General features: G+C 71.9%; 55 protein-coding genes and 5 tRNA genes. 36 read left to right on the top strand and 24 right to left on the bottom strand.

What is annotated here, in order from left to right; all coding sequences use genetic code 11:
- Positions 1–823: DMT family transporter (locus tag C3488_RS18485; protein WP_103840881.1), on the bottom strand; the 823-nt coding region annotated here is incomplete at its 3' end.
- On the opposite strand from C3488_RS18485, the gene C3488_RS18490 reads away from it, so the two are divergent.
- The 3 genes from C3488_RS18490 to C3488_RS18500 all read left to right on the top strand — a co-directional run bounded on the left by C3488_RS18490 (position 822) and on the right by C3488_RS18500 (position 3452).
- On the top strand, positions 822–2264 hold the full coding sequence (locus C3488_RS18490) for a PLP-dependent aminotransferase family protein (protein WP_103840783.1): 1443 nt from the start codon (positions 822–824) through the stop codon (positions 2262–2264). The genes C3488_RS18485 and C3488_RS18490 overlap by 2 nt on opposite strands.
- Positions 2265–2323: 59 nt before the next feature.
- Positions 2324–2791 carry a GNAT family N-acetyltransferase gene (locus C3488_RS18495; protein ID WP_103840785.1) on the top strand — a complete coding sequence of 156 codons (468 nt, stop codon included), beginning with the start codon at positions 2324–2326 and terminating at the stop codon, positions 2789–2791.
- A 73-nt stretch (positions 2792–2864) separates the two neighbouring features.
- Positions 2865–3452 (top strand): histidine phosphatase family protein, encoded by a 588-nt coding sequence (locus C3488_RS18500; protein ID WP_103840787.1) that lies wholly within the window; start codon positions 2865–2867, stop codon positions 3450–3452.
- Here C3488_RS18500 and C3488_RS18505 read toward each other — a convergent pair.
- From C3488_RS18505 to C3488_RS18525, 5 genes are all read right to left on the bottom strand, one after another.
- Positions 3435–3914 carry a DUF6314 family protein gene (locus tag C3488_RS18505; protein ID WP_374955430.1) on the bottom strand — a complete coding sequence of 160 codons (480 nt, stop codon included), beginning with the start codon at positions 3912–3914 and terminating at the stop codon, positions 3435–3437. The genes C3488_RS18500 and C3488_RS18505 overlap by 18 nt on opposite strands.
- A gap of 235 nt (positions 3915–4149) precedes the next feature.
- The gene (locus tag C3488_RS18510) at positions 4150–4587 is read right to left on the bottom strand and encodes a carboxymuconolactone decarboxylase family protein (RefSeq protein ID WP_103840789.1); all 438 of its coding nucleotides are present in this window, start codon (positions 4585–4587) and stop codon (positions 4150–4152) included.
- Positions 4584–5015 (bottom strand): MerR family transcriptional regulator, encoded by a 432-nt coding sequence (locus C3488_RS18515; protein WP_103840791.1) that lies wholly within the window; start codon positions 5013–5015, stop codon positions 4584–4586. Before C3488_RS18515 ends, C3488_RS18510 begins: the two co-directional genes overlap by 4 nt.
- 192 nt (positions 5016–5207) lie before the next feature.
- The gene (dctA, locus tag C3488_RS18520; RefSeq protein WP_103840793.1) at positions 5208–6623 is read right to left on the bottom strand and encodes a C4-dicarboxylate transporter DctA; all 1416 of its coding nucleotides are present in this window, start codon (positions 6621–6623) and stop codon (positions 5208–5210) included.
- Entirely contained in the window at positions 6620–7738 is a 1119-nt protein-coding gene (locus C3488_RS18525; protein WP_103840795.1) for a PrpF domain-containing protein, read from the bottom strand. Before C3488_RS18525 ends, dctA begins: the two co-directional genes overlap by 4 nt.
- A 146-nt stretch (positions 7739–7884) precedes the next feature.
- Here C3488_RS18525 and C3488_RS18530 point away from each other — a divergent pair, with 146 nt between their 5' ends.
- The 6 genes from C3488_RS18530 to C3488_RS18555 all read left to right on the top strand — a co-directional run bounded on the left by C3488_RS18530 (position 7885) and on the right by C3488_RS18555 (position 14013).
- Positions 7885–8796 (top strand): LysR family transcriptional regulator, encoded by a 912-nt coding sequence (locus C3488_RS18530; RefSeq protein ID WP_103840797.1) that lies wholly within the window; start codon positions 7885–7887, stop codon positions 8794–8796.
- Positions 8797–9158: 362 nt separating this feature from the next.
- Positions 9159–10187 (top strand): N-acetyl-gamma-glutamyl-phosphate reductase, encoded by a 1029-nt coding sequence (gene argC / locus C3488_RS18535; RefSeq protein WP_103840799.1) that lies wholly within the window; start codon positions 9159–9161, stop codon positions 10185–10187.
- Positions 10184–11335, top strand: a complete 1152-nt coding sequence (gene argJ, locus C3488_RS18540; protein ID WP_103840801.1) for a bifunctional glutamate N-acetyltransferase/amino-acid acetyltransferase ArgJ — start codon at positions 10184–10186, stop codon at positions 11333–11335. Before argC ends, argJ begins: the two co-directional genes overlap by 4 nt.
- Positions 11332–12267, top strand: a complete 936-nt coding sequence (gene argB / locus C3488_RS18545; RefSeq protein WP_103840803.1) for an acetylglutamate kinase — start codon at positions 11332–11334, stop codon at positions 12265–12267. The genes argJ and argB overlap by 4 nt, the downstream gene beginning before the upstream one ends.
- A complete protein-coding gene (locus tag C3488_RS18550; RefSeq protein WP_103840805.1) occupies positions 12264–13469 on the top strand; it encodes an acetylornithine transaminase in 1206 nt (401 codons plus the stop codon). Before argB ends, C3488_RS18550 begins: the two co-directional genes overlap by 4 nt.
- A 7-nt stretch (positions 13470–13476) precedes the next feature.
- Positions 13477–14013: an arginine repressor gene (locus C3488_RS18555; protein ID WP_103840807.1), complete on the top strand. Its 537-nt coding sequence runs from the start codon at positions 13477–13479 to the stop codon at positions 14011–14013.
- 15 nt (positions 14014–14028) lie between these two features.
- Here the strand turns inward: C3488_RS18555 and C3488_RS18560 are convergent, their stop codons facing one another.
- The 5 genes from C3488_RS18560 to C3488_RS18580 all read right to left on the bottom strand — a co-directional run bounded on the left by C3488_RS18560 (position 14029) and on the right by C3488_RS18580 (position 19012).
- Entirely contained in the window at positions 14029–14814 is a 786-nt protein-coding gene (locus C3488_RS18560) for an FAD:protein FMN transferase (protein ID WP_103840885.1), read from the bottom strand.
- Positions 14815–14826: 12 nt separating this feature from the next.
- A complete protein-coding gene (locus tag C3488_RS18565) occupies positions 14827–15633 on the bottom strand; it encodes an FMN-binding protein (protein WP_181139075.1) in 807 nt (268 codons plus the stop codon).
- A gap of 29 nt (positions 15634–15662) precedes the next feature.
- Positions 15663–17000, bottom strand: coding sequence for a ferric reductase-like transmembrane domain-containing protein (locus C3488_RS18570; protein ID WP_103840889.1), 1338 nt, complete (start codon positions 16998–17000; stop codon positions 15663–15665).
- Positions 17001–17124: 124 nt separating this feature from the next.
- A complete protein-coding gene (locus tag C3488_RS18575) occupies positions 17125–17655 on the bottom strand; it encodes an FMN-binding protein (RefSeq protein WP_103840809.1) in 531 nt (176 codons plus the stop codon).
- A 7-nt stretch (positions 17656–17662) separates the two neighbouring features.
- The gene (locus tag C3488_RS18580) at positions 17663–19012 is read right to left on the bottom strand and encodes a ferric reductase-like transmembrane domain-containing protein (protein WP_103840811.1); all 1350 of its coding nucleotides are present in this window, start codon (positions 19010–19012) and stop codon (positions 17663–17665) included.
- A 208-nt stretch (positions 19013–19220) separates the two neighbouring features.
- Here C3488_RS18580 and C3488_RS18585 point away from each other — a divergent pair, with 208 nt between their 5' ends.
- Together C3488_RS18585 and C3488_RS18590 are read left to right on the top strand one after the other, a co-directional pair.
- A complete protein-coding gene (locus tag C3488_RS18585) occupies positions 19221–19961 on the top strand; it encodes a response regulator transcription factor (protein WP_103840813.1) in 741 nt (246 codons plus the stop codon).
- On the top strand, positions 19958–21460 hold the full coding sequence (locus C3488_RS18590; protein WP_258053490.1) for a cell wall metabolism sensor histidine kinase WalK: 1503 nt from the start codon (positions 19958–19960) through the stop codon (positions 21458–21460). Before C3488_RS18585 ends, C3488_RS18590 begins: the two co-directional genes overlap by 4 nt.
- On the opposite strand, the gene C3488_RS18595 is transcribed toward C3488_RS18590, so the two are convergent.
- From C3488_RS18595 to C3488_RS18605, 3 genes are all read right to left on the bottom strand, one after another.
- Positions 21447–22151, bottom strand: a complete 705-nt coding sequence (locus C3488_RS18595) for a L,D-transpeptidase (RefSeq protein WP_103840815.1) — start codon at positions 22149–22151, stop codon at positions 21447–21449. The two genes, C3488_RS18590 and C3488_RS18595, sit on opposite strands and share 14 nt — an antisense overlap.
- Positions 22152–22154: 3 nt before the next feature.
- Complete coding sequence (locus C3488_RS18600) at positions 22155–22742, bottom strand: pyridoxamine 5'-phosphate oxidase family protein (RefSeq protein ID WP_103840816.1); 588 nt, start codon at positions 22740–22742, stop codon at positions 22155–22157.
- A 138-nt stretch (positions 22743–22880) separates the two neighbouring features.
- Complete coding sequence (locus tag C3488_RS18605) at positions 22881–23750, bottom strand: hypothetical protein (protein WP_103840817.1); 870 nt, start codon at positions 23748–23750, stop codon at positions 22881–22883.
- A gap of 235 nt (positions 23751–23985) precedes the next feature.
- Between C3488_RS18605 and C3488_RS18610 the strand changes: the two genes are divergently transcribed.
- The 6 genes from C3488_RS18610 to C3488_RS18635 all read left to right on the top strand — a co-directional run bounded on the left by C3488_RS18610 (position 23986) and on the right by C3488_RS18635 (position 31056).
- On the top strand, positions 23986–25188 hold the full coding sequence (locus C3488_RS18610; protein ID WP_103840819.1) for an argininosuccinate synthase: 1203 nt from the start codon (positions 23986–23988) through the stop codon (positions 25186–25188).
- 97 nt (positions 25189–25285) lie between these two features.
- Positions 25286–26716 carry an argininosuccinate lyase gene (argH, locus tag C3488_RS18615; RefSeq protein ID WP_103840821.1) on the top strand — a complete coding sequence of 477 codons (1431 nt, stop codon included), beginning with the start codon at positions 25286–25288 and terminating at the stop codon, positions 26714–26716.
- 239 nt (positions 26717–26955) lie between these two features.
- On the top strand, positions 26956–27798 hold the full coding sequence (locus tag C3488_RS18620) for an alpha/beta fold hydrolase (RefSeq protein ID WP_103840823.1): 843 nt from the start codon (positions 26956–26958) through the stop codon (positions 27796–27798).
- 94 nt (positions 27799–27892) lie between these two features.
- Positions 27893–28903 (top strand): aldo/keto reductase, encoded by a 1011-nt coding sequence (locus tag C3488_RS18625; RefSeq protein WP_374955431.1) that lies wholly within the window; start codon positions 27893–27895, stop codon positions 28901–28903.
- Between the two features lie 81 nt (positions 28904–28984).
- Entirely contained in the window at positions 28985–29536 is a 552-nt protein-coding gene (locus C3488_RS18630) for a TetR/AcrR family transcriptional regulator (RefSeq protein WP_103840827.1), read from the top strand.
- Positions 29533–31056 carry an MFS transporter gene (locus C3488_RS18635; protein WP_103840829.1) on the top strand — a complete coding sequence of 508 codons (1524 nt, stop codon included), beginning with the start codon at positions 29533–29535 and terminating at the stop codon, positions 31054–31056. The genes C3488_RS18630 and C3488_RS18635 overlap by 4 nt, the downstream gene beginning before the upstream one ends.
- Positions 31057–31082: 26 nt before the next feature.
- Here the strand turns inward: C3488_RS18635 and C3488_RS18640 are convergent, their stop codons facing one another.
- Entirely contained in the window at positions 31083–31772 is a 690-nt protein-coding gene (locus C3488_RS18640; RefSeq protein WP_103840831.1) for a 1-acyl-sn-glycerol-3-phosphate acyltransferase, read from the bottom strand.
- A 325-nt stretch (positions 31773–32097) separates the two neighbouring features.
- Between C3488_RS18640 and C3488_RS18645 the strand changes: the two genes are divergently transcribed.
- From C3488_RS18645 to C3488_RS18655, 3 genes are all read left to right on the top strand, one after another.
- Positions 32098–33273, top strand: coding sequence for a glycerophosphodiester phosphodiesterase (locus C3488_RS18645; RefSeq protein WP_103840833.1), 1176 nt, complete (start codon positions 32098–32100; stop codon positions 33271–33273).
- Positions 33274–33360: 87 nt separating this feature from the next.
- Positions 33361–33867 (top strand): RNA polymerase sigma factor, encoded by a 507-nt coding sequence (locus C3488_RS18650; protein WP_103840835.1) that lies wholly within the window; start codon positions 33361–33363, stop codon positions 33865–33867.
- A 45-nt stretch (positions 33868–33912) separates the two neighbouring features.
- On the top strand, positions 33913–34410 hold the full coding sequence (locus C3488_RS18655) for a GNAT family N-acetyltransferase (protein WP_103840837.1): 498 nt from the start codon (positions 33913–33915) through the stop codon (positions 34408–34410).
- A 37-nt stretch (positions 34411–34447) separates the two neighbouring features.
- On the opposite strand, the gene C3488_RS18660 is transcribed toward C3488_RS18655, so the two are convergent.
- Both C3488_RS18660 and C3488_RS18665 read right to left on the bottom strand, forming a co-directional pair.
- Positions 34448–34879 (bottom strand): hypothetical protein, encoded by a 432-nt coding sequence (locus C3488_RS18660; protein WP_103840839.1) that lies wholly within the window; start codon positions 34877–34879, stop codon positions 34448–34450.
- A gap of 1 nt (position 34880) precedes the next feature.
- Positions 34881–35240, bottom strand: coding sequence for a hypothetical protein (locus tag C3488_RS18665; protein WP_103840841.1), 360 nt, complete (start codon positions 35238–35240; stop codon positions 34881–34883).
- 449 nt (positions 35241–35689) lie between these two features.
- Between C3488_RS18665 and C3488_RS18670 the strand changes: the two genes are divergently transcribed.
- From C3488_RS18670 to C3488_RS18705, 8 genes are all read left to right on the top strand, one after another.
- The gene (locus C3488_RS18670) at positions 35690–36736 is read left to right on the top strand and encodes a methionine ABC transporter ATP-binding protein (RefSeq protein ID WP_103840843.1); all 1047 of its coding nucleotides are present in this window, start codon (positions 35690–35692) and stop codon (positions 36734–36736) included.
- Positions 36733–37479, top strand: a complete 747-nt coding sequence (locus tag C3488_RS18675; protein ID WP_181139076.1) for a methionine ABC transporter permease — start codon at positions 36733–36735, stop codon at positions 37477–37479. The genes C3488_RS18670 and C3488_RS18675 overlap by 4 nt, the downstream gene beginning before the upstream one ends.
- A gap of 80 nt (positions 37480–37559) precedes the next feature.
- Entirely contained in the window at positions 37560–38393 is an 834-nt protein-coding gene (locus C3488_RS18680) for a MetQ/NlpA family ABC transporter substrate-binding protein (protein WP_103840845.1), read from the top strand.
- Positions 38394–38569: 176 nt separating this feature from the next.
- Entirely contained in the window at positions 38570–39208 is a 639-nt protein-coding gene (locus C3488_RS18685; protein ID WP_103840847.1) for a GNAT family N-acetyltransferase, read from the top strand.
- A 128-nt stretch (positions 39209–39336) separates the two neighbouring features.
- Entirely contained in the window at positions 39337–40545 is a 1209-nt protein-coding gene (gene cbiE / locus C3488_RS18690; RefSeq protein ID WP_103840849.1) for a precorrin-6y C5,15-methyltransferase (decarboxylating) subunit CbiE, read from the top strand.
- Between the two features lie 343 nt (positions 40546–40888).
- Complete coding sequence (cobT, locus tag C3488_RS18695; protein WP_103840851.1) at positions 40889–44524, top strand: nicotinate-nucleotide--dimethylbenzimidazole phosphoribosyltransferase; 3636 nt, start codon at positions 40889–40891, stop codon at positions 44522–44524.
- A gap of 147 nt (positions 44525–44671) precedes the next feature.
- Positions 44672–45904: a uroporphyrinogen-III C-methyltransferase gene (gene cobA / locus C3488_RS18700; protein ID WP_103840853.1), complete on the top strand. Its 1233-nt coding sequence runs from the start codon at positions 44672–44674 to the stop codon at positions 45902–45904.
- A gap of 63 nt (positions 45905–45967) precedes the next feature.
- On the top strand, positions 45968–46786 hold the full coding sequence (locus tag C3488_RS18705) for an RNA methyltransferase (protein ID WP_103840854.1): 819 nt from the start codon (positions 45968–45970) through the stop codon (positions 46784–46786).
- Positions 46787–46842: 56 nt separating this feature from the next.
- Here C3488_RS18705 and C3488_RS18710 read toward each other — a convergent pair whose 3' ends face one another.
- Positions 46843–48153, bottom strand: coding sequence for a serine/threonine-protein kinase (locus C3488_RS18710; RefSeq protein WP_103840856.1), 1311 nt, complete (start codon positions 48151–48153; stop codon positions 46843–46845).
- A 196-nt stretch (positions 48154–48349) separates the two neighbouring features.
- Here C3488_RS18710 and C3488_RS18715 point away from each other — a divergent pair, with 196 nt between their 5' ends.
- From C3488_RS18715 to C3488_RS18730, 4 genes are all read left to right on the top strand, one after another.
- Entirely contained in the window at positions 48350–48625 is a 276-nt protein-coding gene (locus C3488_RS18715) for a hypothetical protein (RefSeq protein ID WP_103840858.1), read from the top strand.
- A 199-nt stretch (positions 48626–48824) separates the two neighbouring features.
- Positions 48825–49031 carry a hypothetical protein gene (locus tag C3488_RS18720; protein WP_103840860.1) on the top strand — a complete coding sequence of 69 codons (207 nt, stop codon included), beginning with the start codon at positions 48825–48827 and terminating at the stop codon, positions 49029–49031.
- Between the two features lie 271 nt (positions 49032–49302).
- Positions 49303–50223, top strand: coding sequence for a phosphotransferase family protein (locus tag C3488_RS18725; protein ID WP_103840862.1), 921 nt, complete (start codon positions 49303–49305; stop codon positions 50221–50223).
- Positions 50224–50309: 86 nt separating this feature from the next.
- On the top strand, positions 50310–50600 hold the full coding sequence (locus C3488_RS18730) for a zf-TFIIB domain-containing protein (protein WP_103840864.1): 291 nt from the start codon (positions 50310–50312) through the stop codon (positions 50598–50600).
- A gap of 45 nt (positions 50601–50645) precedes the next feature.
- On the opposite strand, the gene C3488_RS18735 is transcribed toward C3488_RS18730, so the two are convergent.
- From C3488_RS18735 to C3488_RS18755, 5 genes are all read right to left on the bottom strand, one after another.
- Positions 50646–50717 (bottom strand) — tRNA-Val (locus C3488_RS18735).
- Between the two features lie 34 nt (positions 50718–50751).
- Positions 50752–50823 (bottom strand) — tRNA-Val (locus C3488_RS18740).
- Positions 50824–50842: 19 nt separating this feature from the next.
- Positions 50843–50914 (bottom strand) — tRNA-Val (locus tag C3488_RS18745).
- 1 nt (position 50915) lies between these two features.
- Positions 50916–50989: transfer RNA gene (locus C3488_RS18750), tRNA-Cys, on the bottom strand.
- 39 nt (positions 50990–51028) lie between these two features.
- Positions 51029–51101: transfer RNA gene (locus C3488_RS18755), tRNA-Gly, on the bottom strand.
- 179 nt (positions 51102–51280) lie between these two features.
- Here C3488_RS18755 and C3488_RS18760 point away from each other — a divergent pair.
- The 3 genes from C3488_RS18760 (at position 51281) to C3488_RS18770 (ending at position 54134) form a co-directional block, all read left to right on the top strand.
- On the top strand, positions 51281–52336 hold the full coding sequence (locus C3488_RS18760) for a chorismate-binding protein (protein ID WP_103840866.1): 1056 nt from the start codon (positions 51281–51283) through the stop codon (positions 52334–52336).
- A gap of 100 nt (positions 52337–52436) precedes the next feature.
- Complete coding sequence (locus C3488_RS18765; protein WP_103840868.1) at positions 52437–53258, top strand: aminotransferase class IV; 822 nt, start codon at positions 52437–52439, stop codon at positions 53256–53258.
- 51 nt (positions 53259–53309) lie between these two features.
- Positions 53310–54134, top strand: a complete 825-nt coding sequence (locus C3488_RS18770; protein ID WP_103840870.1) for a GNAT family N-acetyltransferase — start codon at positions 53310–53312, stop codon at positions 54132–54134.
- Between the two features lie 12 nt (positions 54135–54146).
- On the opposite strand, the gene C3488_RS18775 is transcribed toward C3488_RS18770, so the two are convergent.
- Positions 54147–54671 (bottom strand): DsbA family protein, encoded by a 525-nt coding sequence (locus C3488_RS18775; protein ID WP_103840872.1) that lies wholly within the window; start codon positions 54669–54671, stop codon positions 54147–54149.
- A gap of 302 nt (positions 54672–54973) precedes the next feature.
- On the opposite strand from C3488_RS18775, the gene C3488_RS18780 reads away from it, so the two are divergent.
- Entirely contained in the window at positions 54974–55417 is a 444-nt protein-coding gene (locus C3488_RS18780) for a hypothetical protein (RefSeq protein WP_103840895.1), read from the top strand.
- Positions 55418–55608 lie beyond the last annotated feature (191 nt).

Consider the following 55608-nt stretch of genomic DNA (forward strand, 5'->3'; position numbering starts at 1 on the left):
GTGTGAGCAGGGGCTGGGCCAACTGCAACTGACTGGCCTTGGGGATGCCGATCGCGGCCATGCCCCGGTACCAGACGACCAGCCCGAGGAACTGCGATCCGGCCGCCACCCACAGCAGTCCGGCCACGCCGTGCGCGGTGAGGTGGACCGGCTCGTACGACAGCGCCACGGCGGCGGCGGGCACGGTGAGCGGCAGGCACAGCACCAGGGCCCAGCCGATGACCTGCCAGCCGGGCATGACCCTGGCCAGCCGGCCGCCTTCGGTGTAGCCGGCGGCGCAGACCAGCAGGGCGCCGAAGAGGTAGGCGTCCGCGCCGGTCAGTGCGCCGCCGCTCTGCTGCACGGTGAACGCGATGACGGCGGCGGCGCCGGCGAGGGCGGCGAGCCAGAAGGTGCGGGAGGGCCGGGTACGCACGCGCAGCGCGGACAGGAGTGCGGTGGTCAGGGGGAGCAGCCCGACGACCACGGCGGCGTGCGCGGTGGTCGAGGTCTTCAGGGCGAGGGTGGTCAGCAGCGGGAAGCCGAGCACCACGCCGGCCGCGACCACGGCGAGCCCCGCCCAGTGGGCCCGCGCGGGCACCGGAACGCGGAGTGCGAGCAGGCACCCGCCGGCGATGAGGGCGGCGAGCACACTGCGCGCGGCCACGAGCGACCAGGCGCCGAACCCCTCGAGTCCCCATGCGGTGGCGGGGAAGGTGAGCGAGAAGGCGACGACGCCGAGGGCGGCCTGGAGGGTGCCCGTGCGGCGGCGGGTGTCCGCCTCGGCGACGGCCGCGGTCACTGCTATCGATGTAGGGGCAGTAGCGCTATCCTGTGTCCTCATGCACGAGAGTAGCAGTGTCGCCGAACTGGCGAATCACCTCCGACGTGAGCTGAATCGCTACTCATCCGGGGAGAAGCTGCCATCCAGTCGTGCGCTCGTCGAGCGGTTCCGGGTGAGTCCGGTGACCGTGTCCCGCGCGCTCGCCCAGCTGGCCGCCGAGGGGCTGGTGGTCACGCGCCCCGGAGCCGGGGCATTCCGGGCGGAGCCACGCGCGGCGGCCCCGGCCGTGGGGGACACCGCCTGGCAGGAGGTCGCGCTCAGCGCCGATGTCTCCGCCGAGCTCGTGCCGCGCAGCGTGGACGCGTCCGGAGTGGTCGTCTCGCTGGCCGCCCCGCCCGCCGGCGTCATCGAGTTCACTGGCGGTTATCTGCACCCCTCACTGCAGCCCGAGCGGGCCATGGCCGCGGCCCTGTCGCGCGCCGGCCGCCGCCCCGGCGTCTGGGCCCGGCCGCCCGTCGAGGGCGTCGCCGAGCTGCGCGAGTGGTTCGCGCGGGGCATCGGCGGCGCGACGACCGCCGCCGACGTCCTGATCACCGCGGGGGGCCAGTCGGCGCTGACCACCGCGCTACGGGCCCTCGCGCCGCCCGGCGCCGCCGTCCTGGTCGAGTCGCCCACCTATCCCGGCATGCTCGCCATCGCCCGCGCGGCGGGCCTGAGGCCCGTACCCGTGCCGGTCGACGCGGACGGGGTCAAGCCCGCCCTGCTCGCCGACGCCTTCCGGGCGACCGGAGCCCGTGTCGTCGTCTGCCAGCCGCTGTTCCAGAACCCGACCGGTGCGGTCCTCGCCCCCGGCCGCCGGGGCGAGGTGCTGCGCATCGCGCGCGACGCCGGAGCGTTCGTGATCGAGGACGACTTCGTCCGCCGGCTGGTGCACGAGGACGCCGGCCCCCTGCCGCCCCCGCTGGCGGCCGAGGACCCCGACGGCGTCGTCGTGCACGTCAACTCACTGACCAAGGCGACCTCGCCCAGCTTCCGGGTCGGCGCCCTGGCCGCCCGCGGTCCGGTCCTGGAAAGGCTGCGCGCCATCCAGATCGTCGACACCTTCTTCGTGCCCCGCCCGCTCCAGGAGGCCGCGCTGGAACTAGTCGGCTCGCCCGCCTGGCCCCGGCATCTGCGCGCCGTGGCCGCCGAGTTGAAGCACCGCCGCGACACGATGACCGCCGCTCTGCGCCTGCACGTGCCCGAACTCGCCCTGCCGTACGTCCCGTCCGGCGGCTACCACCTCTGGGCGCGCCTGCCCGAGGGCACCGACGAGTCCGCCCTCACCGGGGGCGCCCTGCGCGCGGGCGTCGCGGTCACCCCCGGCCGCCCCTACTTCAGCGCCGAACCCCCGGGCCCGCACCTGCGGTTGAGCTTCGCGGCCGCCGCGGGGGAAGGGGAGATCGCCGAGGGCGTACGCCGTCTGCGCACGGCCTGCGACGAGGTGTTCCGGACCCGGTAGCAATCGCCATCCGCCCGAATTCGTTCGACAGCACTGCTCCGACCTGCGAGTCTCCGGTCATGACAGCCACCACCGACGTCCCCCGCCTCCCGGACGGCTACGAATTCTCCGCCGACTCCGCCCGGATCGACATCGACCGCACCCACCACTGGCTCGCGACCGACGCGTACTGGGCGATCGACCGGCCCCGGGAGAAGCACGAGCGGGCGGTCGCGAACTCCCTCAACTTCGGGGTGTACGACACCGCTTCGGGTGAGCAGGTGGCGTACGCGCGCGTGGTCACGGACGAGGCGTCCTTCGCCTGGCTCTGCGATGTCTACGTCGACCGTTCGGTGCGCGGCAAGGGCATCGGCACCGCCCTGGTCGGCGCCGTCCGCGACCACCTCGCCCCGCTCGGGCTGCGCCGCGTCCTTCTGGCGACCCAGGACGCGCACGGGGTCTACGCCAAGCTCGGGTTCGCGCCGCTCGACCGGCCGGACCAGTGGATGGTGCATCGGTTCGACACGTCGAACAAGGTCCGTGTGTGACGTCGGCGATACCTTTGGTAACTCCTGAGTAATCCCTCTTGACCTGCGCACTTGCGCGCCCGACGATCGCCGCATGCATCTTCGGGTCACGTTCGTCGCCGCCGCGCGCAGTTCCTCGCTGCTCGCGGAGCGCTTCGAGGACGACCGGCCGCTGGACCAGGCCGGCTGGGAGGAGGTGCAACGTGTCGCCCGCGACCTGGTGCCGCTGGCGGCGGCCGAGCTGCGCTACTGCTCGCCCACGCCGCGCAGCCGGGCGACCGGGGACGCGCTCGGGTACGCGCCGCTGGTGCAACCGGCGCTGCGGGACTGCGACATGGGCCGCTGGCGCGGGTTCACGCTGGGGGAGGCGATGGCCCGGGAGCCGTCGGCGGTGGACGCCTGGCTCGCGGACCCGCGCTCCGCACCGCACGGTGGTGAGTCGCTGCTGGCGTTCATCTCCCGTGTGGGCGGCTGGCTGGACACGCGCCCGGTGGAGGACGGCAGCCGTATCGTCGCCGTGGCGGAGCCGTCGGTGGTGCGGGCGGCCCTGGTGTACGCGCTGAGGGCCCAGCCGTCGTCGTACTGGAACATCGACGTCCGCCCCCTTTCGACGGTGACGCTGGCCGGGCACGCAGGCCGCTGGAACCTGCGCCTGGAGACCGCGTCACATCTGCCCGTCTGACGTTCCCGGAGGCCGGCGCTCGCGTGTGTAGTCGGTCGTCAGGACCAGGTCCTTCGCGGGCCCGCCGACCCGCCACACCGTGCGCCAGTGGTCCTCGTCGTACACGGTGAACTCGCCTCGGTAGAGGTCTGCCGCGCACGGATGCTCGGCGACATGGCGGCCGGTCGTGAGGTCGAGGCCGTGGAACGGGCGGCCGTCCGCGAACGTGACGTCCGAGGTGCCCGGCGAGCCCCCGGGCAGGAACAGCAGCGTCCGCTCGGCGGGCCGGGACGCACCCTGCCAGAGGAACCTGCCCGACTCGTGGTGCAGCAGCCCGCCGCCTTCCCGTGGCGAGAACACCGTCGTCCCGCTGAACCGGCCTTCCTCGCCGCTCGTGACATCCCGCACGGTGCGCTCCACGTGCCAACTCCCCGCCAGATGGGCCAGCACGTCCCCGACCGGCCAGAAGGTGTCCACCGCCATGGGTCTGTCCTCCTGTCCTTCCACGCCCCGTGTGGCGCGATCATGTCGCCTCCATGTTGCCCTTCGCAATGCTGCCCAAGATCCGACATTGAGAACAACCCGGCCTGCCGAGCGGCGCGGCACGGCATCGGCCTCGGCGGCGCGAGGGTCGGCCTCCCGGGCCCGGGTGACGACGCTCGCGGTGGCGCGCGACGCGGTGAACACCGACTCCGGCACGCCGGTCATCTCCTGGGGATCAAGCAGAGGTGGCCGCGGTCTGCGCGGGCTGCTGCTCCAGCGGCAGCAGCCCGCGCTCGGCGAAGACCTTCTTCGCGGCGAAGGTCGCGTTCAGCGCCTTCGGTATGCCGCAGTACACCGCCGAGTGCAGCAGGGCCTCGACGATCTGCTCGGGGGTGAGGCCCACGTTCAGTGCCGCGTTCACGTGCACATCGAGCTGGGCCTCGCAGCCGCCGAGCGCGGTGAGCATGCCCAGCGTCACCAGCTGGCGGTCGCGCGGGGCGAGCCCGGGCCGGCCGTAGATCTCGCCGAAGGCCCAGGAGACGATCTGGTGGCCGAGCTCGGGACTGATGTCGGCGAGCGAGTCGACGACCCGCTGCCCGGCCTCGCCGTCGACCTTCTTCAGGACCTCCAGGCCATGGGCGAAACGCTCGTCACGGGTGGTGCTCTCGCTCATGTCCGCTCATCCGTTCCCGGCTGCGCGGGCATGTCGCCGAGCAGCCGTTCGTAGTGGTCGATCTTGTCGTCCAGCGCGGCCGCGTTGCGGCGCAGCGCGCGGATCCGTTCCGCCAGCTCCGCGCGGTGCTCCCGCAGCATCGCCAGCCGGTCCGCGACCGTGACGTCCCCCTGCGCCCGCAGCCGCGCGAAGTGCTGCATGTCGGCGATCGACATGCCCGTCTCGCGCAGCCGCAGCAGGAACTCCAGCCAGGCCAGGTCGGCCGCGTCGTAGCGCCGCTGGTTGCCGGTGGTCCGGCCGACCCGCTCGATCAGGCCCGCCCTCTCGTAGTAGCGCAGTGTGTCGTGCGAGAGGCCGGTGCGCTCGGCGACCTGGGCGATGGTCAGGGTCGGCTGCCGATCCCGCGGGAGGGGGTGTCCGCTGGTCATGACAAGACCGTAGAACCTGGAGCGCGCTCCAGGTCAAGCGGTGCCCACAAGCGTGGGCGTCCATGTGATCGTCGACGGCCTGCATGCCGGGAGCCGCCCCCCCCACGCTGCGCGCCTCCGCCGCGGCGAGTGCGGTGAGACGTGGGCGGGCCGGCCCGAGCATCCGCTCCGGGCCGGCCCGCCCACGCAGTATCAGCTTGCGGCGGGGACCTGGTCGCGGGTTGGTTCGGGCATCACCTCGGGTGCGGGCGTCTGCTTCGGATCGGGCTCGGCCGTCACCGCGGAGGGAGCGGGGACGGGCGCGTAGGGGATGTCTCCGCGCAGGACGGCCTTGGCGCGGTCCTCGTCGAGCTCGCCCTCCCACCGGGCGACGGCCAGGGTGGCGACGCCGTTGCCGACCAGGCTGGTCAGGGCGCGGGCTTCGGACATGAACCGGTCGATGCCGAAGACCAGCGCGAGGGCGGCGACCGGGACGTGCGGGACTGCGCTGAGTGTGGCGGCCAGGGCGATGAAGCCGGAGCCGGTGACACCTGCGGCGCCCTTGGAGGTGAGCAGCATGACGGCGAGCATGGTCAGCTGCTGGGTGAGGCTGAGGTCGATACCGAGGGCCTGGGCGAGGAAGACCGAGCCCATGGTCAGGTAGATGGCGGTGCCGTCGAGGTTGAAGGAGTACCCGGCGGGCAGCGTGATGCCGACGACCGGTTTCGAGGCGCCCGCGTGCTGGAGCTTGGCCATCATGCGCGGCAGGACGGGCTCGGTGGATGAGGTGCCGAGGACGATCAGCAGTTCTTCCTTGATGTAGCGCAGGAAGGGCAGCAGCCGCAGTCCGTTCAGGCGCATCACGGCCCCGAGGACGACCAGGACGAAGAAGAGGGCGGTCAGCCAGAACGAGCCGACCAGCATGGCCAGATGGCGCAGGGTGCCCAGGCCGTAGTTGCCGATGGTGAAGGCCATCGAGCCGAACGCCCCGACGGGGGCGAGCCGCATGATCCACCGGATGAGCGTGAACAGGACCGCGGAGAGCTTCTCGATGCCCCGGGCGATGCCCAGGCCCGCCTCCCCGCTCGCGTGCAGGCCGAAGCCGAACAGCACCGACACCAGCAGCACCGGCAGGATCTCGTTGCCGGTCAGGGCGCTGACCAGGGTGGCCGGGATGACGGCGAGGAGGAACTCGGCAAAGCCCTCGTGGGCCGTGGTCGCCTCCGGCGGCAGGCCCTTGGTGGTCAGGGTCGAGAGGTCGACGTGCAGACCACTGCCCGGCTTGACGACGTTGACGACGACCAGGCCGAGCACCATGGCCACGGTGGTCAGCACCTCGAAGTAGACCAGGGCCTTCAGGCTGACGCGGCCGACCGCGCGTGCGTTGCCCATGGAGGCGATGCCGTGGACGACCGTGCAGAAGACGATCGGCGCGATGAGCATCTTCACCAGCGCGATGAAGGCGTCGCCGAGCGGCTTGAGGTCGGCGCCGACGGACGGCCACAGCCCGCCCACGACGGCCCCGAGGAGGACGGCGATCAGGCACTGGATGTACAGGTGGGACAGCATCCGGCGGATGCGGCCCGGTGGTGCGGTGACGGTACCCGGGGCGGCGTCGTTGCGGCTCATGCGGGGCGTCCTTCCAGGACGGGAACGAGGAGTTCGGCTCGGGCGATACGCCGGGCGGCGCGGTGCAGCAGCACCGTGGGGGACGCGCCGTCCGGTGCGGGGACGGCTCGGGTGGTGACCACGCCTGCGGGGGTGCCCAGGCGCAGCGTGCCGTCGGCGGTCTGCCGGGCGACGCGGTGGGCGAGGGTGCCGGGGGTGGCGGCGGCCGTGGCCAGGGCCACGGCGGAGGTCAGGCCGATCGCCGGGTGTGGGGCGTGCATGGAGACCATGCGCACGGCCAGGTCGTACTCGTCCTGGTCGACGAGTGTGCCCTGGGTGGTGCGGTAGGGGGCGGGCCGGGCGACGATGCCCACCTTCGGCACCGCGTGGCTGACCGGGTCGCCCTCGCGGGCCAGGCCCATGGCCAGCGCTGCCTGGCGGCGCAGCAGTGTCAGCGCGGGCACTGCGGTGGCGAAGGCGGTGAGGGATTCGGTGCCGTCGAGGCCGAACGCCTTGGCCTCGAACAGCGCGGCCGGAGCGCCGGCGTCCACCAGGGATGCCTCGACGGGACCGTCCGGGCCGGTCAGTTCGTCCAGCGTCCGGCCGGTCGGCAGAGCGCGGCCGGTCGTCGAGCCCGCCGGGTCCTCGAACCCGAGCAGGACCGGCACGCCCCGTGCCGAGGTACCCGGGACCACGGCCGTGCCCTCCTCCGGGGCCACACCTGCGGGGGTGGGGATCGTGCCGGTGAGGTGGGCCCCGGTGTTGACGTTGAGCATGCGCACGGTGGTGGTGTCCGACGCGATCGGCACGAGAGCGTGGTGGACGGCGTACAGGGCCACGGCGGTGGCGCAGTTGCCGCAGTTGCCGGCCCACTCCACGCGCTCGTCGCCGATGCCGACCTGCGCGAAGGCGTACTCGACATCCACACCGGGCTGGGTCGACGCCTGTACGACGGCGGCCTTGGAGGTGGTGGAGGAGGCGCCGCCCACGCCGTCGATCTGACGGGGGTCGGCGGCGTTGAAGGCGGCGAGCAGCAGGGCATCGACATCCACGCCCGTGGCGACCACGTCGCGGTGGTCGAAGATCCAGCACTTGCTGGTTCCTCCGCGGATCATCTCGCCCTGCAGACGCAGCACAACCGACTCCTCACAGCCAGGGAAGGGGAAGTCCACCGACGGTCTCGCCGTGCGTGGTGTCCTCCACGGTGGGTGACGGCAGCGTGAAGTACAATCTCGGAAATCTGCATGGCTATTAAGCTGAAGTGAACGCTGGAGGTGGCGGCATGCTCGACGTCCGGCGCATCCTGCTGTTCACGGAGGTCGCCCGGCGCGGCTCGGTGACCGCCACGGCCCGCGCCCTCAACTACACACCGTCAGCGGTGTCGCAGCAGATCAGCCGCCTGGAAACGGAGGCAGGCCAGCCGCTGCTGGAACGCCACGCCCGGGGCGTCACCCTCACCGACGCCGGACGGGCGCTGGCCGAACGAGGGCAACGGATCGAACGCGAACTGCGAGCCGCGGAGAACGAACTCGCCGACTTCGCCGGCCTGCGCGCGGGCACCCTGCGCATCGGCACCTTCCCCACCGTCGGCGCCTCGCTCCTCCCGCAGGCCGTGATCGCCTTCCGGGACGCCCACCCCGACGTACGGCTGACCGTCCGCAGCGCCCGCATCGCCGGACTCTGGACCATGCTGGAGAACCGGGAGATCGAGATGTCGCTGATGTGGGACTACGACTGGAGCCGAATCGACCGGGAGGACATCGTCGTCACCCCCCTCCTCGACGACCCGCCGGCCCTTCTCGTCAGCGACCACCATCCACTCGCCGGCCGTGACGCCGCCTCACTCGCCGACTTCGCGGACGACCCCTGGATCACCCGCGCCGACCATCACCCGGTGGCCGAAGCCCTCGTGCGCGGCTGCCGCGCCGCCGGCTTCGAGCCCCACATCGCCTACGAGGCCCACGACTACCAGGAAGCCCAGGCCATGGTCGCCGCCGGCATCGGCGTCGCCCTCGCCCCCACCCTGGCCCTGGAGGGCATCCGACCCGGCGTCGACGTCCTGCCCCTCCAGCGGCCGGCCCCCATCCGCCGCATCCTCCTGGTTCGCATGGCCGACCACTCGCTCACCCCCGCGGCCCTCACCTTCGCGGGACTCCTCCGCGACACCGCCGCGGCTAGAACACCCCGGCAGTGACACCGAAGCGCGATCAGCTGTCATGGCACTGTCGTGCTCACCGCCGAGAATCCAGGCCCCGCACTTCGGTGTCAGACCTGAGCGACGGGCGGCGGCGAGCAACCCTGGCAATACGTCCGGTTCGGTGGCGTGATCCGGAAGGAGTGCGGGATCCGGGGTGGGCGGGGCGAGCGTCGGCTCCGGAAGCGACCGGGCCGAGGGCATGGTCCATGTCTTCCACTGCGGTGTGGGGTCGGTGCGCCCGGTCAGCGGATGCGGGGCGGCGCCTTGTACGGGTGCGCGGCGTGCACGTACTTGTCGGCGCACAGGATTGCATAAACGTGCGGCGATACGTATAGTCATGCCATCCAGGAGGAGGTTCCATGACGGTACGTGCCGCAGTCGCCGGAGCGAGCGGATACGCGGGCGGAGAGGCGCTGCGTCTGCTCCTCGCGCACCCCGAGGTGGAGATCGGCGCCCTGACCGGCAACTCCAACGCCGGCCAGCGGCTCGGTGCGCTTCAGCCGCATCTGCTGCCCCTCGCCGACCGGGTGCTCGCCGAGACCACCCCCGAGGCCCTCGCCGGGCACGACGTCGTCTTCCTCGCCCTGCCCCACGGGCAGTCCGCCGCCGTCGCCGAGCAGCTCGGTCCCGACGTCCTCGTCATCGACATGGGTGCCGACTTCCGGCTGAAGGACCCGGCCGACTGGGAGAGGTTCTACGGCTCCCCGCACGCCGGTACCTGGCCCTACGGGCTCCCCGAACTGCCGGGTGCCCGCGCTGCGCTGGAGGGGTCCAAGCGCATCGCGGTACCCGGTTGCTACCCCACGGCCGCCTCCCTCGCGCTCTTCCCCGCGTACGCCGCCGGGCTCGCCGAGAACGAGGCCGTGATCGTCGCCGCCTCCGGCACCTCCGGCGCGGGCAAGGCGCCCAAGCCGCATCTGCTGGGCAGCGAGGTCATGGGGTCCATGTCCCCGTACGGCGTCGGCGGCGTCCACCGGCACACCCCCGAGATCATCCAGAACCTCGGCGCGGCCGCCGGGGAGCCGGTCACCGTCTCTTTCACGCCCACCCTCGCGCCGATGCCCCGAGGCATCCTCGCCACCTGCAGCGCCAAGGCCCGGCCCGGCGTCACCGGTGAGTCGCTGCGCGCCGCCTATGAGAAGGCCTTCGCCGACGAGTCCTTCGTGCACCTGCTCCCCGAGGGGCAGTGGCCGGCCACCGCGTCCGTCCAGGGTTCCAACGCCGTTCAGGTGCAGGTCGCGTACGACGCCGCCGCGCACCGGATCATCGCGATCAGCGCCATCGACAATCTGACCAAGGGCACCGCGGGCGGTGCCGTGCAGAGCATGAACATCGCGCTCGGCCTCGACGAGACCACCGGGCTTTCGACGATCGGAGTCGCACCGTGAGCGTCACGGCAGCCAAGGGATTCCAGGCTGCGGGCATCGCCGCCGGAATCAAGGAGAACGGCAACCCGGACCTGGCCCTCGTGGTCAACACCGGGCCGCGCCGCGCCGCCGCGGGCGTCTTCACCTCCAACCGTGTGAAGGCCGCGCCCGTGCTGTGGTCCGAGCAGGTCCTCAAGAGCGGCCAGGTCTCGGCGGTCGTGCTCAACTCCGGTGGCGCCAACGCATGTACCGGCCCGAAGGGCTTCCAGGACACCCACGCCACCGCCGAGAAGGTGGCGGAGGTGCTCGGCCGGGGCGCCATCGAGGTCGCCGTCTGCTCCACCGGCCTCATCGGTGTGCTGCTGCCCATGGACAAGCTGCTCCCGGGCGTGGAGACCGCCGCCGCCCAGCTCTCCGAGCACGGCGGCGAGAAGGCCGCCATCGCCATCAAGACCACCGACACCGTTCACAAGACGTCTGTCGTGACGAAGGACGGGTGGACCGTCGGCGGCATGGCCAAGGGCGCAGGCATGCTCGCACCGGGCCTCGCCACCATGCTGGTCGTCCTCACCACCGACGCCGACCTCGACAGCGAGACCCTGGACAAGGCCCTGCGCGCCGCCACGAAGGTCACCTTCGACCGCGTCGACTCCGACGGCTGCATGTCCACCAACGACACCGTGCTGCTGCTCGCCTCGGGCGCGTCCGGGATCGCCCCCGGGTACGACGAGTTCGCCGAGGCCGTGCGCGAGGTCTGCGCCGACCTCGGCCGGCAGCTCATCGGCGACGCCGAGGGTGCCAGCAAGGACATCAAGGTGGAGGTGATCAACGCCGCGAGCGAGGAGGACGCCGTCGAGGTGGGCCGCTCCATCGCCCGCAACAACCTCCTGAAGTGCGCCATCCACGGCGAGGACCCCAACTGGGGCCGCGTCCTCTCCGCGATCGGCACCACCAAGGCCGCCTTCGAGCCGGACCAGCTCAACGTCGCCATCAACGGCGTCTGGGTCTGCAAGAACGGCGGCGTCGGCGAGGACCGCGAGAAGGTCGACATGCGCTACCGCGAGGTCCACATCGTGGCCGACCTCGCCGCCGGCTCCGAGACCGCCACCATCTGGACCAACGACCTCACCGCCGACTACGTCCACGAGAACAGCGCGTACTCCTCATGAGCGACATTCCTTCCAAGTCGGGCACGACACGCAAACACACCGCGCTGCCCAAGGCCCAGATCCTCATCGAGGCGCTGCCCTGGCTGACCCGCCACCACGGCAAGATCGTCGTGATCAAGTTCGGCGGCAACGCCATGGTGAACGAGGAGCTGAAGGCCGCGTTCGCGCAGGACGTCGTCTTCCTGCGGCACGCCGGCCTCAAGCCGGTCGTCGTGCACGGGGGCGGCCCCCAGATCAGCGCCGCCCTCGACCGGCACGGCATCGTCAGCGAGTTCAAGGCGGGCCTGAGGGTCACCACCGAGGACGCGATGGACGTCGTACGCATGGTGCTCGCCGGGCAGGTGCAGCGCGAACTGGTCGGGCTGCTCAACCAGCACGGCCCGTTGGCCGTCGGCCTCACCGGCGAGGACGCGCACACCATCACCGCCACCAAGCACACGCCCGAGATCGACGGCGAGTCCGTCGACATCGGACGCGTGGGCGAGATCACCCAGATCGACACGGGCGCGATCGAGGCCCTGCTCGCCGACGGCCGTATCCCGGTCGTCTCCTCCATCGCCCGCAGTCAGGACGACGGACATGTCTACAACGTCAATGCTGATACGGCGGCTGCGGCACTCGCTGCGGCACTGGGCGCCGAAACCCTCATGGTCCTCACCGACGTCGAGGGCCTCTACGAGGACTGGCCGAACTCCGACGAGGTGATCAGCCGCCTGACCGCCTCCCAACTGGAGAAGCTGCTGCCGGAGTTGTCCTCCGGCATGGTGCCGAAGATGGAGGGCTGTCTGCACGCCGTGCGGGGCGGAGTCAACACCGCCCGCGTCATCGACGGCCGGGTCCAGCACTCGATCCTGCTGGAGATCTTCACCGACGAAGGCATCGGCACGATGGTCGTGCCCGACGAGAAGCCGGACGAACAGGGGGAGTCGTGAGCAACGAGGAACTGACGGCGCGGTGGCAGGGCGCGCTCATGAACAACTACGGCACTCCCCGGCTGCCCCTCGTCCGCGGTGAGGGCACCGAGCTGTGGGACGCCGACGGCAAGCGGTACCTCGACTTCGTCGGCGGCATCGCCGTCAACGCCCTCGGCCATGCCCACCCCGCGGTCGTCGAGGCCGTGAGCAAGCAGATCGCCTCCCTCGGCCACGTCTCCAACCTCTTCATCGCCGAACCGCCCGTCGCCCTCGCCGAACGGCTCCTTCAGCTCTTCGGCCGCGACGGCAAGGTCTTCTTCTGCAACTCGGGCGCCGAGGCCAACGAGGGCGCATTCAAGATCGGCCGGCTGACGGGCCGCCGGCACATGGTCGCCACCCAGGGCGGCTTCCACGGCCGCACCATGGGCTCCCTCGCGCTGACCGGCCAGCCCGGCAAGCAGGAGCCGTTCCTTCCGCTGCCCGGCGACGTCACCCACGTCCCCTACGGCGACGCGCAGGCACTTGCCGCCGCGGTCACCGAGGAGACGGCACTCGTCATCATCGAGCCGATCCAGGGCGAGAACGGGGTCGTGGTCCCGCCCGCCGGATACCTGAAGGCGGCCCGCGCGATCACCGCGGCCACCGGGGCGCTGCTCGTGCTCGACGAGGTGCAGACCGGCGTCGGCCGTACCGGGCACTGGTTCGAGTACCAGGCCCACGAGGGCGTCCTGCCGGACGTCGTCACCCTCGCCAAGGGCCTCGGCGGCGGACTGCCGCTCGGCGCCACCGTCGCCTTCGGCCGCGCCGCCGAGCTGCTCCAGCCGGGCCAGCACGGCACGACCTTCGGCGGCAACCCGGTCGCCTGCGCCGCAGGGCTCGCCGTGCTCGACACCATCGCGGCCGAGGGCCTGCTGGAGAACGTCAAGCGGCAGAGCGAGAAGCTGCGGGACGGAATCGAGTCGCTGGGCCACCCGTTGATCGAACATGTCCGGGGCGCGGGCCTCCTCCTGGGTATCGTGCTCACCGAGCCGCTCGCGCCGCAGGTGCAACAGGCGGCTCAGGATGCCGGTTTCCTGGTGAACGCTCCCGCCCCGAACGTCGTACGGCTGATGCCGCCGCTGAACCTCGGCGACGACGAGGTGCAGGCGTTGCTCCAGGCGCTTCCCGGTGTCCTCGAGGCAGTGCACCCAGTGAATGGGGACGGACGATCCGGAGAATGAGACGACGATGAGTCAGGCGCAGGACCACGACCACGCGGGGCCCGCCGTGCCGCAGACCCGCACCGCACGCCACCGCCGGATCGTGGACATCCTCAACCGGCAACCGGTGCGCTCCCAGAGCCAGTTGGCGAAACTCCTCGCCGACGACGGGCTGAGCGTCACACAGGCGACGCTCTCCCGGGACCTTGACGAGCTGAACGCGGTGAAGATCCGCAACACCGACGGCGACCTCATCTACGCCGTCCCCAGCGAGGGCGGCTTCCGCACCCCGCGGGCCCCGCTCGGGGAGTCGGCCAAGGAGGAGCGGATGCGGCGCCTGTCCCAGGAACTGCTGATCTCCGCGGAGGCCTCCGCGAACCTCGTGGTCCTGCGCACCCCTCCGGGGGCCGCGCAGTTCCTGGCGTCGGCGATCGACCAGGCGGAGCTGCACGACATCCTGGGGACGATCGCCGGGGACGACACGGTGCTGCTGATCAGCCGGGAGCCGACGGGGGGCCAGGCGCTGGCGGACCACCTGCTGCGGCTGGCGCAGAACGGTCACTGACTCCGAGGCGGGCGCTCACCCCAGCCGCGTGGCGAGGCCGCCTGTGCACCGGACCTCGTCACCGGCGGTGATCAGCAGCGCCTCCACGTCCGGCAGTGACTCCAGCCACGCCAGCCCCGCCCGGGAGCCCATCGCGAACGCGGCCGTGGCCCACGCGTCAGCCCAGGTCAGGCTGGGGCCCACCACCGTCACCGCCACCAGGTCGGTCACCGCGGAGCGCCCCGTGCGCGGGTCCACGATGTGCGCGCCGCGCTCCGCCGTACCCGACGTGGCCACGGCAAGCTCCTCCACTCCGGCCGCGGACACCACCGCCGCCAGCCCGCCGGGCCGCAGCGGATCCGACACGCCGACCCGCCAGGGCCGGTGCGGTTCCGGCATGCCGTACATCTGCACGTCCCCGCCGCCGTTGACGCTCACCCCGCTCGCCCCGGCCGCCGTCAGACGCCGGGCCGCCCGTTCCACCGCCCAGCCCTTCACGATCCCGGTCGGATCCATCCGGCCCGCGAAGCGGGTGCTGAACCAGCCCTCGCTCACCTGCTCGGCCTCCGCCCCCAGGGCGAGCACCTCGGCGACCTCCGGGTCGCAGCCCTCCACACCCACCTCACCGCGGGCGAGCCGCGATATCTGGCTGTCCTCGCGGTAGGGGCTGAACACCTCGTCCACGCGGTGGAGATGGGCGATCGCCTCCTCGAGCGCGGTCCGTACGGCCTCGGGCTCGCCGCCGCGCACGTCGAAGGAGAAGACGGTGCCCATCACCTCCTCCGCGTGGCGCAGCACGGGCGGTGCATCCGGGTCGGTCATCCGGCCCGCCACTCAGCCACCGGCCTTGTCCAGGGCCGACTGCAGGGACTGCCTGTATCCGGTGCTGGTATAGGTCGCGCCGGAGACCGCGTCGATGTTCGCACCCTGTGCGCTCACCGCCTCCTGGTTGAGTCTGGGGACGGCCATGGCGGTCTTCTGGTCGCTGAGCCCGCCCTTGGGCGCCTGCACCGCCTCGGCCTTGGTGATCTTCCCGCCGCTGACGGTCACCCGGACCTGGACGGGGCCGTACTGCGTCTGCGCCACGTTACCGGTGACCGTGCGCGCCTGGGCCGCCGCCCCCGAGGACCCCGGCGCCCCGGAACCGCCCGCGGACCCGGACGGGGCCCCGCCGCCGGAGGCGGCCTTCGCCTTGTCCAGCGCCGACTGCAGGGACTGCTTGTACCCGCCGCTCGTGTACGTGGCGCCGGAGACCGCGTCGATCTGCGCGCTCTGCGCGGCGACCGCCTCCTGGTTGAGTCTGGGGACGGCCATGGCGGTCTTCTGGTCGCTGAGCCCGCCCTTGGGCGCCTGCACCGCCTCCGCCTTGGTGATCTTCCCGCCGCTCACCGTCAGGCGCACCTGCACCGGGCCGTACTGCGTCTTGGCCACCTCACCGGTGACGGTCCGGGTGCCGGTCTGCTGTCCGCTGCCGCCCTGCGGCGACTCCTGGGCGGCGGCGGTCTGCTGCGGTGCGGCACCGCCGCCCGCCTGCGCCGAGGCGGGGCCCGAAGCCGGCTTCAGGGACAGCAGCAGCACGATCCCGGACACGGTGGCGGCGGTGGCCAGCACGACACGCCGCACGGGGTGGCTCTTCCTCATCTTCTTCCCGGCTCCTGTTCTCCCGTCGCTCACATCTCGAACGACTCGTGATGGATGCGTCGGGCGGGGACCCCCGCGCCGCGCAGTGCTTCGTACACCTGCTGAGCGAAGCCGGGCGGCCCGCACATGAAGACGTCGTGGCGGTCGATGTCCGGCAGCTTCCGGCTCAGGGTCTCCGCCGAGATGTCGGGGCGCTCCCCGTCCGGGCTGTTGACCGCGTACATCAGCCGTGCGCCGCGCTCCTCCGCGATCTGCGCCAGCTCGTCCCACAGGGCCAGATCCTGGGTCGTGTTGGCGCGGTAGAGGAGGGTGATGTCGCCGGGGGCGCCCGGCAGCGTCTCGAACAGGGCCCGCATCGGCGTGATGCCGACACCGCCGGCCACCAGCAGCACCTTGCCCCGGCTGCGCCGGTCGGCGGTCAGCGCCCCGTACGGGCCCTCCGCCCACACCCGCGTCCCGGGTTCGAGGTCCCGCAGCGCGGAGCTGTGGTCGCCGATCGCCTTGACGGTGATCCGGAGCATGTTCGGGCGGGGCGCCGCCGACAGGGAGTACGGGTGCGAGCTGAACCGCATCCCGGGCGCGAGGAACCGCCAGCGGAAGAACTGCCCGGCCTCCGCACCCATCCGGTGCAGTCTCCGCCCCGTCATCAGCACCGACACCACCCCGGGCGTCTCCTCGATGACCGCCTCCACCCGCAGCCGGTGCCGCAGGTTGAGTCGGACCGGGGTGAGGATCCGGTACCAGAGCACCAGCGCGGTCACCGAGCCGTACAACGCGTACCAGGCGGTCTTCGCCTCCGGTTGCACGGCGAACTCGTTGCCCGTCGACAGCTGGTGCCAGAACGACAGGTACGTGGCCGCGTAGGCGAGCAGGTGGACGTGGTACCAGAGGTCGTAGGAGATCCTGCGCCGGACCGGTCCGATCGAGAGAAGGCCGATGAGAACCAGCAGTCCCGTGCCGATGGCGGCCTTGCCCACGTCCGGCAGCTGGTCGATCGAGTCGAGGGTCTGCTGGACGATCCCGCCGAGCCCCTTGCCGCTCTGCAGGGCGTAGCCCCACATGGTCAGGAACAGGTGGGCGAGGACCAGGCAGATGGTGTACCGGCCGGTCATGGCGTGCCAGCGGGCGACCCGGTCGGAGCCGACCCGGCGCTCCAGCGCGGGCACCCGGGCCATCTGCAGCACCACCAGGGCCATCAGATAGCCGGCGAGCAGGCCGGTGATCCGTCCCGCGTTGAGGATTCTGCTGTTGTTGTCGGCGATGGACGGCGTGTTCGTCCACCAGAGCCAGATGACGCCCGCCGCGCCCGCCCAGACGGCGAGCAGCAGCGGGACGGCGGGGGAGCGGCGTGGGCGGATGGCGCGCATCGTCTGGCGCCGCGCGGCGCGGCCACCGGCGATCGTGGACACGGTCTCCTCCGTGTTCCTTCATGGGGCGGGTGAGGCCAGTGGCCCCCTTGGCCCAGAGGTACGTGGCGCAGCCGCGGTGCGTTCAACCCTTCACGGAGTCCAGCGCCGACTGGAGTGACTGCTGGTAACCCTGACTCGTGTAAGTGGCGCCGGAGACCACGTCGATGTTCGCGCTCTGCGCCGCCAGTGCCTCCCGGTTCAGCTGCGGGACGGCATAGCTGTTGATCTCCTGGTCCCTCGGGCTGTCCTGCGGGTAGGCGACCGCCGTGACGTCGGTGAGCTTCCCGTTCGTCACCGTGATCCGGACCTGGACGGGGCCGTAGCGGGTCTCGACGGAGTCGCCGGTGACGGTCCTGGTGCCGGTCGTGGCCGATCCGCCGGAACTGGACCCGCTGGACCCGCTGGACCCGCTCGAGCTGCTCGACCCGCTCGAACCGGTGGACCCCCCGGACCCGGCCGACACGCCCGCACTGCTCGACGGCGCGGGCGCGGCCGCGGCGATGCCGGGCGACGAGTGCGGCTTCATCGACAGCAGCAGCACCATGCCGGAGACGGTCGCGGCGCCCGCCAGCACCATCCGGCGCAGCGGGCTCTTCCTCTTCAACGCGTGCATGACTGCCTCACAGCTCGAACGACTCGTGGTGGATACGGCGGTCGGGGACCCCGGCCGCCCGCAGCGCCTCGTACATGTCCTCCGCGAACCGCGGCGGGCCGCACAGGTACACGTCGTGGTCGGCGAGCTCGGGCACGGCGCCGTGCAGTGCGCCGGGGGTGAGGCGGGGCCGCGAGCCGTCCTCGCCGTTGAGGGCGTACAGCACCTTGGCGCCGCGCCAGCGGGCTATGGACTCCAGCTCGCCGCCCAGCGCCAGATCCTCCGCCGAGCGCGCCCGGTACAGCAGCGTCACCTCACCCGGCAGCGTCTCGAACAGGGCGCGCAGCGGGGTGACGCCGACGCCGCCCGCGATCAGCAGGGACCTGCCGGTGGTCTGCCGGTCGGCGGTCAGCGACCCGTACGGGCCCTCCGCCCACACCCGGGTGCCCGGCCGCAGCAGGGCCACCGAGGTGCTGTGGTCCCCGAGCGCCTTGACGGTGATGCGCAGCTGCGTGCGGCGGGGCGGTGCCGACAGCGAGTAGGGCGTGGACGTCCAGCGCAGCCCGTCCATGAGGAACCGCCAGCGGAAGAACTGCCCCGGCTCGGCGCCCAGTTCGTCCAGGTGCCGGCCGCGCATGACGACCGACCACACGTCCGGCGCCTCCTCGTGCACCGACTCCACGCGCAGCCGGTGGCGCAGGTTCAGGCGCACCGGGGTGAGAAGGCGGAACCAGACCACCAGGGCCGCGACGCCCAGGTAGAGCGCGTACCAGGCGGCCTGCGCGACCGGGTTCCCGGTGAACTCGGCGCCCAGCGCGAGCTGATGACCGAAGGCCAGGAACACGGCCGCATACGTCAGCAGGTGCACGTAGTACCAGAACTCATGGCCGACCTTTCGGCGCACGGCCCGCGCCGAGGTGATCCCGACGGCGAACAGGATGATCGTCCCGATGGTGGCCTTCAGCATCTCCGGGTAGTCCAGGACCACCGTGACCGTCTCGTGCACGAGCGAGGCCCGGTCCTGGGCGGCGTACCCGGCCAGGATCAGCACGATGTGCGCGACGAGCAGACAGACGGTGTACCGCCCGGCCATCGCGTGCCAGCGCGCCACCCGGTCCGAGCCGATCCGCCGCTCGAGGAGCGGCACGCGGGCCATCAGGCCCACGAGCACCGCGCAGGAGTACCCGCACAGCAGCCCCGCGATCCGCCCGGCCCCGGTCAGCCAGCCCGCCGTGCCCACCACCGAGCCGGTGCTCTGCCACCACAGGGCCACCACGGCGGCGGCCCCGGCCCACAGCAGGGCCAGCAGGGCGGCCGCCGGAGAGCGCCGGACGACCGGCGGCGAAGGTGGCGCCTGCTGCTGGTAGACCGTGGTCATGATCTGTTCCTTTCGGGCGTCTCGACGCCGCAACTGTGCAGGCGGAACTTCTGAGGCGGCTCTGAGGAGTCTGAGCCTGCGCTGAAGACGGCGGCGGAGAAGCGCGCTGGTCAGGGAAGTCGCCCCGGGGCGCCCGAGGCACTCATAGGGAACTCAGAGCGGCCCGCGTCCTCGGCCGCTGCCGGCAGAGTGGATCCTTGTAAACGCGATGAACACACCCCGCTCCGGCCGCCCCGCCCTCGCCCGCCCCGACGGCACGCCCGTGCGCGTCCTCGTCGTCGACGACGACCCCGACCTCGCCGAGGTGCTGTCCGGGGTCCTGCGCTACGAGGGCTGGGAGGTGCGCACCGCCGGTGACGGCGCCGCCGCCGTCGCCGAGGCCCGCGACCTGATGCCCGACGCCGTCGTCCTGGACGTGATGCTCCCGGACACCGACGGGTTCGCCGTGCTGCGCGAGCTGCACGCCGTGAAACCGGACGTCTGTGTCCTCTTCCTCACCGCCCGCGACGCCGTCGAGGACCGCATCGCCGGCATCACGGCGGGTGGCGACGACTACGTGACCAAGCCGTTCAGCCTGGAGGAGGTCGTCGCGCGCCTGCGTGGCCTGCTGCGCCGGGCCGGTATGGCCCGGCAGCTGGAGGAGGGGCCCCGGCTGACCGTCGGCGACCTGGTCATGGACGAGGAGGCCCGTGAGGTGATCCGGGCCGGTGAGCTGATCGAGCTGTCACCGACCGAGTTCGAGCTGCTCCGCTTCCTGATGCGCAACCCACGTCGTGTCCTGAGCAAGGCCCAGATCCTCGACCGGGTCTGGTCCTACGACTTCGGCGGCCAGGCCCATGTCGTCGAGCTGTACATCTCCTACCTGCGCAAGAAGGTGGACGCGGGCCGCGAGCCCATGATCCACACCGTCCGCGGGGCCGGGTACGTGCTGAAGCCGGTGGCCCGGTGAGGGCCCGGCTGCGCGAAGCGGTACGGCGCCTGCCCCGGCCGCGCACCCTGCGCGCCCGGCTCACCGCCGGGCTCGTCCTGCTGCTGGCGCTCAGCTGCGCCGCCGTCGGGGTGGCCGCCGTGATCGAGTTGAACGGTTTCCTCACCGGTCGGCTCGACCAGCAACTGCGGGACGTCGGCCCGCGCTTCGCGGCGAGCCTGGAGCACGGTGTCAAACCCTCGGACCACGACGGTGACGAGCACGCCGACACACGCAAACAGTCCTCCGGCACCTTCGGCGCACGGCTGGTCGGTGACAGGGTCACCAACGTGGGACTGGTGCACCCGGGCAGTGACAGCACCGATCTCAGCGCCCCGCTGAGCACGGGGGACGAGCGCACGCTCGCCGCGGTACCCGTGGACGGCAGGGGCCACAGCGTCTGCCTGTCCTCCCTCGGTGAGTACCGCCTGGTGGCGACCAGCGGAATGGACGGTGACGTACTGATCACCGGGCTGCCGCTCGAGCCGGTGGATGCGGCGGTGCACCGCCTGGAACTGGTCGCCGCGGTCGTCTTCGGCGCCGCCCTCGCGGTCACCGGTGTCGCGGGCGCCGTGTGGGTTCGCTGGTCCCTGCGACCGCTCAGCCGGGTCGCCGCGACCGCCACCCGGGTCAGTGAACTCCCGCTCGCCAGCGGCGAGGTCGCCTTGCCGCCGCGCGCCCCCGAGAGCGACCCGCGCAGCGAGGTCGGCCGGGTCGCCGGCGCCTTCAACCGCATGCTCGGCCATGTCGAGGACGCGCTCACCAAGCGGCACGCCAGCGAGGAGAGGCTGCGCAGCTTCGCCGCCGACGCCAGCCACGAGCTGCGCACGCCGGTCGCCTCGGTCCGGGGGCACGCCGAACTGGCGCTGCTGCATCCGGGTCCGGTGCCGCCGGAGGTGACCCGCGCCCTGGAACGGATCGCCTCGGAGTCGGGGCGCATGGGCGAGATGGTCGACGATCTGCTGCTGTTGGCCCGCCTGGACGCGGGCCGCCCCCTGGAGCGGCGCCCTGTCGACCTCACCCGCCTGGTCCTCGACGCGGTCACGGACGCGCGGGCCGCGGGCCCCGGCCACGGCTGGACGATGGAGCTGCCGCAGGAGCCGCTGACGGTGACGGGGGACGCGTACCGCCTCCATCAGGTGCTGGCGAACCTGTTGGCCAACGCGCGTCTGCACACACCTGTGGGCACCAAGGTGACCGTATCCCTGGAGACGGACGGCACGACGGCCGTCCTCAGGGTCCACGACGACGGACCGGGGATCCCCGCCGAGATCCAGCCGGGTGTGTTCGAACGCTTCACCCGCGCCGAACACCGCCGCCGCCCGGACCACCAGGGCGGCGGCGCGGGCCTGGGCCTGTCCATCGTGGCGGCGGTGACGGAGGCGCACGGCGGGAGCGTGAGCCTGGAGAGCCGCCCGGGGGCGACGACGTTCACGGTGCACCTGCCTGCCGCCGGCCCGGGCCGCTCTAGTAACGAGTGATCGCGGTCTCCCCGCTTGCCGTCCCGATGGCGATGTGCGGCCGGCGCCCGGGATCCGCCCACGTCAGGATCCGCTCCATCGCGTCCTCCGGTACCGACACGCAACCCTCCGTCGCGCCCTTGCCGTTGACGTGCAGGAAGATGCCGGCGCCACGGCCGCGCACCGGCAGGTGGTAGTTGAACCCGATGACGAGGGCGTGGTCGTACTGCGGGTCGTACGCGATCAGGTGTTCCGACTCGGAGGCGCGGCAGTCGGCCGGGAGGGGCTGCGTCCAGCGGTTGTACGAGAGCGAGTCGTTGTCCTGGCACCACCAGGTGTCCTGACGCACCCGCCGGTACGGCGCCCTCGCACCCGAGGGCGCGGCCTTGATGCCGAATGCGAACGGCAGGTCGTACAGGCCCGTCGGTGTCGTGCTCGTGCCCTGCCGGCGTGAGCCGCCCTCCACGAGGCCCTTCGCTCCGAAGCGCGCGGGTGCCGAGCCGGCCTTCACCCATCGCCCGCCGCTGCGGTCCCACCAGGTGACCGTGCCCGAGGTCGCTCCGGTGGTGACGGCCTCCGCGGTGATCAGCTGGGTGCCGCCGCCCGTGTCCGCCATCCGCTCGGGCAGCGGGGCGTCCTCTGCGGGGTCCGGTGCGGCACCGAGCAGGAGGAGGGAGGCGGAGACGAGAGCGGCGACGACACCGGGGCGCATGCCTCAGAACGTAGACGGAGGCAGGGGCAACGGCAGTCCCGGCAGGCCGTCCAGACTCGTTCGGACGTGTTCTTTCCTCCGGAAGTACTCATCGAGGGAGGCGTCGTCCTCGCGCGCGAAGCGCTTGGCGTGCAGGTCGCGATCCTCTTCGTAGGCCATGAAGGGCACCGCGTAGCCACAGGTGTCCCGGATCAGCTCGGCGGTCACGACGATGACGGCGCGCAGGCCGTGCGGGACGGGGTCGATGTCCGGGAAGTGCGTGAGCAGTTCCTTGAAGCGCGGGTCGTCGCGGAAGACCGGCTCGCCGCGGCCGTGCACACGCACGATGTTGGGCGGGCCCTGGAAGGCGCACCACATGAGGGTGATCCGGCCGTTCTCGCGCAGGTGCGCGATCGTCTCGGCGTTGCTTCCGGCGAAGTCCAGATACGCCACGGTGCGTTCGTCGAGCACGGCGAACGAGCCCTTGAGGCCCTTGGGGGAGAGGTTGACCGTGCCGTCGGCCGACAGGGGAGCGGTCGCGGTGAAGAACAGGGGTTGTGCCTCGATGAACGTGCGCAGCCTGCCGTCTATGCGCTTATAGGTCTTTCCCATGTCCACCGAGTATCGGGGCATGTCCTTCGACTGTCTAAGGATTTCTCCGGAACGGCCGGGGATATCCCTCGAACGGCGGCTTCCGGTCGCTCGTGGCCGCCCCGGCCGGCGCGCGGGGCGGCCACAGCGCCTGTCACGTCACTTGGTGAGCGTGCAGGCGGCCAGGGAGTCCAGACCCTGCGGCTTGGCGGACGTCCGGCCGATCGCGATGGCGATGCGGTCGATGGTGGACTTCCGCTTGTCCGCCAGCGGGCCGAGGATCGCGTTCTGGACGAAGTTCGGCCCGCCCTGGCCCACCGACGAGACGAGCCGCTTGTCGGCCTCGTCGATCTGGGTGTCGAGCAGGGCCAGATTGCGGTCGACCTCGGCCTGGGCGGAGGCGGGGATCGCGGGCAGCTTCGACTTGACGTCGGGGCAGGAGATGGTGCCCGCGGCGGCGCTGCCACCGACGGCGTTCCCCTTGTTGCCGCTGTTGCCCTTGTTGCCCAGGTTCCCCTTGTTGCCGTTGGCGGCGTTCCCGTTGCCGGCGTTGGCGGCGTTCCCGCCGGCCTGCTGGGCCGCTCCGCCGGCGTTGAGCGTGCACGGCGCCAGCGCGTCCAGTCCCTGCGGCTTGGCGGCGGTGCGGCCGATCGCCGTCGCGATCCGGTTGATCGTCGCCACCCGCTTGTCCTTGAGGGGGCCGAGGATTGCGTTGTTGACGAAGTTGGGCCCGCCCTGGCCCACGGTGTCCACCAGGCGCTTGTTGGCCTCGGCGATCTGGGTGCCGAGCAGCTTGAGGTTGCGGTCCACCTCGTCCCGGGCCGATGCGGGGATCGCGGGGAGCTGCGACTTCACGTCCTGGCAGGTGATCGTGCCGGGCCCCGCCGCCAGGGTCCGGGCGCCGTTGCTCTTGGACGTCTCCCCGGCGAGGGCGGAACCGGCGATGACCGCACCGGAGAGCACCACAGCGGCGGCGCCGCCGATGATCGCGACGCGGCGCTTGTTGTACTTCGGAAGAGCCCTGGACATGAAGATGCCTCACTCGGGTCGGGGGTGACTGCTGTGACGGACACGGCGGTCACCGGTGTGACTGCCGTGAAAACGCGGCGCCTGCGTTCGCCGAGAGATACGGGAAAGCGATTGCTCCCGTTCAACGGATGCGCAAAGAGCGGTCGCACGGCACGTCGCGAGGCGTCGCATTGACGAATCATGCAGAGTTCTGCATACTCATGCATGTCAGTGAGCGCAGTGTGAGGAGAACCCCGTGACCGAGCGCGTCGTACTCGCCTACTCGGGCGGTCTGGACACCTCCGTCGCCATCGGCTGGATCGCCGAGGAGACGGGCGCCGAGGTCATCGCCGTCGCGGTGGACGTCGGCCAGGGCGGCGAGGACCTGGACGTCATCCGCAAGCGCGCACTCGCCTGCGGTGCCGTGGAGGCCGAGGTCGCGGACGCCAGGGACGAGTTCGCCGAGGAGTACTGCCTCCCGGCGATCAAGGCCAACGCCCTCTACATGGACCGCTACCCGCTGGTCTCCGCGCTGTCCCGGCCGACGATCGTCAAGCACCTCGTCGCCGCCGCCAAGAAGCACGGCGCCACCACGGTCGCCCACGGCTGCACCGGCAAGGGCAACGACCAGGTCCGCTTCGAGGCCGGCATCGTGGCCCTGGCACCGGACCTGAAGTGCATCGCCCCGGTCCGGGACTACGCGATGACCCGCGACAAGGCCATCGCGTTCTGCGAGGAGAAGAACCTCCCCATCGCGACCACCAAGAAGTCCCCGTACTCCATCGACCAGAACGTCTTCGGCCGCGCCGTCGAGACGGGCTTCCTCGAGGACATCTGGAACGCCCCGATCGAGGACATCTACGAGTACACCTCCGACCCGGCCGTCCCTCGTGAGGCCGACGAGGTGATCATCACCTTCAAGGAGGGCGTCCCGGTCGCCGTCGACGGCAAGCCGGTCACCGTCCTGCAGGCCATCCAGCAGCTCAACGAGCGCGCCGGCGCCCAGGGCATCGGCCGGATCGACATGGTGGAGGACCGTCTCGTGGGTATCAAGTCCCGCGAGGTGTACGAGGCTCCGGGCGCGATCGCGCTCATCACCGCCCACCAGGAGCTGGAGAACGTGACCGTCGAGCGTGAACTCGCCCGCTACAAGCGGCAGGTCGAGCAGCGCTGGGGCGAACTGGTCTACGACGGCCAGTGGTTCTCCCCGCTCAAGCGCGCCCTGGACGGCTTCATCGACGAGGCCAGTCAGCATGTCTCCGGCGACATCCGCATGACCCTGCACGGCGGCCGGGCGGTCGTCACCGGCCGCCGGTCGCAGGAGTCGCTGTACGACTTCAACCTCGCGACCTACGACACGGGCGACACGTTCGACCAGTCCGCGGCCAAGGGCTTCATCGACATCTACAGCCTGTCGTCGAAGATCGCGGCACGTCGTGATCTCGCAGGCGAAGCCTGACGCGGATCCTGCCCGACCGGCCCACTGGCCCGACGACCGCCTCCTCACTCGCCGTGGGGAGGCGGTGGCACACCGACACCCTCTAGGAGCGACCCAAGTGAGCAGCAACACCGGTGACGTACGGCTCTGGGGCGGCCGTTTCGCCGACGGTCCCGCCGAGGCCCTGGCGAAGCTGTCCGCGTCCGTCCACTTCGACTGGCGGCTCGCGCCGTACGACATCGCCGGCTCCCGGGCCCACGCGCGCGTGCTGCACAAGGCGGGGCTCCTCACGGACGACGAGCTGACGCGGATGCTGGCGGGCCTGGACCGGCTCGAGGCGGACGTCGCCGACGGCTCCTTCACCGGCACGATCGCCGACGAGGACGTCCACACGGCCCTGGAGCGCGGTCTGCTGGAGCGCCTCGGCCCCGAGCTGGGCGGCAAGCTGCGCGCGGGGCGCTCGCGCAACGACCAGGTCGCCACGCTCTTCCGTTTGTACCTGCGCGACCACGGCCGGATCATCGGCGGTCTGATCGCCGACCTCCAGGACGCCCTGATCGGCCTGGCGGAGGCGCACCCGGACGTGGCGATGCCCGGCCGCACCCACCTCCAGCACGCCCAGCCGGTGCTCTTCGCGCACCACGTGCTCGCCCACGTGCAGTCGCTGTCCCGGGACGCCGAACGGCTGCGCCAGTGGGACGAGCGGACGGCTGTGTCGCCGTACGGCTCCGGTGCCCTGGCCGGGTCCTCACTCGGCCTGGACCCGGAGGCGGTCGCCGAGGACCTGGGCTTCGAGCACGGCAGCGTGGCCAACTCCATCGACGGCACGGCCTCCCGTGACTTCGTCGCCGAGTTCGCCTTCATCGCCGCGATGATCGGCGTGAACCTCTCCAGGATCGCCGAGGAGGTCATCATCTGGAACACGAAGGAGTTCTCCTTCGTCACGCTCCACGACGCCTTCTCCACCGGCTCCTCGATCATGCCGCAGAAGAAGAACCCGGACATCGCCGAGCTGGCCCGTGGCAAGTCCGGCCGCCTGATCGGCAACCTGACGGGCCTGCTGGCGACCCTCAAGGCCCTCCCGCTCGCGTACAACCGCGACCTCCAGGAGGACAAGGAGCCGGTCTTCGACTCCATCGACCAGCTGGAGGTCCTGCTCCCGGCCTTCACCGGCATGATGGCCACGCTGACCGTGCACCGAGAGCGCATGGAGGAGCTGGCTCCGGCCGGGTTCTCGCTCGCCACCGACATCGCCGAGTGGCTGGTCAAGCAGGGCGTGCCGTTCCGGGTGGCGCACGAGGTGGCCGGTGAGTGCGTCAAGGTCGCCGAGGCCGAGGGCAAGGAGCTCGACGGACTCACGGACGAGCAGTTCGCGAAGATCAGCGCCCACCTCACCCCCGAGGTGCGCTCCGTCCTCAACGTCCCCGGCGCCCTCGCCTCCCGCAACGGCCGCGGCGGCACGGCCCCCGAGGCGGTCGCGGTGCAGCTCGCCGAGGTGAAGGCGGACCTCGCCGCGCAGCGGGCGTGGGCCACGGCCAAGCAGGCGTAGCAGGACTTACCGCCGAGGGGCCCGGACATCGCGTCCGGGCCCCTCGTGCTGTTTGGGCCCCTCGCGTGCTGTCCGGGCCCCTCGTGCTGTCCGCTCGCGCTCTCCGGTCGGGCCGGATAACGGATGGGTTTCAGCCACTGTCCGGATTCTTGACGCACGTCTACTCGGAGGTAACTATTCCGGTTGCGGTCGGCATTGCCGAACGACGGTCGGCCTGTACCGAGCACGAAAGGGACATCATGCGCGGACCAAGTGGAAGAAGCGGACGGCGAACAGCCCGGCTCCTCGGCGCCGCCGTGACCGCGGCGCTGTGCGCCATCGGCCTCGCGGCACCGGCCGGCGCGGACACCGTCGCCATCGCGCCACCAGGCGCCAACGACTGGTCCTGCAAGCCGGACGCGGCCCACCCGCAGCCGGTGGTGCTGGTGAACGGCACCTTCAAGACCTCGTACGAGAACTGGCTGACCCTCTCGCCCGCCCTGGTGAACGCCGGTTACTGCGTCTTCTCCTTCGACTACGGCGACATGGAGACCGCCCCGATCCCGGACTCGGCGGCCCAGCTGCGGGACTTCGTCAACGCCGTGCTCGGTGCGACCGGCGCCAAGAAGGTCGACATCGTCGGTCACAGCCAGGGCGGCATGATGCCCCGCTACTACGTCAAGTTCCTCGGCGGTGCCACCAAGGTCGACGACCTCGTCGGCATCGTGCCCTCCAACCACGGGACCAGCAACCCGCTCGCCCTCGCCGCCGGCGCCACCGTCTGCCCCTCCTGCGTCGACCAGACCGCCGGCTCGGCCTTCCTGGAGAAGCTCAACTCCGACCCGGAGACCCCGGTAGGCCCGGACTACACGGTGATCACCACCCGTGACGACGAGGTCGTGGTCCCGTACACCAGCGCCTTCCTCGACGGCCCGGCCTCCTACGTCACCAACGTGCTGCTCCAGGACCGCTGTCCGCTCGACACCACCGAACACGACCAGGCCCCCAAGTCGCCGCTGGTCGAGCAGTGGGTGCTCGACGCCCTGAACCGCAAGGGCCCGGCCGACCCGGCCTTCGAACCGCGCTGCGTCAGCACCGGGTGAATCGACAGGCCCCGGCGGTCAGCGCGGGGCGAATCCGAAGCCCCCGGTAGATTGGGGCGGGTTCCCGGCCCGCCGAGAGTGCAAGGAGCCCGCCATGCCGTTCAGCCTTCCCCATGCTCTCGGCCTCGCTCGAGCAGGGGAGACCCCGATGGCCGACGCCACGACGGCCACCGCGCACATCGGACTCGGACTGGCCGCCGTCGGCCGCCCGGGGTACATCAACCTCGGCCGCGACCGGGACCTTCCCGCCGACCGCACCGTCGACGCCCTGCGCGAGCGCACGCACGAACTCCTGGACGCCGCCTACGCGCAGGGCGTCCGCTACTTCGACGTCGCCCGTTCCTACGGCCGTTCGGAGGAGTTCCTCGCCGAATGGCTGTCCGCCCGCCCCGGGATCGACGACGTGGTGGTCGGCAGCAAGTGGGGCTACACCTACACCGCGCGGTGGACCACCGACGCCGAACAGCACGAGGTCAAGGACCACGGTGTCGCCACCTACGAGCGGCAGCGCGCCGAGACCGCCGCTCTGCTCGGCGACCGGCTCGACCTCTACCAGATCCACTCCGTCACCCCTGACAGCCCCGCGCTGACCGACAAGGAACTCCACGCCCGGCTGGCCGAGGCCGCCGCGCAGGGGCTCACCATCGGGTTCTCCACCAGCGGCCCGGCGCAGGCCGACGCGATCCGCGCCGCGCTCGCCGTGACGGTCGACGGCGAGCCGCTCTTCCGTACCGTCCAGTCCACCTACAACCTGCTGGAGACCTCCGCCGAGCCGGCCCTCGCCGAGGCCCACGACGCCGGGCTCACGGTGATCGTCAAGGAGGGCATGGCCAACGGACGGCTGGCGGACCCGCACGCACCGGAGACCTTGAAGGCCGTGGCGGCCGAGCTGTCCCTCGGCTGCGACGCGGTCGCCCTGGCCGTGATCCTGCGCCGGCCCTGGGCGGGTGTCGTCCTCTCCGGCGCGGCCACCACCGGCCAGCTCGCCTCGAACCTGCACGCCGCCGCCGTCGACCTGGACGAGGACCAGCTGGCCCGCCTCGAGGCGCTCGCCGAGGGCCCGCTCGCGTACTGGAAGCGGCGCGGACAGCTGCCCTGGCACTGAGACCACGCCGAGGTCGGCCCCTGACGAGACGAGCATGCCTACAATGAGACAATAATGTCTCATGTGGTCTATGGTTGTCTCATGGCCCTCGACCGTGACCACGTGCTGCGCAGCGCAGCCGCCCTGCTGACCCGCAAATCCACCGCGACCATGGACGAGGTCGCCAAGGCGGCCGGGATCAGCCGGGCCACGCTGCACCGCCACTTCGCCGGGCGCGACGCGCTCGTACGGGCCCTGGAGGTGCTCGGCATCGCGGAGTGCGAGGCGGCGCTCGACGCGGCCCGCTTGGACGAGGGCTCGGCGACGGACGCCGTACGCAGGCTCGTGCGCGAGATCCAGCCCGCGGCCGGGCTGCTCGCCTTCCTCTACGGCGAGAACCAGCTGTGGGAGGGCGAGGGGCAGAACGAGGGCTGGTCGCGGATCGACACCCGGATCACCGCGGTCTTCCTGCGCGGCCGGGACAGCGGCGAGTTCCGCGTCGACCTGCCCCCGGCCTGGCTCACCGAGGCGCTGTACGGACTGATCGCCTCGTGCGCCTGGGCCGTACTGGACGGCCGTGTGGCCGCCAGGGACTTCCCCGCCATGATCGCCGAGCTGTTGCTCGGCGGCGCCCTGCGAAGAGAGGAACCATGACCCGCACCCTGCAGCCGGCAAGGGCGCCGCAGGCGGAGAAGCGCCCGGGCCGGTGGCTCGCGCTCTGCGTCCTCGTGCTCGCCGTGCTGCTGGTGGCCGTGGACGCGACCGTCCTCGGCCTCGCCACCCCCTACATCAGCGAGGACCTCGGGCCCTCGGGCACCCAGCTCCTGTGGATCGGCGACGTCTACTCCTTCGTCATCGCCGGTCTGCTGGTCTCCATGGGCAGCCTCGGCGACCGCGTCGGCCGCAAGCGCGTCCTGCTCGGCGGTGCCACGGCCTTCGGCGCGATATCCGTCCTGAACGCCTACGCCCAGTCGCCGGAGACGATGATCCTGGCCCGGGCGCTCCTCGGTGTCGCGGGCGCGACCCTGATGCCCGCCACGCTCGCCCTGATCCGCAACATCTTCCACGACCCGCGCGAGCGCACCCTCGCCGTCGGCATCTGGGGCGCCACCGCCTCGGCCGGCACGGCGGTCGGCCCGATCGTCGGCGGCCTGCTGCTCGAGCACTTCTGGTGGGGCTCGGTCTTCCTCATCAACCTGCCGGTGATGGCGGTCCTGGTCCTGGTCGGCATCAGGACCCTGCCCGAATCCCACGACCCGGACCCGGGCCCGTGGGACCTGCCGAGCGTCGCCTTGTCGCTCGTGGGAATGATCGGCGCGGTGTACGCCGTGAAGGAGGCGGCCGCCCACGGATTCACCTGGCCGGCCATGGGCGCCGGGCTCCTCGGTGCCGCCGCGCTCCACGGCTTCGTACGCCGGCAACTGACGCTGCCGGTCCCGCTGCTGGACATGCGGCTGTTCCGGCGCCGGGGCTTCAGCGGTGCGGTGCTCGCGGACCTGCTGACCGTGCTCGGCATGTCCGGACTGGTCTTCTTCCTCTCCCAGTACCTGCAACTGGTCCAGGGCAGGCGTCCGTTCGAGGCCGGTCTCGCCGAACTGCCCGCCGCCGTCGGCGCGGTGGCGGCGGGCCTGGTGGCGGGCTCGGCGGCCCGGCGCTTCTCGGTACGGGCGGTGGTCTCGGGCGGGCTCGCCGCGGTGGGCCTGGCGCTGGCCGCACTCACCGTGCTCGACCGGACCACGGGCTACTCGCTGATCGGCACCGCGCTGCTGGTCGTGGGCGTCGGCGCGGGCCTGTCGTTCACCGTCACCGCGGACGTGATCCTCGCCGGCGTGCCCAAGGACCAGGCGGGCGCCGCCTCCGCGGTCTCGGAGACGGCGTACGAACTCGGCGCGGCCCTCGGCATCGCCCTGCTCGGCTCGATCGTCACGGGCACCTACCGGAGCTTCCCGGCCCCGGCCGGCACCCCGGCCGAGGCGCACGCGTCACTGGGCGGCGCGGTGGAAGCGGCGGCGGGCCTTCCGCCGGCCACCGCCCAGGCACTGCTGACGTCGGCCCGCGAGGCGTTCGTCGAGGGCCTGAGATGGGCGACGGGTGCCGGAGCGGTGATCCTGCTGGCGACTGCGGTGGCAGCGTGGTTCCTGCTGCGGGGCCAACGGCTGGAGAGTACGTCGTAAGCCGTTGGGGGCTGCGCCCCTTGCGGCTACGCCGCCTTCGCCTTCGTGGCGTACATGTCCACGTACTCCTGCCCCGAGAGCCGCATGACCTCCGTCATCACGGAATCGGTGACGGCCCGCAGCACATAGCGATCCCGATCCATCCCCTCGTACCGAGAGAACTCCATCGGCTCACCGAACCGCACGGTGACCCGCCCCGGACGGGGCATCCCCCGCCCGCCGGGCTGCAACTTGTCCGTGCCGATCATCGCGAACGGCACCACCGGCGCCCCGGTCATCAGCGTCAGCCGCGCGATACCGGTGCGCCCCCGGTACAGGCGCCCGTCGGGCGAGCGCGTGCCCTCCGGGTAGATGCCGAAGACCTTGCCCTCCTCCAGCACGCGGCGCCCGGTCATCAGCGCGGCCACACCGCCGCTCGCGCCGTCCCGGTCGACCGGGATCATGCCGACGCCCGTGAAGAACCAGGCCATCAGCCGGCCCTTGGGGCCCTTGCCCGTGACGTACTCGTCCTTGCCGATGAAGAGCACCTGCCGCTTGGTCACGAGCGGCAGCACGATCGAGTCGATGAACGTCAGGTGGTTGCCGGCCATGATGACCGGGCCGTCGGCCGGGATGTGCTCCGCACCCTCCACCTGTGGGCGGAACATCAGGCGCATGATCGGTCCGAGCACTGCCTTGATGAGCGCGAAGCGGGACAACGGGCCCTCCGGTGTCAAGGGATGCGGTGTGAGTCTGTGCAGGTGAGGACGATACTCGTGACACCCGGGGTGTCGCACACCGGGTTCACCGAGTGGATACGCGTCATTGACGAGTGTTTACCTGCGATGGCGGTGTTGTTGCACGTTCGTCATCCGCCGGACGGGTGTGGCGCACACCGCGCCGACGATTGACGGGCCGCCAGCCCGGGTGTCCGTCAACGCCGTCGGCATGCACCCGGGAGGACGGCCCCCGTCCGCCGCGCGTTCCCGCACACGTCTCCCGGACGTCACCCGTCCGCACCTACGATCGAGCCGTTTCGAACAGGTGTGGCGAGAGGAACACATGGGCGCGCAGGAGTCTTACGGGCAGGGGCAGGGGCAGGGGCAGGGGACCGGTCGGCGGGCGCTGCTCGGGGCCGCGGTCACCGGCGCCGGCGCGGCGGTTCTCGGACTGCCCGGGGTCGCCGGAGCGGACGCGCGGCACACGGGCGGCGGGCTCAAGGGCCTGCCCGTGCCGACGATCATCGGCCACCGTGGAGCCAGTGGCTACCGCCCCGAGCACACGTTCGGCTCCTACAACCTGGCGCTCGACCTGGGCGCGGACATCGTGGAGGCCGGTGACCTGGTGCCCACCAAGGACGGCCACCTGGTGTGCCGGCACGAACCGGAGATCGGCGGGACCACCGATGTCGCCGACCACCCCGAGTTCGCCGACCGCAGGAAGACCAAGGTCCTGGACGGTGTCCCCACCACCGGCTGGTTCACAGAGGACTTCACGCTCGCCGAGCTGAAGACGCTGCGTGCGATCGAGCGCATCCCCGCCACCCGCCAGCACAACACCCTCTACAACGGCCGCTGGGAGATCCCCACCTTCGAAGAGGTCCTGAAGTGGCAGGACGAGCAGACCCGCAAGCGCGGCAAGCAGGTGTGGATCTACCCCGAGACCAAGCACCCCACGTACTTCCGCAAACAGGGTCTCGACATGGAGCAGTTGCTCTCCAAGGCCCTGCGCAAGCACGGCAAGGACCGGAAGCACTCACCGGTGATCATCCAGTCCTTCGAGCCGAGCAGCATCCAGCGGCTGAACAAGCTCGTCGACAACCCGCTCGTCGTGCTCCTGTCCGCCGCGAACACCCGCCCCTTCGACTTCGTCGCGTCGGGCGACCCGCGCACGGTCGCCGACCTCGTCACCCCGAAGGGCCTGAAGGAGATCGCGTCCTACGCCCAGGGCATCGGACCCACCCTCGACCTGGTCATCCCGAAGGACGCGAAGGGCAACCTCACCAAGCCCTCCACACTGGTCGCCGACGCGCACGCCGCGGGCCTGATCCTGCACCCGTACACGATGCGCGACGAGAACACCTTCCTGCCCGCCGACTTCCAGAAGGGCACCGACCCGACGGCCTACGGTGACGTCTTCGGCGCCTTCCGGACCTACTTCGCGACCGGCATCGACGGCGTCTTCACCGACAACGCCGACACCGGCGTGCTCGCCCGCGAGGACTTCCTGCGCGGCTGAGCGGTCGACACGCGCCACGAGTCCCCCGTCGGGATGACTCCCGTCCGCCCCGGCAACCCCCGCCGGGGCGGACGCGTCCCGTCGCGTATGAGGCACGAGATGGTCAGCACCCTGCGTCCGCTGCTCGCCGCCGAGGCCTCGGCGGAGGCACACGCGGCCGGGATGGAGCCGAGCGATCTGGAACAAGCGGTGTGGCTACGGCTCCTGGAGCGGCTTGAGGCCGACCGGCCGCTCGCCGACCCGCAGGAATGGCTGCGCCGAGCGGTGCGTCTGGAGGTGCGCCGCGGCCGACGTTCCGCCCGCCTCGAACTGCCGTACCGCGGCGACCCGGCCGACGACACCCGACCCGGCCCCGAGCAGCAGGCGCTCCTCGCCGCCCGCCGCCGGGCATTGCACGCCGCCGTGCGCCGCCTGCCCGGCCGCTGTCCCCGCCTCATGGCGGCGTTGCTCTCCCCGCAGGACCTGACCTACCGGGAAATCGCAGGGGAGTTGGGTATCTCACAAGGGAGTCTTGGCCCGGAACGCTCCAAATGCCTGGGATGTCTGCGTCGATTGCTTGCGGCGGAGGTTGCGGCCCTCGAACCGCGGGGATAGGAGTGGGGGACGACCGGTGATCAGGTGAGCGGGAGGCGTGCGCACATGGGCATGAGCGTGACCATCTCTGTGGCGACCGAGCAGGACGCCGAGCAGATCTTCAGGCTGCAGTACCTCTGCTTCCAGAGCGAAGCCGCGCTGTACGGCAACTACCGCATCGATCCGCTCGTCCAGACCCTGGACTCCGTCCGCGAGGAGGTCGCCTCGGACTGCGTCTTCGTGGCGCGGCTGGGCGAGGAGGTGGTCGGCTCGGTACGCGGCAGCGTGACGGAGGACGGGGCCGCCTCGATCGGCAAACTCTGCGTCCACCCGCGGCTGCAGGGCCACGGCATCGGCGCCCGGCTGCTGCGCGCGGCGGAGGCGGCACTGGTGGAGCGGCACGGCGCGAAGAAGTTCCGCCTGAGCGCCGGCCACCGCAGCGAGGGCAACCTGCGCCTGTACCGCCGGGTCGGCTACGAGACGGTGGGCACGGCTCAGGGAGCGGACGGCGTACCGATGATCGTCCTGGAGAAGCCGGCGAGTACCTACGCCACGACGGCGTAGGGGAAGAGCGCCCCGCAAGGGGCGCGTCCCGCCGAGCTCAGGCCGCCTCCGCCTGACGCGCGGCCCCCTTCCGCAACCAGTACATGGCCGACAGCGGCAGCAGCACCGGAATGAAGACGTACCCCATGCCGTAGTCCGACCACACGGTCGCGTCGGGAAAGGCGGACGGCTCGACCAGCGTCCACGTCCCGACGGTGAGCACACCGACCAGCTCGGCCGCACAGCACACCAGCGCCGCCCGGCGGGCCGTCTCACCGCCGCGCACGAGCGAGTACGTGATGAATCCGTAGACGACGCCGGCGACCGCGGACAGGGAGTACGCGAGCGGAGCCTTGTCGAACTGCGTCGAGATCTGTACGACCGACCGCGACACCGCCCCCACCACCATCACCCCGTACAGCCACACCAGCAGCATCCCGGGTCCGCCGATGAGCCGCGTCCTGCCCGGCTTCTCCTGCGTGGCCGTCATCTCAGCCTCCCCAGATGTCATAGAGCCGCACCTCCAGCACGGCGAGGACCACACCGCCGGCCGCGACCGTCACCGAACCCCACCGGGTGCGCTCGGCCAGCGACATGAAGCCCGCCGCCGGGATGCACGCGAAGGCGCCCAGCAGATACGCCACGAAGATCGTCGTGCCCTGCGCCGGCTTCTCGCCCCGAGCCAGCTGGACGATGCCGACGACCAGCTGGACGAGGGCCAGCAGCGTCACCACGGCCATGCCGATGAAGTGCCAGTCCTTCGTCGGCTGATCGCGGTACGCGGCCCAGCCGCACCAGGCGGCGAGCAGCAGCGCGGCGACACCGGTCGCCAGCGTCAGGGCATCAAGCATGCCGCGACCCTATTACGGGCCAAAAGCGCCGATGTCCCCGCCCCCGTGGCCGACCGCGGCGCCGCCCCGCCGGCCGTGGCGTTGACCACACCCGGCGCCATCCGTCCGCTATTCGGACAGTCGTGTCAGGTCCCGGTCCGGCGTCTGCTTTACTTGCATCCATGACCACGACGAGCTGCCGCACTGTTGCGACCGAGGCGACCATGACGCCCGGTGCTCGTTGTATGTGTCGAATGTGCGCCTGCTAGAGGGCCCCCGCACCTCCCAGAGTCTCGCGCCCCGAAGCGAGACCGCCGTGGAATGTCCGTACGCACGTCTCGTACGCGACTGACCCCCCGCGCACACGTTCTCCCCGGTTCGATCGCCCTTGCGAGAACCGTGCCGCGTTGCCACACGCACCCGTGCCCGGCGCACACCCACGCCCTGCACTCGACAGTGACGGAAACCCAGTGATCACCACATCGGGCCTGACGAAAATCTACCGGGCCGACCGTTCGCGCGGCCGCGAGGTGACCGCCCTCGACGGCGTCGACCTGCACGTACGCGAGGGCGAGGTGTACGGCGTCATCGGCCAGTCCGGCGCCGGCAAGTCCTCGCTCATCCGCTGCGTCAACCTCCTCGAGCGCCCCACCTCCGGCACGGTCACGGTGGCCGGCCAGGACCTGACCGCCCTCGCCGGCCGCGGACCACGCGCCGGCAAGGAGCTGCGCGCGGCGCGCAGCCGGATCGGCATGGTCTTCCAGCACTTCAACCTGCTGTCCTCGCGCACCGTCCAGGACAACGTCGAGCTGCCCCTGGAGATCCTCGGCAAGTCCGGGAAGGAACGCTCCCGCAAGGCTCTCGAGCTCCTCGACCTCGTCGGTCTCGCCGACAAGGCCAAGGTCTACCCGGCCCAGCTCTCCGGCGGCCAGAAGCAGCGCGTCGGCATCGCCCGCGCCCTCGCCGGCGACCCCAGGGTGCTGCTCTCCGACGAGGCGACCAGTGCCCTCGACCCGGAGACCACCCGGTCCATCCTCCAGCTGCTGCGCGACCTCAACCGGCAGCTCGGCCTGACCGTCCTGCTCATCACCCACGAGATGGACGTCGTCAAGAGCGTCTGCGACTCGGCCGCCCTCATGGAGAAGGGCCGCATCGTCGAGTCCGGCACGGTCGGCGAACTGCTCGCCACCCCCGGCTCCCGCCTGGCCTCCGCCCTCTTCCCGGTCGGTGGCCGGGCATCCGGCGACGACCGGACCGTCGTCGACGTCACCTTCCAGGGCGAGGCCGCCACGCAGCCCGTCATCTCCCAGCTGTCCCGCACCTACAACATCGACATCTCGATCCTGGGCGCCGCCATCGACACCGTCGGCGGCCTCCAGGTCGGCCGGATGCGCATCGAACTGCCCGGCCGCTACGAGGACAACGTCGTGCCGATCGGCTTCCTGCGCGAGCAGGGCCTGCAGATCGACGTGGTGGGCCGCCAGGAGGCCCCGCTGGTGAAGGAAGGTGCCAAGTGACCTGGACCGATTTCTCGGCGATGCAGCCCCTGCTGTCCCAGGCCTCCTGGGACACCCTCTACATGGTCGGCTGGTCCACCCTCATCGCCGTCGTCGGCGGCCTGCCGCTCGGCGTGCTGCTGGTGCTGACCGACCGCGGCGGGCTGCTCCAGAACGTCGTGGCCAACAAGGTCCTCGGGCAGGTCGTGAACATCGCCCGCTCGATGCCGTTCATCATCCTGATGGTCGCGCTGATGAGCTTCACGCGCTGGGTCACCGGGACCACGATCGGCCGCGAGGCCGCCATCGTGCCCCTCGCGATCGGCGCCGTCCCGTTCTTCGCGCGCCTCGTCGAGACGGCTGTCCGCGAAGTGGACGGCGGCCTCGTCGAGGCCGTGCAGGCGATGGGCGGCAACACCTGGACCGTCGTGCGCAAGGTCCTCGTGCCGGAGGCGCTGCCCTCCCTGATCTCCTCCGCGACCACCACCGTCGTCGCCCTCATCGGCTACTCCGCGATGGCCGGCACGGTCGGCGCCGGCGGCCTCGGCGACATCGCCATCCGCTACGGCTACCAGCGCTTCGAGACCCAGCTGATGTGGATCACCGTGGCGGTCCTGGCCGTCGTCATCTCGCTCATCCAGTTCGCCGGCGACTTCGCGGCCCGCGCCCTGCATCGCCGCGGCGGCCGCTCCGGACCGGCGCCGAAGCTGCGGCTGCTGAAGGAGAAGGAGCCCGCGGCGGCCGACGTGAGCAAGGTCGCCTGAGTCACGCCGGGCCCGCGCATCCCCTGAACTCCCCGTGAACCATGACGGGGTAGCACCACCCATAAGGAAAGGCACTTTTCGTGCGTAACACCGCCAAGATCACCACCGCCGTCCTCGCCGCGGGAGCCCTCACCCTGGGGCTCAGCGCCTGCGGCTCCGGCAAGAGCAGCTCCGCCTCCTCCGGCTCCGACGGCCCGCTCGTCGTCGCCGCGAGCCCCACCCCGCACGCCGAGATCCTCGACTTCGTCAAGGACAACCTGGCGAAGAAGGCGGGCCTCGACCTTCAGGTCAAGGAGTTCACCGACTACGTCACGCCGAACACGGCGACCGAGGACGGGTCGGTCGGTGCCAACTACTTCCAGAACCAGCCGTACCTGGACGACTTCAACAAGAAGAACGGCACCCACATCGTGCCCGTCGTCACGGTGCACCTGGAGCCGCTCGGCCTGTACTCCCACAAGATCAAGAAGGCCGACGAGCTGAAGAGCGGCGCGACCGTCGCCATTCCGAACGACACGGTCAACGAGGCGCGTGCGCTGAAGCTGCTCGCCGCGAAGGGGCTCGTCACGCTGAAGAGCGGTGTGGGCAACGAGGCGACTCCGCAGGACATCGCCGAGAACCCGAAGAACCTCAAGTTCAAGGAGCTGGAGGCGGCCCAGACCCCGCGCTCCCTGGACGACGTGGACGCCGCGGTGATCAACGGCAACTACGCCATCTCCTCCGGCCTCAAGCCCGCCAAGGACGCCCTCGTCCTGGAGTCCGCGAAGAACAACCCCTACGGCAACTTCCTCGCGGTCAAGAAGGGCAACGAGAACGACCCGCGGGTCGAGAAGCTGGCCAAGCTCCTCGTCTCCCCCGAGGTCAAGAAGTTCATCGAGGACAAGTACCAGGGATCGGTCATCGCGTCCTTCTGATCCCGACGATCGACTGCCGTCGGCGCCGCGTACAACCGCGTGCAGCGCGTATCGCCACGCACGGGGTCCGCTCCCTCACCGGGTGTGGACCCCGTGGTGCGTTTCGCTGCCTCCATGCTGCATGCTGGGCAGTTCAGCAGGCCCTGACGGTTCTTCGAAGGTTACGGAGCGGCGCAATGACGAGCACCTTCCCCAACGTCTCCATCAGCACGGAGCGTTTGGTCCTGCGCCCTCTCGACGAGGACGACGTCCCCGCGCTGGCCGAGATGATGAACGACGAACTGGTCGGCGCCTGGACCGACGTGCCCCAGCCGTTCACCGAGGAGGGCGCCCGCACCTGGATCACCGAGTACGCGCCCGCGGAGCGCGCCGCGGGCCGGGGCCTCGAGCTCGCCGTCACCGAGTTCCTCACCCAGCGCCTGGTGGGCGTCATCCAGCTCACCAGGACCAACTGGCATGTGCGGTCCACCGAACTGTCGTACATCATCGCGCCCTGGGCACGCGGCGAGGGCTACGCCTCCGAAGCCGCGCTCGCGACCGCCCAATGGCTCTTCGGCGACCAGAACTTCGAGCGGATCGAACTGCGCACCGCGGCCGACAACACCGCCTCGCAGCAGGTCGCCCAGAAGATCGGCTGCATCAGCGAGGGCGTCCTGCGCAACGCCTGCATAGCGCACGTCCGTGCGGAGGACGGCAGCTGGACGGACGTACGGACCGACTTCATCGTGTGGAGCCTGCTGCCGGAGGACCTCGACGGGGTCAGCGACGAGCTGGCCGACACGGGGGGTTTCACGTCGTTCCCCAACTGGAACTGACAGCGAGGGACCGCTCCCACGGACCGAGCCCGGGGCGAGTGCACCCGGCCGAACGGGATACGCTCACGGAGCCCGCCGTACGGGCTGCCCCCTGACGACCTGCGCGAAAAACCTGGAGACTGACGACGATGGCCGACCGGGTCACGGTGATCGGCTGGGACGGCTCGCCGCTGACCGCCGCGGCGCGTTCCGCCCTCGGGGCCGCCACGCTCGTCGCCGGCGCCGCCCACCACCTCGCCCTTCCCGAAGTGCCTCCGGCCGCCGAGCGCATCCGCCTCGGCAGTGTCGCCCTCGCCGCCCGCCGTATCGCCGCCCACCGCGGCACCGCCGTCGTCCTCGCCGACGGCGACCCGGGCTTCTTCGGTGTCGTACGCACGCTGCGCGACCCCGAGTACGGCCTGGAGGTCGAAGTCGTCCCCGCCGTCTCCTCCGTGGCCGCCGCCTTCGCGCGCGCCGGGATGCCCTGGGACGACGCACAAGTGGTCGTCGCACACCGCCGCACCCTGCGACGCGCGGTCAACGTATGCCGCGCCCACACCAAAGTCGCGGTCCTCACCTCACCGGGAGCCGGGCCCGCCGAGCTCGGACTGCTCCTCGACGGCGTCCACCGCACCTTCGTCATCTGCGAGGAGCTGGGCACCGAACGGGAACAGGTCACCGTCGTCACCTCGGACAAGGCCGCCGACCACACCTGGCGCGACCCCAACGTCGTCATCGTCATCGGCGGACCCGTCACCGCGGCCGACGGCGGCTGGATCGCCGGCCGCGATCCGGGCGCCGGACCGCGCGGCTGGGCCCTGCCCGCCGAAGCGTACGGCGGGGGACTCGGTGAAGGAGAGACGGATCTGCTGCGGGCCACCCAACTCGCCCGCCTCGGGCCACGGGTGGGCGACCTGGTGTGGGACATCGGCAGCGGCAGCGGCGCGTTCGCCGTGGAGGCCGCCCGCTGCGGGGCCGCCGTCATCGCCGTCGACCAGGACCCCGACGCATGCGGCCGCACCACGGCCGCCGCACGCCGCTTCGGCGTCCAGATCCAGGTCGTGCACGGCACCGCCCCGCACGTCCTGGAGAACCTGCCCGAACCGGACGTCGTCCGCGTCGGCGGCGGGAGAGTGGCCGTCGTCTCCGCCGTCGCCGACCGCCGCCCCCAGCGCATCGTCACTCACGCCGCGACCCGCGACGCGGCCGAACTCGTCGGCAGGGACCTGACGGAACACGGCTACGACGTCGAGTGCGCCCTGCTGCAGTCCGTCGAACTCGACACGCGGGCCTGGACGGAGAAGGAGCGGAGCGTCGCGTTCCTGCTCAGCGGCCGATTGGCCGAACGCTCCCCGTGATCCGGTTGTCGTACCGGCGCGGTAGGCTGGCCGACCGTCGTACCGTACTCGGGTGATCCGGCATTCATCAGTCAATGTCCGGAAAGCGCACCTCTTTTGGGGTGGAGGCGGTACGGCCGGACCGGAGGGCGCGCAACGTGGCGCAGTCCACAGCGGGCCGTCGCGGATCACCCTGTCGCGACGGCGGGACGACCGGGACAATGCCGTTCAATGGCTTTGTCGTCATTGTGGGCGGGTCGTTCGTGCCGCTGGGCACGCACGCTCGTTCTTCACTGCGGGCGGTCGGCGTGCCGTTCCGGGCCAGCTGGTCGTAGAAGCACTAACCGATGGGCGAGGGGTACGCATGACCGACACCGGCCAGATCCCGGGCGAGGGGCTGCCGGAGAACGCAGGCATGGTGGAGCAGCCGGGCGTCCTCGCGCCGGACGCGTACACCTACCTCGACCCTTCCGACAGCGCTCCCGAGGACGACGACCTGCTCCTGATGCCGGGCCAGCAGGGCGCGTGGGGCAACGAGATGCCGCAGCACGCCCCGGCTCCGGCGCCCTACCTCCACGAGCCCGGCCCGCACGAGGCGGCCGGCCGGGACAGCGGCTCCATCGACGTCGGCGCGGTCCGTACGCCGCCCGCGTCGCAGGCGACGCCGCGCCGCCCGCTGCACCTCGGCCCGCCCATTCCGGACACCTCCGCGAGCCCGGTCCGCACGCTCTCCGACCGCGGTCCTGCGGACGCCCCGATGCGCCCCTCCGGGCCGCCCACGAGCGGTCCCGAGTACCTCGACGTGCCGCAGTCGGGGGAGAACTCCCCGCAGGGAGCGGTCCCCTGGGGACCTCCACCGCAGCAGCACACCGTGCCGCCGGTGGGCACCGAGGGGACGGCCACAGAAACGGTCGTGCCGGCACCGGCGCCCGAGCACGCGCCGACGGTTCAGCCGACCGCCGCGCCGGTCGCCCCGGAGGCCGCGCCCGTGACCGCCGAGGTCGCGCCGGAGCCCCCGCAGGGCTCCGGCCCGCTGGGCGACTCGGAGCCGCAGCAGGTGCCGCAGCCGACGCCCGAGGCCCCGCAGGCAGCGCACGGCGTGCCGGCCCCGGAGGGCGCGCTCGGCATGCCCGGGCAAGGCCAGGCCGAGGTGGCCGACGACACCGGGCACGTCCTGCCGGACGGCGCGGTGAACGACGGCACGCAGGGGGACGCCTGGCAGAACGAGGGCTCGCAGCATCCCGGAGCCGTACCGGCGCCGGATGCCGCACCGGCGCAGGACGGAACGCCCGCCGGGTTCGCCCCGCAGGCCCCGGACGCCGGGCCCGTGGCGGATGCCGCCCCGGACTTCGGGGCCGTACCGCCCGTGGACGGCGAGCCGCACGTCGGCGTGGCCGCGCCCGCGGCCGAAGCGGGGCAGGCCCGGCAGGCCGCGGAGGCCCACGTTCCGGCGCCCGCCGTCCAGCCGACGGCTCCCGCCCCGGACCACCAACACGTCGCCGACGCCGCGGCCGAGCAGGAAGTCCACGATCCGGGCCAGACCCCGGCCGAGCAGGTCCACGACCCCAGCTGGACCCCGGCCGAGCAGGCCCACGACCCCAGCTGGACCCCGGCCGAGCAGGCCCACGACCCCGGCCGGACCCCGGCCGTGGCACCCGCACCGGACCAGCACGCGCCTTTCGCGGACGCCGAGGCCCGGACTCCTGACACCCCGGTGGTGTTCGCCGGGCCCGCGCCGCAGCAGGGCCCCCAGGAGGCGCAGCCCGAGGGAGCCGAGCCCGCGCAGGCCGTTTCGGTGGGCGGACCCGCCCAGGCGCACGGCGAGCAGGAGGCGGGCGGCGAGCCGGCCGCCGAAGCCGATGTGCCCGCCGATGCCCCCGGCATCCCGGACGATGCCGCCGGTACGCGGGCCGACGCGCCCGTGGAGCCCCAGGCCGACCAGTCGTTCGGCCGGTTCGTGCCCGTCGAGGGCACCGTGCCGACCACCCCGCACCTGGCCCCCACCCCGCCGCACGCCCTGACCGTGCCGCCCCTGCCCGCCCAGGAGCAGCCGCCCGCCGGGGAATCCGCTCCGGCCGCCCGGCAGGAGGATCCGGCGGTGCAGGAGCCCGTCGCCATGGTTCCCGGCCCCCGCGAGGGCGAGGCCCCCGCCCCGGAGCCGCATGCCGAGGAGCCCGTGGCCGCACAGCAGGCGGACGACCTCGACACCCGGGCCGCCGACCAGGAGGAGAGCACGGCCGCCGTGGAAGAAGCACGACAGTCCACCGGCCCGGCGGCGCCCGGATACGACGACGCCGAGCGTGAAGCCGTCCTGCGCGTGATGCGCGAGCGCCGCGACATCCGCAACGGCTTCCGCGGCGACCCGATCCCGCACGACGTGCTGCTGCGCGTCCTGGAGGCCGCCCACACGGCCCCCTCCGTGGGCCACTCGCAGCCCTGGGACTTCGTGGTCATCCGCTCCGCCGAGACGCGCCGCACGATGCACGAACTGGCCATGCGCCAGCGTGAGGCGTACGCCAAGTCGCTGCCCAAGGGCCGGGCGAAGCAGTTCAAGGAACTGAAGATCGAGGCCATTCTCGACACACCGGTGAACATCGTGGTCACCGCCGACCCCACCCGGGGCGGCCGCCACACCCTCGGTCGGCACACCCAGCCGCAGATGGCGCCGTACTCCTCCGCGCTCGCCGTCGAGAACCTGTGGCTCGCGGCCCGCGCCGAGGGCCTCGGCGTCGGCTGGGTCAGCTTCTTCGACGAGCGCGAGATGGTCCGCGCCCTCGGCCTGCCCGAGCACCTGGAGGTCGTGGCGTACCTGTGCGTCGGGTACGTCGACGAGTTCCCGGAGGAGCCCGAGCTGATGCAGGCGGGCTGGTCCAAGCGCCGCCCGCTGTCCTGGGTCGTGCACGAGGAGACGTACGGCCGTCGCGCGCTGCCGGGCGAGGAGCCGCACGACCTGCTCGCCGAGACCGTCGCCGGCATCCGCCCGCTGGACGCCAAGGCGCTCGGCGAGGCGTGGGAGCGGCAGAAGCGGATGACCAAGCCCGCGGGCGCCCTCGGCATGCTGGAGATCATCTCCGCGCAGCTGTCCGGGCTGTCCCGGCAGTGCCCGCCGCCGATCCCGGAGCCCGCGGCCGTCGCCATCTTCGCGGGCGACCACGGCGTGCACGCCCAGGGCGTCACCCCGTGGCCCCAGGAGGTGACGGGCCAGATGGTCGCCAACTTCCTCGGCGGGGGAGCGGTCTGCAACGCCTTCGCCAACCAGGTCGGTGCCGAGGTCTGCGTGGTCGACGTGGGCGTGGCCGCCGATCTGCCCGCCACCCCCGGTCTGCTGCCGCGCAAGGTCCGCGCGGGCACGGCCGACATGACGACCGGTCCCGCGCTCAGCCGCGAGGAGGTCAAACAGGCGATCGAGGTCGGCATCGAGACGGCACGCGACCTGGTCGCGGCCGGGAACAAGGCGCTGCTCACCGGCGAGATGGGCATCGCGAACACGACGGCCTCGGCCGCCCTCATCGCCGTCTTCACGGACACCGACCCGTCGGAGGTGACGGGCCGCGGCACCGGTATCAACGACGAGACCCTGGCCCGCAAGACCGAGGTCGTACGCCGGGCCATCGAACTCCACCAGCCGGACCCGGCCGACCCGATCGGCGTCCTGGCGGCGTTCGGCGGCCTGGAGCACGCGGCGATGGTGGGCCTGCTGCTCGGCGGCGCGTCCCTGCGCACGCCGGTCATCCTGGACGGCGTCAGCGCCGGCGCCGCCGCCCTCGTGGCGCGCGCGATCGCCCCCGAGGTCCTCGCGGCCTGCATCGCGGGCCACCGCAGCGCGGAGCCGGGCCATGTGGCCGCCCTGAACAAGCTGGGCCTTCGCCCCCTGGTCGACCTGGACCTCCGCCTCGGCGAGGGCACGGGCGCCCTGCTGGCCCTGCCGCTGGTCCAGAGCGCGGCGCGGGCGATGCACGAGGTGGCGACGTTCGACTCGGCGGGCGTCACCGAGAAGTAGCACCACACCACGTCCGCGTGCAGGGGCGGCTCAGCCTTCGACCAGGTGAGCCGCCCCTGACGTCCGCACCATAGAATTCCGCACGTCAGGCCCCTCCAAAGCCGCAGAGGCCGCCGTCCCCACCGCCGCACGAGGAGCCGCACCTCCATGGCCGAACACCCCCCGTACCCCGTAGGGCTCCGCCTGACCGGACGCCGCGTCGTCGTCCTCGGCGGCGGCCAGGTCGCCCAGCGCCGCCTCCCCGCGCTCATCGCGGCAGGCGCGGACGTCGTCCTCGTGTCCCCGGAAGCGACCCCCTCGGTCGAAGCCATGGCGGACGCGGGCGAGATCACCTGGAAGAAGCGCCCGTACGAGGACGGCGACCTCGCGGACGCCTGGTACGCCCTGATCGCCACCAGCGACCCCGAAACGAACTCCCGGGCCTCGGCGGAGGCAGAGGCGAACCGGGTGTGGTGCGTCCGCTCCGACGACGCCGACGCGGCCACCGCGTGGACCCCGGCGACCGGCCACAGCGAGGGCGTCACGGTCGCCGTCCTCACCACCGAGGCCAGGGGTCGCGACCCCCGGCACACCGCCGCCATCCGCGACGCCGTGGTGGAGGGACTGCGCGACGGCACCCTGGTGGCTCCGCACCACCGCACCCGCACCCCCGGCGTGGCGCTCGTCGGCGGCGGCCCCGGCGACCCGGACCTGATCACCGTCCGCGGGCGGCGGCTGCTCGCCGAGGCGGACGTGGTCATCGCCGACCGCCTCGGCCCCCGGGACCTGCTCGCCGAACTCCCGCCGCACGTCCAGGTGATCGACGCGGCGAAGATCCCGTACGGCCGCTTCATGGCCCAGGAGGCCATCAACAACGCGCTGATCGAGCACGCCAAGCAGGGCAAGTCGGTGGTTCGCCTCAAGGGCGGCGACCCGTACGTCTTCGGCCGCGGCATGGAGGAGGTGCAGGCGCTCGCCGAGGCGGGCATCCCGTGCACGGTCGTCCCGGGCATCTCCAGCTCGATCTCCGTGCCGGGCGCGGTCGGCATCCCCGTCACGCATCGCGGTGTCGCACACGAGTTCACAGTGGTCAGCGGGCATGTCGCCCCTGACGACGAGCGTTCGCTGGTCGACTGGCCGTCCCTGGCTCGGCTGACGGGCACGCTCGTGATCCTCATGGGTGTCGACAAGATCGGGAAGATCGCCGAGACGCTCGTCGCCCACGGCAAGGCGCCGGACACCCCCGTCGCCCTGGTCCAGGAGGGCACGACGGCCGCCCAGCGCCGGGTCGACGCGACGCTGGCGACGGTCGCGGAGACGGCGCGGGAGCAGGACGTGAAGCCCCCGGCGGTCATCGTCATCGGCGAGGTCGTGACGGTGGGACCGGGGCCGGTCGAGTAACCCGGGGTAACACGTCCCGTTCCAGCCGTTGGCACCGCTCCCCCGACAAGGCAGTATCACCCTGTGGCCGCTTTCATCACCGTTGAGGACCCCGACGACCCGCGCCTCACCGACTACACGGGTCTGACCGACGTGGAGCTGCGCCGCAAGCGCGAACCCGCCGAGGGACTGTTCATCGCCGAGGGCGAGAAGGTCATCAGACGGGCCAAGGCGGCCGGCTACGAGATGCGTTCCATGCTGCTGTCCTCGAAGTGGGTCGACGTCATGCGGGATGTCATCGACGAGCTGCCGGCCCCGGTGTACGCGGTCAGCCCGGAACTGGCCGAACAGGTCACCGGCTACCACGTGCACCGCGGCGCCCTCGCCTCCATGCAGCGCAAGCCGCTGCCGGCGGCGGACGAACTCCTGACCTCCGCCCGCCGGGTCGTGATCATGGAATCCGTGAACGACCACACCAACATCGGGGCGATCTTCCGCTCCGCCGCCGCCCTCGGGATGGACGCGGTCCTGCTGTCACCCGACTGCGCCGACCCGCTGTACCGGCGCAGTGTGAAGGTGTCCATGGGCGCGGTCTTCTCGGTGCCGTACGCACGCCTCGACACCTGGCCGAGGGGCCTGGAGTCGGTCCGCGAGGCCGGCTTCACGCTTCTCGCGCTCACCCCCGACGAGAAGGCCAAGACGCTCGACGAGGCGGCTCCGCACCAGATGGACCGGGTCGCGCTGATGCTCGGCGCGGAGGGCGACGGGCTGTCCACCCAGGCGCTGGTCGCGGCGGACGAATGGGTCCGCATCCCCATGGCCCACGGCGTCGACTCCCTCAACGTGGGCGCGGCGGCCGCGGTCGCCTTCTACGCGGTCGCAACCGGCCGCCCCCGGTCCTAGCCCCCGTCTTCCGGGTCGGCCCGGTCGGTGGTCCCCGGTCGTCCGCCTGTGCCCGGTCAGCCGTGTCGGTCGAGCTCGCTGCGGTACTGCTCGGCCATCAGGTCGCCGGTCAGGGGCGCATACGACTGCTCCGGTCGCACGTCCTTGCGTACGCGTCCGTCGTCCATGCCGCGCGCCGGCCCCTGGCACCCCTGGGCCGCCGCGATGCCCAGCGCCACCAGCAGTGTGACCACCACGAACACGAAGATCCGCTGGCGCAGCAGCCGCGGGTTGGCCGGCCGCCGCCCCGTCCCGGTGGTGCGGGGCGCCGGCCGCCCGGCGCCACTGCGCGGTGCGGGACGGCCGCCGGAGCGGGTCGAGGTACCGCGCTGCGCGGGCGTCGGACGCGACCCCGGCCGGGAGCCGTTGCTGCGGGGCGGGGGAGTGCCCGGCCCCTGCGGGCGGCGCACGGTGCGCTGCTCCGCGTACTGCTGCGCGAGCCGCCCCGACGGCCGGTCCACCTCGCCGCGCCGGTCGGACGGCCTGACGTCCGTGAGGCCCTGGGTCTCCCGGGCCGCGATCTCCTTGAGCCGGAGCGAGAGTTGGAGGGTGCTCGGGCGTTCGTCGGGGTCCTTCGCGAGACAGGCGCGGACGAGCGGAGCCAGAGCGTCCGGGACGCCGTGCAGCTTGGGCTCCTCGTGCACCACGCGGTAGAGCATCACCTCGGAACTGCCGTGTCCGAAGGGCGAGTCCCCGGTCGCCGCGTACGCCAGTGTGGCGCCCAGCGCGAACACGTCCGTGGCCGGTGTGACGGCGGCCCCCCGCACCTGCTCGGGGGCGAGGAAGCCGGGCGACCCCACGGCCGTGCCGACGTGGGTGAGCGTCGAGGCACCGGTCGCCCAGGCGATGCCGAAGTCGATGATCCGGGGCCCCTTCGGGGACAGCAGGATGTTGGACGGCTTCAGATCCCGGTGCACGACCCCGGCCTCGTGCACCGCCACAAGACCCTCGGACAGGGCGGCCCCGACCGCGGCCACCTCGGCGGCCGTGAGGGGGCCCTCCTCGGCGACCTTGTCGTGCAGCGACGGCCCGGGCACGTACTGCGTGGCGAACCACGGGCGATCCGCCTCCAGATCGGCGGCCACCAGCCGCGCCGTACACCCACCACGAATCCGCCGTGCCGCCGAGACCTCACGTGCGAACCGCGACCGGAACTCCTGATCCTCCGCGAGATCCGGCCGGATCACCTTCAGCGCGACCCTCTGGCCCCGCTTGTCGGAGCCCAGGTAGACGACGCCCATCCCGCCCGCGCCGAGCCGCCGGTGAAGCCTGAACGAGCCGACGACACGCGGGTCCTCACGCCTCAGGCGCATCATCGCCATGTCCATCCCCGCTGCCCGGTCCGTTTGACGAGCCACAGCTTACGTTTCCACAGCCGGGTGCGCGCAGAGGCCGCGCCCTCTCGCCCCGATCGATTGTCAGTGCCCCGTGGGAGACTTGAGAGGTGGTCAGGACGGACGCGAGCAGGTCCGTGGCGCGCCGTCCATGATCCCAAACACCCGCTGGGGAAGGGGGATTGAACCCGTGAAGGGTGATCGTGTGGAGATAGTCGTGGACGCGGGGGACACAACGCGCACGTACGAGGTGGTGGCGAGCAGGGCGGGCCGCCGCGTGGAGACGGCGGTGCGCAGGGGGGTGGTGGAAGTGAGCGAAGTCACGCGTTCCGGAACGGTCGTGCGGACCGCCCGCTTCATGGCGAACCGGGTGCTGGCGCTGGTGGAGCAGCCGGTTCCACGGGAAGACGGATCAGAGCAGAAGGGGCACACCGGGCGTCCCCTCCGGGAAGACCCCGAAACCTAGGACCTCGTCTCCACCCAGGGGAGTACGCCGCAGGCCATCACTCCTCCTCGGGGAGGCCAGGTAATCGATACGAGGGCATGACGACCGGGGATCGCCAGAAGCCTAGATTTGAGGTCAAGCGGCGGGTGCAGCACTCGTCCCCCGAGGTCAGACATCCGCCGCTGCCAACGACAACAGCACCACGGTCAGGAGAGGGACCATGGCCCACACGGCACCGCGGACACTGATCCGCACGCAGGGGCGCAGGGCGTACGCCGCGTTCGGCACCCGCCGCCAGGGCCGCCGCCACCCCCTGGTGGCGACCGCGATGGTCCTCCCCCTGGCGGCCCTGCTCGTGTACGCCTTCGGCGGCTGGGATGCAGTGGTCACACAAGCGTCGTCCGTGGGCGTGATGCTGGGGCGCTGAGCGGCGCCCCAGGCCCGGAAGAGCGGTCCGGGCGGGGATATCCACCCATGCAACCCCGTGGGGACGGGGGTACGACGGACGGCACCGACGCCCGCGCAGCTGGGGAGCTGCGCGGGCGTTATTTTGCGCCTTAACCGGCGCCGCTCTCGCGGACGTGGTGCTCGCCGTCGTGGTTCCTCAATTGACGGTTGCTGTGGTCTCGGGTGAAAGACCGGAGCTCCCGCCTCGTGCGTACGCTCTGGGGCGAGTGCTGTACTGCCCAGGGAGCCCCGTGACCGTCGACGTACTGCCCGCCCTGACCGCCACAGTCCGGTGTGCGGCTCATCCTCGAGGAGGAGGGTGTGGGCATCCGGACTCCGTGCTGGCCGAGCGGGAGGACGGGACGGTCGTGCGGCACGGTGGCACGGTCGCCAAGGCGCATGCCCCGGGTACGGACCTCGGGGAGCTCTCCCTCCGTCTCGGGGCCGCCGCCGACCTCCCCGAGGTCTTCCTGGCGCCGCTGCGCCCCACGCCCGCCGACCTCCACGGCCGCCTGGTGTCCTTCTGGCCCTACGGCACCCCTGTGGACCCCGATATTCCGGATGCCGCCCCGTGGGAGGCCGCCGCCACCCTTCTCGCTCAGCTGCACCGGGTCCCCGCCCCCACCGGGCTCCCGGCCATGCGCGGCCCCGCCAAGGCCGCCCGCGCCGTCCAGCGCCTCCGGGCCGCCGGCCCCCACCCGGCCGCCGCAAGCGTCCTCCGCGCCTGGGCCGGCCTGCCGGCCTGGGCCAGAGCCGAGGCGCCCATGCCCTCCGCGCGCTTTCTCTGTCACGGCGACCTCCACCTCGGCCAGCTCGTACGCCACCCCGGGGGGACCGGCCCCTGGCTCCTCATCGACGTCGACGACCTCGGCCTCGGTGAACCGGCCTGGGACCTGGCCCGCCCGGCCGCCTGGTACGCCTGCGGTCTGCTCCCGCCGGACGAGTGGGGCCGGTTCCTCGACGCGTACCGCCGGGCGGGCGGTCCCGCGGTCCCCTCCACCGGTGAGCCCTGGCCGGCCCTGGACGTGCCCGCCCGCGCCCTCACCGTGCAGACGGCCGCCCGGGCCGTCGCCAAGTCCGCCGCAGCAGACCGCGCCTTGGACGAGGTCGAGCAGGCCGTGGTCGACGCCTGTGCCCGAATAGCCTCGATTCCGCCGAAGTTGGGGCAATGACCTGCGACCCAGGGTGCAACCGTTCCGGCCCGCACCGAGTCCCTATCTGGCGAAGCCCCACCGACCGGCGAGGAGTTGAGCCGAGCATGCAGTGTCCGAAGTGTCATGCGCCGATGCACACGTACAACCGCAACGGCGTCCAGATCGAGCAGTGCAGCGGCTGCCGCGGCATCTTCCTCGACTACGGGGAGCTGGAGGCGCTCACCCGTCTGGAGGCCCAGTGGGCGCAGCCCGCACCGCCGCCCCCGCCCGCGTACCCGTCCGCTCCCGCCTGGGGCGCGCCGCACGGCGGCCACCACGAGGGCCACCACGGAGGCCACGGCCACTACGGCCACCACCGTCACAAGAGCTTCGGTCACATGCTGTTCTCCAGCTGAGCGCACGAAGAAGCCCCCGGCCGCACGGCCGGGGGCTTCGATGTGTGGACGATACTGGGATTGAACCAGTGACCTCTTCCGTGTCAGGGAAGCGCTCTCCCGCTGAGCTAATCGTCCTCGGGACCGCGATCCGAAGATCACGGGCAGTGCGTGCGCGATACTGGGATTGAACCAGTGACCTCTTCCGTGTCAGGGAAGCGCTCTCCCGCTGAGCTAATCGCGCGGGGGATCCGAAGATCCAGTGGACGATACTGGGATTGAACCAGTGACCTCTTCCGTGTCAGGGAAGCGCTCTCCCGCTGAGCTAATCGTCCTTGGAGGTGGAGACGGGATTTGAACCCGTGTAGACGGCTTTGCAGGCCGTTGCCTCGCCTCTCGGCCACTCCACCAGGAGTGCAGGGGATCGGGAAGATCTCCTGGTTCCTTCGAGCGGACGACGAGGCTCGAACTCGCGACCTCAACCTTGGCAAGGTTGCGCTCTACCAACTGAGCTACGTCCGCTTGTCGTTTGTCGGTCCGCTTCCGCGTCCCGGCGACGTGTTGAACTCTAGCGGATTCCCGGGCCAGCACAAAAACGCGTTTGCGCAGCGTGCTGCCCTGCGCCTGGTCAAGGACACGGCCGGACCACCGCCGGGACACTCGCGGGCCACCCGGGGGACACCCGCCCTAGACTCGACACCGTGCCCGACCTGCCTCCTCTCGCCCGTTTCGGCGACCGTGTAGCCACCGGTCTCCTCGATGTCACCAGTGACCCGGCCGCCCTCGACTCCGCCGGCTTCTGGGCGGTCTGCGCGGACTACGAGGGGCGTCTGACCTGCGCCCGCTTCGCGGACGTACGGGAAGAGCCGGTGCCCGCGCCCGTGCCGGGCCGATGGCCGGGACCCGACGCCGGTGACTGGGCGTCCTCCCTCGACCGCGCGGCGTACACGGCAGGCGTGCGCCGGATCCGCGAGCACATCGCCACCGGGGAGGTCTACCAGGTGAACCTCTGCCGGGTGCTTTCGGCGCCGGTCGCGCCCGGCGCCGACGTGGACGCCCTGGCCGCCGTGCTGGCCCGCGGCAATCCCGCCCCGTACGCAGGAACGATCCGTCTGCCGGAACACGGCGTGGAGATAGCCACCGCGTCCCCCGAGCTGTTCCTGCGCCGCGCCGGCCGCACCGTCGAGTCCGGCCCGATCAAGGGCACCGCCCGCACCGAGGCGGAGCTGCTGGCGAAGGACTACGCGGAGAACGTGATGATCGTGGACCTGGTCCGCAACGACCTCGGCCGCGTCTGCGTCACCGGCAGCGTCACCGTGCCCGACCTGTGCGCCGTCGAGAAGCACCCCGGCCTCGTCCACCTCGTCTCCACGGTCCGCGGGGAGCTGCGCCCGGACGCCGGCTGGCCGGACCTGCTCGCCGCCGCCTTCCCGGCAGGCTCGATCACCGGCGCCCCCAAGTCGAGCGCGCTGCGGATCATCGACGCCCTGGAGACCGCGCCCCGCGGCCCCTACTGCGGCGGCATCGGCTGGGTCGACGCCGACCGGGGCGTGGGCGAGCTGGCCGTCGGCATCCGTACCTTCTGGATCGAGCGGAGTTCCGACGGCGCGGCCGTCCTGCGCTTCGGCGCCGGCGCCGGTATCACCTGGGACTCCGACCCGGAGGGCGAGTGGCGGGAGACCGAACTGAAGGCCGCCCGGCTGCTCGCGGTAGCGTCGGGGGAGTACCAGGACCTTGTGGACCTGGGGCCGCAATGACCTTTCACCCGCGGCACACGTCCCGGGCTCCGCGGCACGGCCACGGGCCGGACGACGCGTCGCACGGCGCTTCCGCCACGATCTTGCGAGGTAGACAGCAGTGAAGCTCTGGCTCGACGGCGGGCTGCAGGACATCGAGTCCGCCCGCGTCTCCGTCTTCGACCACGGACTGACCGTCGGCGACGGCGTTTTCGAGACCGTCAAGGCCGTCGAGGGCCGGGCGTTCGCACTCACCCGCCACCTCGACCGGCTCACCCGCTCCGCCCGCGGACTCGGCCTTCCGGATCCGGACCTGGACGAGGTCCGCCGCGCCTGCGCCGCCGTCCTGGAGGCCAACCCGATGCCGCTCGGGCGCCTGCGCATCACGTACACCGGCGGCCACGGCCCGCTCGGCTCCGACCGCGGCGACCAGGGCCCCACCCTCGTCGTGGCCCTCGGCGCGACCACGCGGCGCCCCGACTCCACGGCCGTGATCACGGTGCCGTGGACCCGTAACGAGCACGGCGCGCTGACCGGCTTGAAGACCACCTCGTACGCCGAGAACGTCGTCGCGCTCGCCCGGGCGACCGGGCAGGGAGCGACCGAGGCCCTGTTCGGCAACACGGTCGGCCGGCTCTGCGAGGGCACGGGGTCGAACGTGTTCGTCGTCCTCGACGGGGAGATCCACACGCCGCCGCTCGCCTCCGGCTGTCTCGCGGGCATCACCCGGGCCCTCACCGTGGAGTGGACCGGTGCCAAGGAGACCGATCTGCCGATGGACGTCCTGGAGCACGCGGACGAGATCTTCCTCACGTCCACGCTGCGGGACGTGCAGGCCGTGCACCGGGTCGACGGCCGGGAACTCGCGGGAGCGCCGGGGCCGGTGACCGCCAAGGCCATGCGGATCTTCGACGAGCGATCCGGGAACGACCTGGATCCGTGAGCCCCGGAAAACCGGCTGACGCGGGTCGCCGCCGCGGGTAGAACACCCCTGATGACCACGACCCTGCGGCCGACCGAGCCGCTTCAGCATCACGCCGACGGGACGCGTTCACGTCGCTACCAGGTGTGCGTGAACAGCCGTCCCGTCGGGGCGATACACCTCGGCACCTCGCCGTCCCTGGGTGAGTCGGTGGCCCGGATCATCGACCTGCGCATCGAGGAGTCCGACCGCCGACGCGGCCGGGGCACCGTGGCCGCGCTCGCCGCGGAGGAGGTGGCGCGGGGCTGGGGCTGCCGGCAGATCGAGGCCCGGGTCCCCGCCGATGCGCGGGTCGCACTGCGGCTCACCGAGACGCTCGGTTACGTCCTGCGCAACCGCGGCATGGAGAAGCGGCTCGATGACACCCCGCCCCCGCTGCCCGAGGGCAGCCGCGCACGCCCCATGACCGGGGCGGAGTTCGCGGCCTGGCAGGAGTACCAACGGGAGCACTATGCGCGCACGTGGATCGAGCGGGGTGTGCCCGAGGCCGTGGCGCGCGCCAAGGCGCGACGCGACCACGAGCAGCTGCTGCCGCGGGGCATGCGCAGCGAGGGCATGACGTTCAGCGTGCTGGAGCACGAGGGCACGCGTGTGGGCACCCTGTGGCTGGCGGTGCGCGAGGACATGGCGTTCGTCTTCGACGTGGAGGCCGAGGCGGCCCACCGCGGGAGGGGGCACGGCCGCACGCTCCTGCTCCTGGCGGAGGCGCAGGCTCTCACCGCCGGTCGGCGGGTCCTCGGACTGAACGTGTTCGCGGGCAACACCCCGGCCGAGCGCCTCTACGAGTCACTCGGCTACCGGTCGACGGATTACGTCTTGTACAAGCCCCTGCTGTAGGACGGGGCCTGATCAGGCCCCCTGCCCGGCCAGGAGCCGGTCCGCGATCGCCTCGATCCGCTCGCGCAGTCCCTCCTGGCTCTTGCCGCCGTCGAGGCGCTCACCGCCGATCACGTACGTGGGAGTGCCGGTCACGCCGATCGCCTTGCCCTCGGCCTGGTCGGCGTCGACGATCAGGATGTGCCGGCCGTCGATCAGAGCCGTGTCGAACTCCTCGGCGTCCAGCCCGAGTTCGCGGGCCACATCGATGAGGAACGCCTCTCCCTCGCGGTCCAGCTTCTCCACCCGGCCGAGCACGGCCTCCACGTACGGCCAGCCCTGTCCTTGCGCCAGCGCCTCCTCGGCGGCCTGCGCCGCGGCGAAGGCGTGCCGGTGCTTCTCCAGCGGGAAGTGCCGCAGCCGCAGTTCCAGCCGGTCGCCGTAGCGGTCGCGCAGCGCGCGCAGATCATCGAGGGCGGTACGGCAGTCGGGGCACTGGAGTTCGCACCACACGTCCAGGACGGGGGCGGCTGCGCGGGCTGGGGAGGAGTCGCTCATGGTCACAGTCTCCCAGCACCCGCGACGGCCCCCAAACGGGATCTCCGCACCCGGAGGTGGAGGCGTGGAGAGCGCCGGTGAGGTCAGGGGTGGAGACGGGTCCGCACCCTGGGGAGGAACCGACCCCGAGATGTCCCGGAGATGTCCCTGACGTGCGTCCGGAGCGTGGCCCGCGGGGCGTCGGGCGGTGCAGGATGGAAAGGACGAACCGCCTTCCGACGACCGAACCCTCACCGATCGATCCGACCGATCCCCTCACCGACCGATCCCCGCCCCCGACCGATCTCCGCTTGGAGGACCGGATGATTGCCGAGACAGTCTGTTCCGCCGTCTCCGCGGCCGGCCTCGGCATCGCCGCGGTCACGGCCTTCCGCAAGCGTTTTCTGGCCGCGGCCCGTATCGCCGCGTACGCGCTGGTGCCCATCGGCCTGGTGATGACAGGGGTGGTGGGCTGGCTGGCCGACACCGCCTTCAGCCCCACGGCCTGGGCGGGCTTCGGCGTGCTCGGGGTCGCCTGGCTGCTGTTCGCGACCACCCGGGCCGTGGAACGCAGGCGCGGCGGCAGCCGCAAGGAGCGCAGGGCCGCGCGTGCCTCGCGGCGGGAGGCGACGGCTCCCACGTCGTCCGCGCCGGCGCTCGGCGCCGGGGGTCCTCCCGCGGCTCGTCCCACGGCGGGGCCCCGGGCGGCCGACCCCGCGGACGACTTCACCGACATCGAGGCCATCCTGAAGAAGCACGGCATATGACACCTCGCCCACCCCGGGCCGCCACCCGGCTCGGGCCGGATGGGGAAACTGGCGAGCGGTCGGCTCGTGGCGCGCTGGCGATCAAGGGTGGGCACGCCTAGATCATCTTCGTTCCGCACCTCGCGGAATTGGCGATCACATCGTCATCCCGTGCGTGTTGATCGCACGGCGGGCGCGAGCTGCGCCATCAT

It is taken from the genome of Streptomyces sp. Ru72, assembly GCF_002920635.1.
Lineage (GTDB): Bacteria > Actinomycetota > Actinomycetes > Streptomycetales > Streptomycetaceae > Streptomyces.

Bases quoted from the DNA above. Each gene is read 5' to 3' on its own strand.
- C3488_RS18635 (WP_103840829.1), top strand. From the start codon at position 29,533: ATGACCCGCACCCTGCAGCCGGCAAGGGCGCCGCAGGCGGAGAAGCGC.
- C3488_RS18620 (WP_103840823.1), top strand. From the start codon at position 26,956: ATGCGCGGACCAAGTGGAAGAAGCGGACGGCGAACAGCCCGGCTCCTC.
- cobA (WP_103840853.1), top strand. From the start codon at position 44,672: ATGGCCGAACACCCCCCGTACCCCGTAGGGCTCCGCCTGACCGGACGC.
- C3488_RS18685 (WP_103840847.1), top strand. From the start codon at position 38,570: ATGACGAGCACCTTCCCCAACGTCTCCATCAGCACGGAGCGTTTGGTC.
- C3488_RS18510 (WP_103840789.1), bottom strand. From the start codon at position 4,587: ATGAGCGAGAGCACCACCCGTGACGAGCGTTTCGCCCATGGCCTGGAG.
- C3488_RS18650 (WP_103840835.1), top strand. From the start codon at position 33,361: ATGAGGCACGAGATGGTCAGCACCCTGCGTCCGCTGCTCGCCGCCGAG.
- C3488_RS18565 (WP_181139075.1), bottom strand. From the start codon at position 15,633: ATGAGGAAGAGCCACCCCGTGCGGCGTGTCGTGCTGGCCACCGCCGCC.
- C3488_RS18505 (WP_374955430.1), bottom strand. From the start codon at position 3,914: ATGGCGGTGGACACCTTCTGGCCGGTCGGGGACGTGCTGGCCCATCTG.
- C3488_RS18580 (WP_103840811.1), bottom strand. From the start codon at position 19,012: ATGACCACGGTCTACCAGCAGCAGGCGCCACCTTCGCCGCCGGTCGTC.
- C3488_RS18555 (WP_103840807.1), top strand. From the start codon at position 13,477: ATGAGTCAGGCGCAGGACCACGACCACGCGGGGCCCGCCGTGCCGCAG.
- argC (WP_103840799.1), top strand. From the start codon at position 9,159: ATGACGGTACGTGCCGCAGTCGCCGGAGCGAGCGGATACGCGGGCGGA.
- dctA (WP_103840793.1), bottom strand. From the start codon at position 6,623: ATGAGCCGCAACGACGCCGCCCCGGGTACCGTCACCGCACCACCGGGC.
- C3488_RS18530 (WP_103840797.1), top strand. From the start codon at position 7,885: ATGCTCGACGTCCGGCGCATCCTGCTGTTCACGGAGGTCGCCCGGCGC.
- C3488_RS18560 (WP_103840885.1), bottom strand. From the start codon at position 14,814: ATGACCGACCCGGATGCACCGCCCGTGCTGCGCCACGCGGAGGAGGTG.
- C3488_RS18720 (WP_103840860.1), top strand. From the start codon at position 48,825: ATGGCCCACACGGCACCGCGGACACTGATCCGCACGCAGGGGCGCAGG.
- C3488_RS18660 (WP_103840839.1), bottom strand. From the start codon at position 34,879: ATGACGGCCACGCAGGAGAAGCCGGGCAGGACGCGGCTCATCGGCGGA.
- argB (WP_103840803.1), top strand. From the start codon at position 11,332: ATGAGCGACATTCCTTCCAAGTCGGGCACGACACGCAAACACACCGCG.
- C3488_RS18770 (WP_103840870.1), top strand. From the start codon at position 53,310: ATGACCACGACCCTGCGGCCGACCGAGCCGCTTCAGCATCACGCCGAC.
- C3488_RS18710 (WP_103840856.1), bottom strand. From the start codon at position 48,153: ATGGACATGGCGATGATGCGCCTGAGGCGTGAGGACCCGCGTGTCGTC.
- C3488_RS18585 (WP_103840813.1), top strand. From the start codon at position 19,221: ATGAACACACCCCGCTCCGGCCGCCCCGCCCTCGCCCGCCCCGACGGC.
- C3488_RS18570 (WP_103840889.1), bottom strand. From the start codon at position 17,000: ATGCGCGCCATCCGCCCACGCCGCTCCCCCGCCGTCCCGCTGCTGCTC.
- C3488_RS18490 (WP_103840783.1), top strand. From the start codon at position 822: ATGCACGAGAGTAGCAGTGTCGCCGAACTGGCGAATCACCTCCGACGT.
- C3488_RS18495 (WP_103840785.1), top strand. From the start codon at position 2,324: ATGACAGCCACCACCGACGTCCCCCGCCTCCCGGACGGCTACGAATTC.
- cbiE (WP_103840849.1), top strand. From the start codon at position 39,337: ATGGCCGACCGGGTCACGGTGATCGGCTGGGACGGCTCGCCGCTGACC.
- C3488_RS18630 (WP_103840827.1), top strand. From the start codon at position 28,985: ATGGCCCTCGACCGTGACCACGTGCTGCGCAGCGCAGCCGCCCTGCTG.
- C3488_RS18730 (WP_103840864.1), top strand. From the start codon at position 50,310: ATGCAGTGTCCGAAGTGTCATGCGCCGATGCACACGTACAACCGCAAC.
- C3488_RS18600 (WP_103840816.1), bottom strand. From the start codon at position 22,742: ATGGGAAAGACCTATAAGCGCATAGACGGCAGGCTGCGCACGTTCATC.
- C3488_RS18515 (WP_103840791.1), bottom strand. From the start codon at position 5,015: ATGACCAGCGGACACCCCCTCCCGCGGGATCGGCAGCCGACCCTGACC.
- C3488_RS18655 (WP_103840837.1), top strand. From the start codon at position 33,913: ATGGGCATGAGCGTGACCATCTCTGTGGCGACCGAGCAGGACGCCGAG.
- C3488_RS18780 (WP_103840895.1), top strand. From the start codon at position 54,974: ATGATTGCCGAGACAGTCTGTTCCGCCGTCTCCGCGGCCGGCCTCGGC.
- C3488_RS18775 (WP_103840872.1), bottom strand. From the start codon at position 54,671: ATGAGCGACTCCTCCCCAGCCCGCGCAGCCGCCCCCGTCCTGGACGTG.
- C3488_RS18605 (WP_103840817.1), bottom strand. From the start codon at position 23,750: ATGTCCAGGGCTCTTCCGAAGTACAACAAGCGCCGCGTCGCGATCATC.
- C3488_RS18625 (WP_374955431.1), top strand. From the start codon at position 27,893: ATGCCGTTCAGCCTTCCCCATGCTCTCGGCCTCGCTCGAGCAGGGGAG.
- cobT (WP_103840851.1), top strand. From the start codon at position 40,889: ATGACCGACACCGGCCAGATCCCGGGCGAGGGGCTGCCGGAGAACGCA.
- C3488_RS18575 (WP_103840809.1), bottom strand. From the start codon at position 17,655: ATGCACGCGTTGAAGAGGAAGAGCCCGCTGCGCCGGATGGTGCTGGCG.
- C3488_RS18645 (WP_103840833.1), top strand. From the start codon at position 32,098: ATGGGCGCGCAGGAGTCTTACGGGCAGGGGCAGGGGCAGGGGCAGGGG.
- C3488_RS18595 (WP_103840815.1), bottom strand. From the start codon at position 22,151: ATGCGCCCCGGTGTCGTCGCCGCTCTCGTCTCCGCCTCCCTCCTCCTG.
- C3488_RS18665 (WP_103840841.1), bottom strand. From the start codon at position 35,240: ATGCTTGATGCCCTGACGCTGGCGACCGGTGTCGCCGCGCTGCTGCTC.
- C3488_RS18500 (WP_103840787.1), top strand. From the start codon at position 2,865: ATGCATCTTCGGGTCACGTTCGTCGCCGCCGCGCGCAGTTCCTCGCTG.